General features: G+C 61.8%; 50 protein-coding genes and 1 pseudogene (1 of these 51 cut by a window edge). 17 read left to right on the top strand and 34 right to left on the bottom strand.

Annotated features, from left to right (window positions below; translation table 11 throughout):
• From VEC01_RS02935 to VEC01_RS02965, 7 genes are all read right to left on the bottom strand, one after another.
• On the bottom strand, positions 1 to 3,564 hold the 5' portion of the coding sequence (locus VEC01_RS02935; protein ID WP_324898578.1) for a glutamate synthase-related protein. Its footprint begins 1,116 nt before the window's first position; only the first 3,564 of its 4,680 coding nucleotides appear in the window; its start codon is at positions 3,562 to 3,564; its stop codon lies off the left edge, out of view.
• A 179-nt stretch (positions 3,565 to 3,743) separates the two neighbouring features.
• Complete coding sequence (locus tag VEC01_RS02940; protein ID WP_324898580.1) at positions 3,744 to 4,463, bottom strand: REP-associated tyrosine transposase; 720 nt, start codon at positions 4,461 to 4,463, stop codon at positions 3,744 to 3,746.
• An 84-nt stretch (positions 4,464 to 4,547) separates the two neighbouring features.
• Complete coding sequence (locus VEC01_RS02945) at positions 4,548 to 5,084, bottom strand: DUF2726 domain-containing protein (protein ID WP_324898582.1); 537 nt, start codon at positions 5,082 to 5,084, stop codon at positions 4,548 to 4,550.
• 212 nt (positions 5,085 to 5,296) lie between these two features.
• Positions 5,297 to 6,805 (bottom strand): HDOD domain-containing protein, encoded by a 1,509-nt coding sequence (locus VEC01_RS02950; RefSeq protein WP_324898584.1) that lies wholly within the window; start codon positions 6,803 to 6,805, stop codon positions 5,297 to 5,299.
• 13 nt (positions 6,806 to 6,818) lie between these two features.
• Positions 6,819 to 8,540, bottom strand: coding sequence for a putative bifunctional diguanylate cyclase/phosphodiesterase (locus VEC01_RS02955; protein WP_324898587.1), 1,722 nt, complete (start codon positions 8,538 to 8,540; stop codon positions 6,819 to 6,821).
• 239 nt (positions 8,541 to 8,779) lie between these two features.
• Complete coding sequence (ssb, locus tag VEC01_RS02960; RefSeq protein ID WP_324898589.1) at positions 8,780 to 9,280, bottom strand: single-stranded DNA-binding protein; 501 nt, start codon at positions 9,278 to 9,280, stop codon at positions 8,780 to 8,782.
• 50 nt (positions 9,281 to 9,330) lie between these two features.
• A complete protein-coding gene (locus VEC01_RS02965; RefSeq protein WP_324898711.1) occupies positions 9,331 to 10,518 on the bottom strand; it encodes an MFS transporter in 1,188 nt (395 codons plus the stop codon).
• A 156-nt stretch (positions 10,519 to 10,674) separates the two neighbouring features.
• Here VEC01_RS02965 and uvrA point away from each other — a divergent pair, with 156 nt between their 5' ends.
• Together uvrA and VEC01_RS02975 are read left to right on the top strand one after the other, a co-directional pair.
• Positions 10,675 to 13,527 (top strand): excinuclease ABC subunit UvrA, encoded by a 2,853-nt coding sequence (gene uvrA, locus VEC01_RS02970; protein ID WP_324898591.1) that lies wholly within the window; start codon positions 10,675 to 10,677, stop codon positions 13,525 to 13,527.
• 10 nt (positions 13,528 to 13,537) lie between these two features.
• Entirely contained in the window at positions 13,538 to 13,810 is a 273-nt protein-coding gene (locus VEC01_RS02975; protein ID WP_324898593.1) for an acylphosphatase, read from the top strand.
• A 30-nt stretch (positions 13,811 to 13,840) separates the two neighbouring features.
• On the opposite strand, the gene VEC01_RS02980 is transcribed toward VEC01_RS02975, so the two are convergent.
• Positions 13,841 to 14,749, bottom strand: coding sequence for an AEC family transporter (locus VEC01_RS02980; protein WP_324898595.1), 909 nt, complete (start codon positions 14,747 to 14,749; stop codon positions 13,841 to 13,843).
• Between the two features lie 101 nt (positions 14,750 to 14,850).
• Positions 14,851 to 16,836 carry a monovalent cation:proton antiporter-2 (CPA2) family protein gene (locus VEC01_RS02985; RefSeq protein ID WP_324898597.1) on the bottom strand — a complete coding sequence of 662 codons (1,986 nt, stop codon included), beginning with the start codon at positions 16,834 to 16,836 and terminating at the stop codon, positions 14,851 to 14,853.
• A gap of 230 nt (positions 16,837 to 17,066) precedes the next feature.
• Between VEC01_RS02985 and VEC01_RS02990 the strand changes: the two genes are divergently transcribed.
• From VEC01_RS02990 to VEC01_RS03025, 8 genes are all read left to right on the top strand, one after another.
• Complete coding sequence (locus VEC01_RS02990; RefSeq protein WP_324898599.1) at positions 17,067 to 18,095, top strand: KpsF/GutQ family sugar-phosphate isomerase; 1,029 nt, start codon at positions 17,067 to 17,069, stop codon at positions 18,093 to 18,095.
• A complete protein-coding gene (locus VEC01_RS02995) occupies positions 18,095 to 18,622 on the top strand; it encodes a KdsC family phosphatase (protein ID WP_324898601.1) in 528 nt (175 codons plus the stop codon). Before VEC01_RS02990 ends, VEC01_RS02995 begins: the two co-directional genes overlap by 1 nt.
• A gap of 29 nt (positions 18,623 to 18,651) precedes the next feature.
• Entirely contained in the window at positions 18,652 to 19,206 is a 555-nt protein-coding gene (lptC, locus tag VEC01_RS03000; RefSeq protein ID WP_324898713.1) for an LPS export ABC transporter periplasmic protein LptC, read from the top strand.
• 37 nt (positions 19,207 to 19,243) lie between these two features.
• Complete coding sequence (lptA, locus tag VEC01_RS03005) at positions 19,244 to 19,792, top strand: lipopolysaccharide transport periplasmic protein LptA (RefSeq protein ID WP_324898603.1); 549 nt, start codon at positions 19,244 to 19,246, stop codon at positions 19,790 to 19,792.
• 1 nt (position 19,793) lies between these two features.
• A complete protein-coding gene (lptB, locus tag VEC01_RS03010; protein ID WP_324898605.1) occupies positions 19,794 to 20,534 on the top strand; it encodes an LPS export ABC transporter ATP-binding protein in 741 nt (246 codons plus the stop codon).
• Positions 20,535 to 20,552: 18 nt separating this feature from the next.
• A complete protein-coding gene (locus tag VEC01_RS03015) occupies positions 20,553 to 22,043 on the top strand; it encodes an RNA polymerase factor sigma-54 (RefSeq protein ID WP_324898607.1) in 1,491 nt (496 codons plus the stop codon).
• A 140-nt stretch (positions 22,044 to 22,183) separates the two neighbouring features.
• Positions 22,184 to 22,531 (top strand): ribosome hibernation-promoting factor, HPF/YfiA family, encoded by a 348-nt coding sequence (hpf, locus tag VEC01_RS03020; protein WP_324898609.1) that lies wholly within the window; start codon positions 22,184 to 22,186, stop codon positions 22,529 to 22,531.
• Between the two features lie 153 nt (positions 22,532 to 22,684).
• Positions 22,685 to 23,776, top strand: a complete 1,092-nt coding sequence (locus VEC01_RS03025) for an enoyl-CoA hydratase/isomerase family protein (protein ID WP_324898610.1) — start codon at positions 22,685 to 22,687, stop codon at positions 23,774 to 23,776.
• 29 nt (positions 23,777 to 23,805) lie between these two features.
• Here the strand turns inward: VEC01_RS03025 and VEC01_RS03030 are convergent, their stop codons facing one another.
• From VEC01_RS03030 to VEC01_RS03065, 8 genes and pseudogenes are all read right to left on the bottom strand, one after another.
• Positions 23,806 to 24,951 (bottom strand): deoxyguanosinetriphosphate triphosphohydrolase, encoded by a 1,146-nt coding sequence (locus tag VEC01_RS03030; protein WP_324898612.1) that lies wholly within the window; start codon positions 24,949 to 24,951, stop codon positions 23,806 to 23,808.
• A gap of 2 nt (positions 24,952 to 24,953) precedes the next feature.
• Positions 24,954 to 26,611: pseudogene (gene aroKB, locus VEC01_RS03035) on the bottom strand (bifunctional shikimate kinase/3-dehydroquinate synthase AroKB).
• A complete protein-coding gene (locus VEC01_RS03040; protein ID WP_324898614.1) occupies positions 26,608 to 28,548 on the bottom strand; it encodes an Ig-like domain-containing protein in 1,941 nt (646 codons plus the stop codon). Before VEC01_RS03040 ends, aroKB begins: the two are co-directional and overlap by 4 nt.
• 38 nt (positions 28,549 to 28,586) lie before the next feature.
• Positions 28,587 to 30,713 carry a type IV pilus secretin PilQ gene (gene pilQ, locus VEC01_RS03045; protein ID WP_324898616.1) on the bottom strand — a complete coding sequence of 709 codons (2,127 nt, stop codon included), beginning with the start codon at positions 30,711 to 30,713 and terminating at the stop codon, positions 28,587 to 28,589.
• A 38-nt stretch (positions 30,714 to 30,751) separates the two neighbouring features.
• Complete coding sequence (locus VEC01_RS03050) at positions 30,752 to 31,294, bottom strand: pilus assembly protein PilP (RefSeq protein WP_324898618.1); 543 nt, start codon at positions 31,292 to 31,294, stop codon at positions 30,752 to 30,754.
• Entirely contained in the window at positions 31,291 to 31,950 is a 660-nt protein-coding gene (locus VEC01_RS03055; protein ID WP_324898620.1) for a type 4a pilus biogenesis protein PilO, read from the bottom strand. The genes VEC01_RS03050 and VEC01_RS03055 overlap by 4 nt, the downstream gene beginning before the upstream one ends.
• Before the next feature lie 13 nt (positions 31,951 to 31,963).
• On the bottom strand, positions 31,964 to 32,596 hold the full coding sequence (locus tag VEC01_RS03060) for a PilN domain-containing protein (protein ID WP_324898622.1): 633 nt from the start codon (positions 32,594 to 32,596) through the stop codon (positions 31,964 to 31,966).
• Positions 32,593 to 33,675 carry a pilus assembly protein PilM gene (locus VEC01_RS03065; RefSeq protein WP_324898624.1) on the bottom strand — a complete coding sequence of 361 codons (1,083 nt, stop codon included), beginning with the start codon at positions 33,673 to 33,675 and terminating at the stop codon, positions 32,593 to 32,595. Before VEC01_RS03065 ends, VEC01_RS03060 begins: the two co-directional genes overlap by 4 nt.
• 313 nt (positions 33,676 to 33,988) lie before the next feature.
• On the opposite strand from VEC01_RS03065, the gene VEC01_RS03070 reads away from it, so the two are divergent.
• The gene (locus tag VEC01_RS03070) at positions 33,989 to 36,337 is read left to right on the top strand and encodes a penicillin-binding protein 1A (RefSeq protein WP_324898626.1); all 2,349 of its coding nucleotides are present in this window, start codon (positions 33,989 to 33,991) and stop codon (positions 36,335 to 36,337) included.
• A gap of 52 nt (positions 36,338 to 36,389) precedes the next feature.
• Here VEC01_RS03070 and cyaY read toward each other — a convergent pair whose 3' ends face one another.
• A complete protein-coding gene (gene cyaY, locus VEC01_RS03075) occupies positions 36,390 to 36,725 on the bottom strand; it encodes an iron donor protein CyaY (protein WP_324898628.1) in 336 nt (111 codons plus the stop codon).
• 40 nt (positions 36,726 to 36,765) lie between these two features.
• Here cyaY and lptM point away from each other — a divergent pair, with 40 nt between their 5' ends.
• On the top strand, positions 36,766 to 36,939 hold the full coding sequence (gene lptM / locus VEC01_RS03080) for an LPS translocon maturation chaperone LptM (RefSeq protein ID WP_324898630.1): 174 nt from the start codon (positions 36,766 to 36,768) through the stop codon (positions 36,937 to 36,939).
• 12 nt (positions 36,940 to 36,951) lie between these two features.
• Entirely contained in the window at positions 36,952 to 38,235 is a 1,284-nt protein-coding gene (gene lysA, locus VEC01_RS03085) for a diaminopimelate decarboxylase (protein ID WP_324898632.1), read from the top strand.
• Between the two features lie 51 nt (positions 38,236 to 38,286).
• Here the strand turns inward: lysA and VEC01_RS03090 are convergent, their stop codons facing one another.
• The 8 genes from VEC01_RS03090 to VEC01_RS03125 form a co-directional block, all read right to left on the bottom strand.
• Positions 38,287 to 38,922 (bottom strand): protein-methionine-sulfoxide reductase heme-binding subunit MsrQ, encoded by a 636-nt coding sequence (locus VEC01_RS03090; RefSeq protein ID WP_324898634.1) that lies wholly within the window; start codon positions 38,920 to 38,922, stop codon positions 38,287 to 38,289.
• Between the two features lie 2 nt (positions 38,923 to 38,924).
• Positions 38,925 to 39,899 carry a protein-methionine-sulfoxide reductase catalytic subunit MsrP gene (gene msrP, locus VEC01_RS03095; RefSeq protein WP_324898636.1) on the bottom strand — a complete coding sequence of 325 codons (975 nt, stop codon included), beginning with the start codon at positions 39,897 to 39,899 and terminating at the stop codon, positions 38,925 to 38,927.
• 67 nt (positions 39,900 to 39,966) lie between these two features.
• Positions 39,967 to 40,716, bottom strand: coding sequence for an anti-sigma factor (locus tag VEC01_RS03100; protein WP_324898638.1), 750 nt, complete (start codon positions 40,714 to 40,716; stop codon positions 39,967 to 39,969).
• A gap of 1 nt (position 40,717) precedes the next feature.
• Positions 40,718 to 41,239: an RNA polymerase sigma factor gene (locus VEC01_RS03105; protein WP_324898640.1), complete on the bottom strand. Its 522-nt coding sequence runs from the start codon at positions 41,237 to 41,239 to the stop codon at positions 40,718 to 40,720.
• Between the two features lie 20 nt (positions 41,240 to 41,259).
• Positions 41,260 to 41,643, bottom strand: coding sequence for a hypothetical protein (locus VEC01_RS03110; protein WP_324898642.1), 384 nt, complete (start codon positions 41,641 to 41,643; stop codon positions 41,260 to 41,262).
• Between the two features lie 98 nt (positions 41,644 to 41,741).
• Complete coding sequence (gene ccsB, locus VEC01_RS03115; RefSeq protein WP_324898644.1) at positions 41,742 to 42,893, bottom strand: c-type cytochrome biogenesis protein CcsB; 1,152 nt, start codon at positions 42,891 to 42,893, stop codon at positions 41,742 to 41,744.
• A gap of 22 nt (positions 42,894 to 42,915) precedes the next feature.
• Positions 42,916 to 45,024 (bottom strand): cytochrome c biogenesis protein ResB, encoded by a 2,109-nt coding sequence (locus VEC01_RS03120; protein WP_324898646.1) that lies wholly within the window; start codon positions 45,022 to 45,024, stop codon positions 42,916 to 42,918.
• A gap of 72 nt (positions 45,025 to 45,096) precedes the next feature.
• Positions 45,097 to 45,756, bottom strand: coding sequence for a c-type cytochrome (locus tag VEC01_RS03125; protein ID WP_324898648.1), 660 nt, complete (start codon positions 45,754 to 45,756; stop codon positions 45,097 to 45,099).
• A gap of 159 nt (positions 45,757 to 45,915) precedes the next feature.
• On the opposite strand from VEC01_RS03125, the gene yihA reads away from it, so the two are divergent.
• The 4 genes from yihA (at position 45,916) to VEC01_RS03145 (ending at position 50,297) form a co-directional block, all read left to right on the top strand.
• Entirely contained in the window at positions 45,916 to 46,608 is a 693-nt protein-coding gene (gene yihA, locus VEC01_RS03130; RefSeq protein WP_324898715.1) for a ribosome biogenesis GTP-binding protein YihA/YsxC, read from the top strand.
• Between the two features lie 211 nt (positions 46,609 to 46,819).
• Positions 46,820 to 47,833, top strand: a complete 1,014-nt coding sequence (hemB, locus tag VEC01_RS03135; RefSeq protein WP_324898650.1) for a porphobilinogen synthase — start codon at positions 46,820 to 46,822, stop codon at positions 47,831 to 47,833.
• Between the two features lie 132 nt (positions 47,834 to 47,965).
• A complete protein-coding gene (locus VEC01_RS03140; protein ID WP_324898652.1) occupies positions 47,966 to 49,222 on the top strand; it encodes a sterol desaturase family protein in 1,257 nt (418 codons plus the stop codon).
• On the top strand, positions 49,200 to 50,297 hold the full coding sequence (locus VEC01_RS03145) for a magnesium transporter CorA family protein (RefSeq protein WP_324898654.1): 1,098 nt from the start codon (positions 49,200 to 49,202) through the stop codon (positions 50,295 to 50,297). Before VEC01_RS03140 ends, VEC01_RS03145 begins: the two co-directional genes overlap by 23 nt.
• A gap of 17 nt (positions 50,298 to 50,314) precedes the next feature.
• On the opposite strand, the gene dsbD is transcribed toward VEC01_RS03145, so the two are convergent.
• The 8 genes from dsbD to rpsK form a co-directional block, all read right to left on the bottom strand.
• Positions 50,315 to 52,123, bottom strand: coding sequence for a protein-disulfide reductase DsbD (gene dsbD, locus VEC01_RS03150; RefSeq protein WP_414691409.1), 1,809 nt, complete (start codon positions 52,121 to 52,123; stop codon positions 50,315 to 50,317).
• Positions 52,110 to 52,442 carry a divalent-cation tolerance protein CutA gene (gene cutA, locus VEC01_RS03155; RefSeq protein WP_414691411.1) on the bottom strand — a complete coding sequence of 111 codons (333 nt, stop codon included), beginning with the start codon at positions 52,440 to 52,442 and terminating at the stop codon, positions 52,110 to 52,112. The genes dsbD and cutA overlap by 14 nt, the downstream gene beginning before the upstream one ends.
• Positions 52,443 to 52,470: 28 nt before the next feature.
• Entirely contained in the window at positions 52,471 to 53,256 is a 786-nt protein-coding gene (locus tag VEC01_RS03160; RefSeq protein ID WP_324898657.1) for an ABC transporter permease, read from the bottom strand.
• A gap of 1 nt (position 53,257) precedes the next feature.
• The gene (locus VEC01_RS03165) at positions 53,258 to 54,190 is read right to left on the bottom strand and encodes an ATP-binding cassette domain-containing protein (RefSeq protein WP_324898659.1); all 933 of its coding nucleotides are present in this window, start codon (positions 54,188 to 54,190) and stop codon (positions 53,258 to 53,260) included.
• A 195-nt stretch (positions 54,191 to 54,385) separates the two neighbouring features.
• On the bottom strand, positions 54,386 to 54,781 hold the full coding sequence (gene rplQ, locus VEC01_RS03170) for a 50S ribosomal protein L17 (RefSeq protein ID WP_324898660.1): 396 nt from the start codon (positions 54,779 to 54,781) through the stop codon (positions 54,386 to 54,388).
• A 133-nt stretch (positions 54,782 to 54,914) separates the two neighbouring features.
• Positions 54,915 to 55,892 carry a DNA-directed RNA polymerase subunit alpha gene (locus VEC01_RS03175; protein WP_324898662.1) on the bottom strand — a complete coding sequence of 326 codons (978 nt, stop codon included), beginning with the start codon at positions 55,890 to 55,892 and terminating at the stop codon, positions 54,915 to 54,917.
• Between the two features lie 103 nt (positions 55,893 to 55,995).
• Complete coding sequence (gene rpsD / locus VEC01_RS03180; protein WP_324898664.1) at positions 55,996 to 56,619, bottom strand: 30S ribosomal protein S4; 624 nt, start codon at positions 56,617 to 56,619, stop codon at positions 55,996 to 55,998.
• Between the two features lie 155 nt (positions 56,620 to 56,774).
• Positions 56,775 to 57,179 carry a 30S ribosomal protein S11 gene (gene rpsK, locus VEC01_RS03185; RefSeq protein ID WP_324898666.1) on the bottom strand — a complete coding sequence of 135 codons (405 nt, stop codon included), beginning with the start codon at positions 57,177 to 57,179 and terminating at the stop codon, positions 56,775 to 56,777.
• Between the last annotated feature and the right edge of the window lie 37 nt (positions 57,180 to 57,216).

Consider the following 57,216-nt stretch of genomic DNA (forward strand, 5'->3'; position numbering starts at 1 on the left):
GTGCTCCGGCTTGCCCTGGAACTTCGCACGCAGCACGGGATCCTGGGTCGCAACGCCGACCGGACAGGTGTTCAGGTGGCACTTGCGCATCATGATGCAGCCCTCGACCACCAGCGGCGCGGTAGCGAAGCCGAATTCATCCGCACCCAGCAGCGCGCCGATGACGACGTCGCGGCCGGTCTTGATCTGGCCATCGGTCTGCACGCGGATGCGGCTGCGCAGGCGGTTCAGCACCAGCGTCTGCTGGGTTTCGGCCAGGCCGAGTTCCCACGGCGAACCGGCGTGCTTGATCGAGGACAGCGGCGATGCGCCCGTGCCGCCATCGTGGCCGGCGATCACCACGTGATCGGCCTTGGCCTTGGCAACGCCTGCGGCAACCGTGCCGACGCCGACTTCGGATACCAGCTTGACCGAGATCGAGGCCTTCGGATTGGCATTCTTCAGGTCATGGATCAGCTGCGCCAGGTCTTCGATCGAGTAGATGTCATGATGCGGCGGCGGCGAGATCAGGCCCACGCCCGGCACCGAGAAGCGCAGCTTCGCGATGTATTCGGACACCTTGTGGCCCGGCAGCTGGCCCCCTTCGCCCGGCTTGGCGCCCTGCGCCATCTTGATCTGGATCTGGTCGGCCGACGTCAGGTACTCGGCGGTGACGCCGAAGCGGCCCGAGGCAACCTGCTTGATCTTGGAGCGCAGCGAATCGCCTGCCTGCAGCGGCAGGTCGACCTCGACGCGGTCCTTGCCGATCACCGACGCGAGCGATTCGCCCTTCTTGATCGGGATGCCCTTCAGTTCCTGGCGATAGCGGTTCTCGTCCTCGCCGCCTTCGCCGGTGTTGGACTTGCCGCCGATGCGGTTCATCGCGATCGCCAGGGTGGCGTGCGCTTCGGTCGAGATCGAGCCGAGCGACATCGCGCCGGTGGCGAAGCGCTTGACGATTTCCTTCGCCGGTTCGACTTCGTCGATCGGGATCGCCTTCGACGGATCGAGCTTGAACTCGAACAGGCCGCGCAGCGTCATGTGGCGCTTGGACTGGTCGTTGATGATCTGCGCGTACTCTTTGTATGTGTTGAAGTTGTTCGAACGGGTTGAATGCTGCAGCTTGGCGATCGCATCCGGTGTCCACATGTGGTCTTCGCCGCGGACACGGAAGGCATACTCGCCGCCGGCGTCCAGCGCGTTGGCCAGGAGCGGGTCGTTGCTGAACGCGAGCTTGTGCAGGCGCAGTGCTTCTTCGGCGATCTCGAACACGCCGATGCCTTCGACGTTGGACGCGGTGCCCTTGAAGTACTTGTCGACCAGCGCCTTGTTCAGGCCGATGGCTTCGAAGATCTGCGCGCCGCAGTAGGACATGTAGGTCGAAATGCCCATCTTGGACATGACCTTCATCAGGCCCTTGCCGATCGCCTTCTGGAAGTTGTAGATCGCCTTTTCAGCGGACAAGTCGCCTGGCAGGCCCTTGGCCAGTTCGACCAGCGTATCCATGGCGAGGTACGGGTGGACAGCTTCCGCTCCGTAGCCGGCGAGCAGCGCGAAATGGTGCGTTTCGCGTGCGGATCCGGTTTCGACCACCAGGCCGGTCGAGGTGCGCAGGCCCTTGCTCACGAGGTGCAGGTGGATGGCGGAGGTCGCCAGCAGTGCCGGGATCGCGACCTGGTCGGCGTCGAACTTGCGGTCGGAGACGACAAGGATGTTGTGACCGGACTTGACCGCGTCGACCGCCTTCGCGCACAGCGAGGCGAGGCGTGCCTCGATGCCTTCCTTGCCCCAAGCGACCGGGTAGCAGATGTTCAGTTCGTAGGCCTTGAACTTTCCGCCGGTGTGCTTGCTGATGTTGCGCAGCTTAGCCATGTCGGCGTAGTCAAGCACCGGCTGCGATACTTCGAGGCGCATCGGCGGGTTGATGTTGTTGGTGTCCAGCAGGTTCGGACGCGGGCCGATGAAGGACACCAAGGACATGACCATTGCTTCGCGGATCGGATCGATCGGCGGATTGGTCACCTGGGCGAACAGCTGCTTGAAGTAGTTGTACAGCGGCTTGTTCTTGTTTGACATGACGGCCAGCGGCGAGTCATTGCCCATGGAGCCAACTGCCTCTTCGCCACTGGCTGCCATCGGCGCCATCAGGAACTTGATGTCTTCCTGGGTATAGCCGAACACTTGCTGGCGATCCAGCAGAGGCAGCGAGGACTTCGGCTCTTCCGGTTCCTTTTCCAGCTCGTCGAGCTTGATGCGGACGGAATCGATCCACTGCTTGTACGGCTTGGCATTGGCGTAGGTATCCTTCAGCTCCTTGTCGTCGATGATGCGGCCGGCGTCGAGGTCGATCAGGAACATCTTGCCCGGCTGCAGGCGCCACTTCTTGATGATCTTGGATTCGGGGATCGGCAGCACGCCGGATTCCGATGCCATCACGACGAGGTCGTCGTCGGTCACGATGTAGCGCGCCGGGCGCAGGCCGTTGCGGTCGAGCGTGCCGCCGATATGGCGACCATCGGTGAAGGCCATCGCGGCCGGACCATCCCACGGCTCCATCATCGCGGCATGGTATTCATAAAAGGCGCGGCGGTTGTCGTCCATCAGCGTATGGTTTTCCCACGCTTCCGGAATCATCATCATCATCGCCTGCGCGACCGGGTAGCCGGCCATTACCAGCAGTTCGAGCGCGTTGTCGAAGCATGCGGTATCGGACTGGCCTTCATAAATCAGCGGGAACAGCTTCTTCAGATCGTCGCCCAGCACGGCGGATTTCATCACGCCCTCGCGCGCGCGCATCCAGTTGAAGTTGCCCTTGACGGTGTTGATTTCGCCGTTGTGCGCGATCAGGCGGTACGGGTGGGCCAACGGCCATTCCGGGAAGGTGTTGGTGGAGAAGCGCTGATGCACGAGCGCGAGCGCGGAGACGCAACGCGGGTCCTGCAGATCCTTGTAATAGACGCCGACCTGGTCGGCCAGCAGCAGACCCTTGTAGACCACGGTGCGGGCCGACATCGACGGCACGAAGAATTCCTTGCCGTGGAGCAGGTTCAGCGCCTGGATTGCGTGGCCGGACGACTTGCGGATCACGTACAGCTTGCGCTCGAGCGCGTCAGTCACCATGATGTCCGGACCGCGGCCGATGAAAATCTGGCGGATTACCGGCTCCTTGGCGCGCACCGTGGGAGACATCGGCATGTCGAGGTCGACCGGCACGTCGCGCCAGCCGAGCACCACCTGGCCTTCCGCCAGCACTGCGCGCTCAATTTCTTGCTCACACGCAATACGAGACGCATTTTCCTTCGGCAGGAAGACCATGCCGACACCGTACTCTCCGGGCGGCGGCAGCATCACGCCCTGCTTCGCCATTTCTTCACGATAGTACTGGTCCGGGATCTGGATCAGGATACCGGCACCATCACCCATCAGCTTGTCGGCGCCGACAGCACCCCGGTGGTCGAGGTTCTTGAGGATCAGCAAGCCCTGTTCAACGATGGAGTGGCTTTTCTTGCCTTTGATGTGGGCGATGAAACCGACGCCGCAGGCGTCGTGTTCGTTGGTCGGATCGTAAAGACCTTGCGCGTGCATATGCATTCTCCGCTACTTGGGAATATCGAGCTTGAAGGATAGTGCAGTGCAAAAAATTGTTCAATAAAAATAAAAAGGGTCAGAGTGAAATTAAAGATTGCCGAAACCCCTGGCTATCTTAAATGGGGACAGAGTCAAAAGCGGCATGAAAAAAGGCTTTTCGACGAAAGCCTGTATTTTCAGGACGACGTGGAGGATCGTTCGCTTTCGGCAGTCCGCTTCGGTGGACGCCCCCTTCTGGCCGGTTCGACCCGGCGGTTGGACAGCTTCGCCAGACGTGCCTTGAACTGCTCGGACCCGAGGGGCCACCCCTTCAGCGTGGCCTCGGTGAGTGCCTGCACCTCGCGTTCACCCAGCTCCTGGTCGAGCACTGCCCGGTAGGAAGCTTCACGATCGAATGGCGTATTTCCGAGCGCCCAGAATACCGAATGGTCGGTAATTACCGCATCATGTTTTATCCCCAGATGATGGCCGATGCTTGACCAGGGGTACTCTTCGGGCAATGCAACGAGGCCGGCGCGCACCGGATTGGTTTCAATGTAGCGGCTGCACATCAGGAAATACCGGTCCGACTCGATCACCGTCGCCTTGTACCGTCCCTGCCACAAAGTCCCTGTCCGCTGGTATTTTCCATTGAAATACGGAACATACTGGCGCCCCATCCATTGCATCATCTGCCCCAATCCGCCCGCCTCTGCCGGCGACGCGAGCAGGTGGATATGGTCGGGCATCAGCACATAGGCATGGATTGCGACCCTGGACTGCTTCGCTGCCTGACGCAACCAGACGAGAAAGGCCGCATGATCGTCCGCATCGCGAAAGATGGTTTGCCGGTCATTGCCGGTCTGGATGATGTGATGCGGCTGATTGGGGACGACGAGTCGGGGAAGTCTGGCCATGATGAAATCGGTGTGAGCGGCCCGCCTGTGCCGACCGCAATGCCGATTTTATCCTGTGCCGGGGTTAAATTCCGTCCGCGCGCCTCAGATATGGACAATCGTGTCGCGCCACGGTGTTTTCCGGAACTCAAGCACCCGGCCTCGCTCTTCAGTCTTGGCTTCCGACTGCCGGCCTTGCCGTGAGCGGTGGAAAATACTGCTGCGGATTTTCGCTTCCGATGGCAGGCGCTTCGGGTCGAATCGAACCGTACGGATGCCGGCGCTGGCTAATGCGGCATCGAGTTCGGCATCCCCGCGACTGCCGCGCCGGTACACGAGCCGAACGACCGCGAGCAGCCGCATCTCGTCGTCAAATACGGCATGGCCGACGCGTCGCGCATTCATCAGGTCGACCGCCGCCTTACGCATCTTTCCCACCCCCGTTGGCTCGATCAGCGCCGCGACGCCGACCTGCGGGCAGATATGGCATTCGGGCAGCGCCTCGCGCAACCGGAAGAAGAGGTCGCGGTCACTGCCGGCGAGGACCGGCTTCGCGCGATAGCGAACCGGGCCAGGACGCGAGCGCAGGAACCACCCGATCAAACCGCCGAACACGATGGTCACGAATACGAGCATTTCCATATCTATCCCGTCGTTAAAAGATCAACGCTTTTACCATTTTGATAACACGCATCGCTACTTCGCCGAGACCATAACGCGGAATCGTGGACAGAATGTTAAGAAAAATCAAATTCCGGAAGGAATATCGCGCATTGCCGGATGGGTATGCGATCCATTGAAGCGCGTCCGGAGCCGGTAGCGGCTGCCTGCTGCGATGCGCGAGGAAAAGGAGGTCAGAACAATTTGCGCATCCACGCCGGCTCCGTATGCCGGCGCTGCTCGATGGCATTGACAACCAGGAGCCGAATCTCGTTAAGCGGCCCGATCTCGGGCTGTTCAATCCGCGCCAGCGGCGCCGACCTGTCCCAGTCGCCATAGATGAAGCCGACCGGATTGCGATTGATCGAGAGCGGCAGCACCATGAAGCTGCGCGAGGTCGGCAACGCCTCTTTCCACCAGCGCGGCAACTTGCTGGAGAACGCCGGGTCCCCCGCGTTCTCCACAAAGATCATCTTGTCATTGGCCAGCGACGCATGGAACACATCGGGCTGATACGCATCGCCGAACACCAGCCGCGGAAGCAGGTCCTGCACGCCCTCCCCCAGGCTCATCTGGGCCGCGTAGCGCGATTGCTCCTGGTCGCGCAGGAAAGCGATGACGCGGCTGAATCCCAGCCCCTGGAAGATGGTCTCCAGCCCCATCGACAGTATCTGGGCCAGGCTTGCACTTTGCAACGCGTCGCGCATGTCCACCGCTCCGCGCGCGAGAATACCCGCCGCATCGCCAGGTTTCCCGGCTGTTGGCGCGGGCGACCGTACCGCGTCGCTGGCGCGGCGCGCCGGCCGCACCGTCACGGCATCCTCATCTGTCGCCGTCTGCCGCGCCACCTCGACCGATCCCATGATTTGCGAAGGCTCCAGCCCGAGCATGTCCGCATAGCCGTTAGCCAGCGTGGCCAGCATGGCGCGCCCCTTCTCGTCATCCGCGCACACCGCATCGGCGCAACGCGATGACAGGGTTGATATCGCCGCCAGCCAGTCCATGTGGTCAAGCGGCTCGCCGACCGGCCGCGGCGGCACCTCACGCATGGTATCGACCAGCGTGGCCGGCAAGCCCCATTGACGGGCAACCAGGCGGCCGACATCGTCGAGGCTCAATCCGAGGATTTCGTTTGCGGCCTGGTTTTCGGACACCCCTGACGCCACGCGGTAAGCCTCCGCCTCGCTCCAGAGCTCAGGCAGGTAGAAACTCGCCATCATGCGGCCGAGCGAATGCAGCATCGAGCAGACCACCGCCTCTTCGGCGTCGCGGGTGGTCGCGGTGGAGGCCACCTGCCGCGCAATATGCCCGGCCATGACCGCCTTTTCCAGTTCGATACGGGCGCCAGCGGACTCTGACGAGGCCGAGGACAAGCCGTCCACCAGCTTCAGGCCGAGCGCGAGGTGGCCGATCGTCTCGGTGCCAAGCACCAGCACCGCCTTGGATACGGTGTTGATGCCCTGGCCGAAAACCGAATACATCGCGCTGTTAGCCAGGCGCAGCACCTTTTGCGTGAGCGCCGGGTCCTGCAGCACGGTCCTGGTCATGTTGAACTCGTGGTCATCGTCGCCGCGCATGGCGCCGATGATCGCGGAGACGACTTTTGAAAAACCGGGCAGGTCGCCGCGCTGGCGCACCCGGGACCACAGTAGTTCCATGGTCCTGTCGGCATCGGCGCGCGGCAAAGGGAAAGTCGTCGTCATGAGGCCGTCTCCGCTATTGCACCAATGCCGGCTGCGCTTCCACCGCGCGGCTGCCCGCAAGCAGCTGGATCGCATGTTCCGGCAGCAGCGGCCGTCCGGTGAAGTAGCCCTGGATCATGCCGCAGCCGTGCGCCGCGAGGAAATCGAGCTGCGCCGCATTTTCCACGCCTTCGGCGACTGTCGTCAGGTTCAGGTGGCTGGCCAGACTCAGCACCACGTTGCAGATGGCGACATCCTTGACCGATGCCGGCAAGTCCTTGATGAAGGCGCGGTCAATCTTGAGCGTGGCGATCGGGAAGCGCTTCAGATAGGCCAGCGAGGAATAGCCGGTACCGAAGTCATCAATCGCGATGCGCACATTGCGCGCGGCGATTTCCGTCAGCAGCGCTTCGGCATGCTCGGGGTCGGACATCAGGATGCCTTCCGTGATTTCCAGCAGCAGCTGATGGCCATTCAGGCCGGACAGCGCCATTGCCTCATCCATGATGTCGAGAAACTGGTCGTTCCGGAACTGGCGGGGACTGACGTTGACCGAAACATAGAGCGGGCGCCCGGCCGCCTCCTCGAAACGCTTGATCTGCATGCAGGCGGACTTCAGCGCCCAGGCGCCGAGCAGGTTGATCAGCCCGTTGTTTTCAGCCATCGGAATGAACTGCGCGGGCGATACCATTCCCAGCCCCGGGCGTTGCCAGCGCATCAGCGCTTCAAAACCGACGATCTGGCGGCTGCGCGCGTCGACGATGGGCTGGTAGTGCAAAAGAAACTCGCCATCGCGCACCGCCTGGAACATGGCCGCTTCCATCGATACGTCGTGTTCCGCATGGGTGAACTTGTGTTGGTTGTAGATGACGCAGCGTGCCTTGCCGGTTTCCTTCGCGCGGTACATCGCGGTATCGGCATGGGCGAGCAGTTTGACTTCGCTGTCGCCATGCTCGGGAAAGACCGCCGCGCCGATCGAGGTGCCGACATACAGCGTGTGTCCCTGGATTTCAAATGGAAGCTGCATCGCGGAGATCATGCGGCGCGCGATGATCTGGATCTCCGCTTCTGCCACCGCACCGGGCAGGACGGCGACGAATTCGTCCCCGCCGACGCGCGCAATGGTGTCGACGTCGCGCAGCGTCGCGGCGAGCCGGGCAGCGGCGATATGCAGCAAGGCGTCGCCGATCGGGTGTCCGAGGGCGTCGTTGACCTTCTTGAAACCGTCCAAGTCGAGCGCCAGCACTGCGAATCCGCGACCGATGCGCCGCGCATGCGCAATCGCCATGCGGATGCGGTCGGACAGCAGCGAGCGGTTCGGCAATCCGGTCAGCGCATCGTGGGTTGCCATGTGCCGCAGACGTTCCTCGGTGGCCTGCTGGGCCGAAATGTCGCGCCCGACGGCAAGCAGCTCGGTGTCGCCGTCTTCGGCCGGATAGGCAGAAATCTGCAACTCAACCCACAGCAAAGCGCCGCGTTGCTTGAACCGCACATTGGTCTTGCCCGGCTGCTCGGATTGCCTGGCATGGGATATCGCGAGCGCGATCGCCTGCTGATCGGCCGGGTCGACGAATGCTGCCAGCGGCGAACCGTCCAGCGCGGCGTCCGGCCCGATCAGGTCGGCCGCGCGCCGGCTTGCATACAGGATGGTTCCCTCACCGTTCAGGCGAAACACCACATCGCCGGCCGCCTCCATAAGGCTTTCCACCTGAGCCTTGGCTAAGGTGTCGTGCCGGTCGCGACGTAGGGAAAACATGAATGCAAGCTTGTATCGTATAGAGCAGTCCCGGCCACGCCGAAGTCTTTCTGGTGAAAAAACGCCGGGTGGTCGCAGAAGTTGCAGATTTGATTCATCTTAACAAATTGTGCCAGGGAAATTAATCTCGGCAACAAGAAAGTTGATGAAAAAAATGCAGAAAAAGTAACAAATATATGATTTTGCAATAAAAAAACCCCGCGTGCGCGGGGTTTTTGTGGAGGAAAAACTCCAATCGGTCAGAACGGGATGTCGTCGTCCATGTCGCTGAAGTTCGGCGCCGGACGAGACGCTCCGCGGGACGCGCCGCCTCCGCCGCCTGCGTTTTGCCGCGGCGCGGGAGCACTGCCGTAGTCGTCGTCCATCGGCGCGCCACCGCCACCGCCGCCACCACCACCCATGCCCTGGCGGCTGCCCAGCATTTGCATGGTATCGGCAATGATTTCAGTCGTGTAACGCTCGACGCCGTCCTTGTCGGTCCATTTGCGTGTTTGCAGGCGACCTTCGACGTAGACCTGGGAACCTTTCTTCAGATACTGGCCGGCGATTTCCGCCAGCTTGCGGTAGAAGGTGATGCGATGCCACTCGGTCAGCTCCTTCTTTTCGCCGGTATTTTTGTCTTTCCAGCTTTCGGTGGTCGCAACCGCGATATTGGTGACTGCGTCACCGTTCGGCATGTAGCGCGTTTCCGGGTCGCGCCCCAGGTTGCCGACGATGATGACCTTGTTGACCGATGCCATAAATTTCTCCTAAAGCTGAAAGTAAGTCGTGTTGCGAATCCTTGTTCCGATCAGGCGGGGACGCCGCGCCGGGGAACCTTCTTCATATTCGCGGCAATTATAATCCAGGCAACAGTCAGCGCCGCACCCAGCGCGAACACCGAAGGTGGGCCCAGGTGCTGCTGCAACCATCCGCCAATGACGCCGCCGCAAAACAGCCCGAGTGCCTGCAGGGTGTTGTACACGCCAAGCGCAGAACCTTTGGCGGCAGGCGGCGCAATACGCGACACCAGCGAAGGCTGACATGCCTCGAGTATGTTGAACGAAATGAAAAACGCAAACAGCAGCGCGACCAGGACGGACCAGTGCAGGCTCTCCGGGCGCGACAGGAATCCCCACAGCCCCAGCTGAACGAGAAGCATCAAGCCGATCGCGCCGACGAACACCTGCTTCATCATCCCGCGTTTCTCGCCCACCAGCAAGGGCGGCATCATCACGGCAAACGACACCAGCACTACCGGCAGGTAGACCTGCCAGTGCGATGCCAGCGGCAGGCCGGCGTATTGGACCAGCGCCGACGGCACTGCCACGAACATCGCCATCTGCGTCAGGTGCAGCGCGAACACGCCAAAATTGAGCCGCATCAGTTCGCGGTTGCCGAGCACCTGGGAAAAAGGCACGTTCCTGATCGGCGCCTTCGGGGGCGCCGGCGGCACAATATAGATCACCACCAGAATGGCCAGGGTGGAAAGGATGCCGGTCAGGGCGAACAGCCCGCCCATGCCGATCAGGCGGTACATCAGCGGCGCGGCCACGAGGGAGACCGCAAAGGTCAGACCGATGGAGCCGCCGACCATGGCCATCGCCTTGGTACGGTGCTCCTCGCGCGTGGTGTCGGCGATAAAGGCCGTCACCGCCGCCGAAATCGCCCCCGCTCCCTGCACCGCGCGTCCGATTGTCACCCAGACCAGATCGGTTGCCAGCGCGGCGATGAACGATCCGAGCGCAAACAGAACCAGACCGATGATGATCACCGGCTTGCGCCCGTATTTGTCTGATGCGGCGCCAAAAGGAATCTGTCCGAACGATTGCGTCAGTCCGTAGATGCCCATTGCCAGGCCGACCAGGAATGCGTTTTCGCCGCCAGGCAATGATTTTGCATGAACGGCAAACACGGGCAGGATCAGGAACATGCCAAGCATGCGCAACGCAAAAATCGACGCGAGCGATGCGCTCGCGCGGATTTCCGTCGGGGACATGCGCGTGCTGATTTCGTCGGATGGAATAGATGACATCAGGCTGGAAACGGAGTGAAACCGGCGGATACGACACGCCTCAAAACCCGCTATAGTATCAGGTTGACCCGTATAAAGCCCACCGGCCTCACGCCGCCGGGCGCAAGTTGAAAGTAGTTCATGGAAGAAATAAGAATTCGTGGTGCGCGCACGCACAACCTGAAGAATATCAATCTGGAATTACCCCGAAATCAGTTGATCGTCATCACCGGGTTGTCCGGATCCGGAAAATCCTCGCTTGCCTTCGATACGCTGTATGCAGAAGGCCAGCGCCGCTACGTCGAGTCGCTGTCAGCGTACGCACGTCAGTTCCTGCAGCTGATGGAAAAGCCGGACGTGGACCTGATCGAAGGCCTGTCGCCGGCGATCTCCATCGAGCAGAAGGCGACCTCGCACAATCCGCGCTCGACTGTAGGCACGGTGACCGAGATCCACGACTACCTGCGCCTGCTGTATGCGCGCGTGGGCACGCCCTACTGCCCCGACCATCCGGAAAATCCGCTGGCGGCGCAATCGGTGTCGCAGATGGTGGACGCGGTACTGGCAATGCCGGAGGATACCAAGCTGATGATCCTGGCGCCGGTGGTGGCCAACCGAAAGGGCGAACATGTCGATCTGTTCGAGGAAATGCAGGCGCAGGGCTTTGTGCGCTTCCGCATCCAGAGCGGCACGCACGCGGCACGCATCTACGAAGTGGACGACCTGCCGAAGCTGAAGAAAACGGAGAAGCACACCATCGACGTCGTCGTCGACCGCCTGAAGATCCGGGCGGATGTGAAGCAGCGCCTGGCGGAAAGCTTCGAGACCGCGCTGCGCCTTGCCGAGGGCCGCGCCATCGCACTCGAGATGGACAACGGCAAGGAGCACCTGTTCTCCAACAAGTTCGCCTGCCCGACCTGCGGCTACGCGCTGCAGGAACTCGAACCGCGCCTGTTCTCGTTCAACAATCCGATGGGCGCCTGCCCGGAATGCGACGGCCTCGGGCACATCGAATTCTTCGACCCCAGGCGCATCGTCGCCTTCCCCAATTTGTCGCTCGCTTCCGGCGCGATCAAGGGCTGGGACCGGCGCAACCAGTTCTATTTCCAGATGCTGTCGAACATCGCGACGCATTACGGTTTCGACATCGACCAGCCCTTCGAGCAACTGCCGGACGCGGCGCAGCACGCAGTGCTGTACGGATCCGGACGCCAGACCATCCCGTTCACCTATATCAACGAGCGCGGCCGGGCAGTGGTGCGCGAACACACCTTCGAAGGCGTGGTGAACAACCTGCAGCGCCGCTACCGGGAAACCGATTCCATGGCGGTCAAGGAAGAACTCGCGAAATTCATCAACCAGAAGGAATGCCCGACCTGCAAGGGCGCACGGCTGCGGGTCGAAGCACGCTATGTGAAGGTCGGCACCGGCAAGCAGGAGCGCTCGATCCACGAAGTGGCGGTCACGCCGCTGCGCGAGACGCTGGAGTTTTTCGAAAAGCTGAAGCTGACCGGCGCGAAGAGGGAAATCGCCGACCGCATCATCAAGGAAATCGTGTCGCGCCTGAAATTCCTGAACAACGTCGGCCTCGACTATCTGTCGCTGGAGCGCAGCGCGGACACGCTGTCCGGTGGCGAGGCGCAGCGCATCCGCCTCGCATCGCAGATCGGCTCCGGCCTGACCGGGGTGATGTATGTGCTCGACGAACCTTCGATCGGCCTGCACCAGCGCGACAACGACCGCCTGATCAATACGCTCAAGCACCTGCGCGACATCGGTAACAGCGTGCTGGTGGTGGAACACGACGAAGACGCGATCCGCTGCGCCGATTTCATCGTCGACATGGGCATTGGCGCCGGCGTGCATGGCGGCGAGGTGATCGCCAAGGGGCCGCTGGGCGACATCCTGAAAAACAAGAAATCACTGACCGCAAAATACCTGAACGGCACGCTCGCGATCCATGTGCCGAAGAAACGCACACCTGCCGATCCGGAGCGGCAGCTGGTGATCACCGGCGCGTCCGGCAACAACCTGAAGAACGTCCGGCTCGACCTGCCGGTCGGCCTGTTGACCTGCGTCACCGGCGTGTCCGGGTCGGGCAAGTCGACCCTCGTCAACGACACGCTGTACCATGCCGCCGCGCGCCACCTGTACGGCTCGCAGACGGAACCGGCGACGTATGAGTCGATCAGCGGCCTGGAGCATTTCGACAAGGTGATTTCGGTCGACCAGGCGCCGATCGGCCGCACGCCCCGCTCCAACCCGGCGACCTATACCGGCGTGTTTACGCCGATCCGCGACCTGTTTTCCGAAGTGCCGACGGCGAAGGAACGCGGCTACAGTGCCGGCCGCTTCTCGTTCAACGTGAAAGGCGGGCGCTGCGAAGCCTGTCAGGGCGACGGCGTGCTCAAGGTCGAGATGCACTTCCTGCCCGACGTGTACGTGCCCTGCGACGTCTGCCACGGCAAGCGCTACAACCGCGAAACGCTCGAAGTCCAGTACAAGGGCAAGAACATCCATGAAGTGCTGGAGATGACCGTCGAGGAAGCGCACGAATTCTTCAAGCCGGTGCCGGTCGTCGCGCGCAAGCTGCAGACCCTGCTCGATGTCGGTCTCGGCTATATCCGGCTCGGCCAGAGCGCGACCACCCTGTCCGGCGGCGAAGCGCAGCGGGTGAAGCTGTCGCTCGAACTGTCCAAGCGGGACACCGGGCGCACGCTCTACATCCTGGACGAACCGACCACCGGCCTGCACTTCCACGACATCGACCTGTTGCTGAAGGTGATCCACCGGCTGCGCGACCAGGGCAACACCGTGGTGATCATCGAGCACAACCTGGATGTGATCAAGACGGCCGACTGGATCGTCGACCTCGGGCCGGAAGGCGGCGCCGGCGGCGGCATGATCGTTGCGACCGGCGCGCCGGAAGATGTGGCGAAGAATCCGGCGAGCGTGACCGGAAAGTACCTGGCGCCGATGCTCAAGAAAAAGTAAGGGAGGCGCGATGGCGACGCATTTGCGGATCGAAGGCCTGGTGCAGGGTGTCGGCTATCGCGCGGCGTTCGAGGCGCAGGCGCGCGCATTGCAGCTGTCGGGCTGGGTGCGCAACCGGCGCGACGGGTCGGTGGAAGCAATGGTCAGCGGCGAAGCGGCCGCAATCGAGAAGATTGTCGCCTGGTCGCGCCGCGGCCCCTCCTCGGCCCGCGTCACGCGGGTAGCCGTGCAGGAAAGCGCCGAGCCGGCTGGCAGCGGTTTCGAGGTAAGGGCGACGGCCTAGGCTGCGTTACAAGCGTAGCAAGCGGACCTCCTAGCGCGGCAAGCCCATCCACAAGCCGAGCGGCACGAAGGCCAGCGCCGCGAGATTCCCCAGCAGCACAATGGACGCGACCTTGTCCGGCTCCTGCTTGTATTGCTCCGCAACCATGAAGCAGAACACGGCCGGCGGCAGCGATGCGAACAGGTACATCTGGCCGCGCTGCATCTCGGTGAGCGTCAGCATGCCGTCGAGCATCCAGGCAACCGCGAGCCCGCCCAGCGGGCAGACAAGGGCGCCGACGAGGCCGATATGCCAGCTCTTGAAATTGACGTCGAGCATGCGCACGCCGAGTGCGAACAGCATGATCGGGATGCAGGCATCGCCCAGCATCTTCAGCGCCTGCATCAGCGGTGCCGGCAGCACGATGTGGAAGATCGCGAACACCATGCCGACTATCATGGCCAGCATCATTGGGCTCATCAGGAATTTCCACATCGGCGTGTGAACATTGCGCCCGCTCTCGATGATCTTGATGCCGACCGAGAAGTAGATCAGGTTGCACGCCATGAACAGCGCGACAGCGGCGGGCAGGCCGGCGGTGCCGAAAGCGAGCACGGCGAGCGGCAGCCCCATGTTGCCGCAATTGTTGTACATCATCGGCGGGATGAAGGTGCGCATGTCGTAACCGAACAGCCGCGCGACGGGCCACGCGACCAGGCCCGATCCGAGCGAAATCAGCACGCCGGCCAGGATTAGCATGCCGTTGTGGACAAGATCGAAATCCTTTGCAGCGAGCGCGGTGAAGACCAGCAGCGGACACAGCACGTCCATGCTTACGCGGTTGACTGAGAGCATGTCCGACTTCACCCGTTCGCCCCGCAGCCGCGCATATCCGTACCCTACTGCAATGATCAGGAAGACCGGCAGGATAATGCCGAGGATGCGCTCAAACACTTGCATGTCGAATTCTTTCGGAGAGGCGGGACTATCCGGCATTGTAGCGAGATATGCGGCGCCGCGTTTTCCATGCGGCAAAAGAATGGCGGCGCTGCCCGGCGCGGTTACTGCAGCAGTTGTGCTTCGGCCCGCGCAACGCCTTCCGTGGTGCCGCGCAACACAAGGATGTCGCCCGCCTGCAGGACCAGTTCGTGCGACAGTTCCATGCGGGTCTTTCCTCTCCGCACGATCGTGACTTCCGCGCCCGCATCGGCCAGTTTCAGCGCTCCGAGAGAGTGGCCGATCGCCTTTGCATCCTCCGGCAGCGTTACCGAATGCAGGCGCACGTGCAGGTGTTCGGCATCCTCCGGCGCGTCGCTGGCGCCATGGAAATAGCCGCGCAGCGATGCATAGCGTTCGTCGCGCGCCGCCTGTACCCGGTGCACCACGCGGCGCAGCGGCACGCCGAGCATGACCAGCGCATGCGAAGCGAGCATCAGGCTGCCTTCGATCGCTTCCGGCACCACTTCCGCGGCGCCGGCCTCGCGCAGCTTGTCGAGGTCGCTGTCGTCGTGGCTGCGCACGATGACCGGCAGCGACGGCGCCAGCTCGTGCGCGAAATGCAGCACCTTGAGCGCCGACGGCGTGCTGGCATAGGTGACCACCAAAGCCGCGGCGCGGTGGATACCGGCGGCAACCAGGCTTTCGCGGCGCGCCGCATCGCCGTACGACACACTGGCGCCGGCAGCCTGCGCCTCGCGCACCCGGTCCGGGTCGAGATCAAGCGCATGATAGGGAATTCCCTCTTCCTCCAGCAGCTTGGCCAGGCTCTGGCCGGTGCGGCCGAAACCGGCAATCAGCACATGCTTCTGCGTGGTCATGGTGCGCGTTGCGATCTGCGTCAGCGCCAGCGACTGCATCATCCATTCATTGGACGAAAGCTTCATTACGATCGCATCGGACTTGGCGATGATGAACGGCGCCGCCAGCATGGACAGCACCATGGATGCCAGGATCAGCTGGATCAGCAACGGGTCCATCAGCTGCAAACCGCCCGCCTGGTTCAGCAGCACGAAGCCGAATTCGCCCGCCTGCGCCAGCCCGAGGCCGGTGCGCAGCGCGACGCCGGTCGAGGCGCCGGTGAGCCTGGCCAGCGCGGCGATCAAGGCGAATTTCAGCAGCACCGGCGCGGTCAGCAGCAACAGCACCAGCCACCAGTTGGCGAGCACCAGCCGGATATTGAGCAGCATGCCGACGGTCACGAAAAACAGGCCGAGCAGCACGTCGCGGAAGGGCTTGATGTCTTCTTCCACCTGGTGCTTGTATTCCGTCTCCGAGATCAGCATGCCTGCGACAAAGGCGCCAAGTGCCAGCGACAGGCCCGCCCGGTCGGTGATCCAGGCGGCGCCGAGCGTGATCAGCAGCAGGTTGAGCATGAACAGCTCCTGCGAGCGGCGCTTGACCACGACATGGAACCAGGTGCGCATCAAACGCTGCCCGATCACCAGCAACAGCACCAGCACGATTCCGGCCTTCATCATCGCCAGCGCAAGCGTAGCCATCAGGTCGCCGCTGTTCTTGGCGAGGGCCGGGACAAGGATCAGCAGCGGCACCACCGCCAGATCCTGGAACAGCAGGATGCCGAAGATCTGCCGGCCATGCGGGCTGTCGAGCTCCAGCCTTTCGGTCAGCATCTTGGAGACAATGGCAGTGGACGACATTGCCAGCGCACCGCCGAGCGCGAACGCGGCGCGCCAGCTGATGTCGACCAGTTGCGGCAGGAAATGCGCCATCAGCCAGCCGAACGCCATGGTGGCGCCGATCGTCAGCAGTACCTGGGCCATACCGAGGCCGAACACCGTGCGCCGCATCGACACCAGCTTGGGAAGCGAAAATTCGAGGCCGATCGAGAACATCAGGAACACCACGCCGAATTCGGCGAGGATGTGCGTGGTTTCGCTCTGTTCGGCCATGCCGAGCCCATACGGTCCGATCACGATGCCCACGACCAGGTAGCCCAGCATCGGCGGCAGGTGCATCATGCGGAAGGCGACCACGCCGAGGACGGCGCTGCCGAGCAGGATGAGGGTCAGTTCGAGAGCTGAAAACATGGACTTTCTGAAACAGGGTCAAATTCGGTACGCGGAAGCACGCCCACATTCCCTGGAGAAAACCGCGGCAGGGCAGTATCCGCCCCCGCGCGGCATTCTTGTGCGCCAGCATTAACTCTTTGGAAATGAAGGACTTACGATACGAGCGCTACCGTTGAGAGGCATCAAGAGCCAACTTTTTGTTGTAACTGGCAGATTTTTTGCTTTCGTAATTCGTTTATACTTCCGGCATGAGTGTAACCGATGCAAAAACCCTGCCGAAAGCCTTTGATGCAAAAAATGCACGGCGCGCGCTGGAGCTGGCCCGCGAAACCTTGCAGATCGAGGCCAATGCGCTGCTCGCGCTGAAAGACCGGCTGTCCGATGCGCCGGAAGACAGCTTCGCCCGGGCGGTAGCCCTGCTGCTGCAGTGCAGTGGGCGGGTGGTTGTCTCCGGCATCGGCAAGTCCGGGCACATTGCGCGCAAGATTGCCGCCACCCTGGCATCCACCGGCACGCCCGCGCTGTTCGTGCACGCCGCCGAAGCGCTTCACGGCGATCTCGGCATGATCACCGAGAACGATGCCGTGATCGCCATCTCGTACTCCGGCGAGGCGGCCGAATTCGTCGCCATCATCCCCATCATCAAGCGCATGGGCGCCAAGCTGATTGCTATCACAGGCAATCCCGCTTCGCGCCTGGCGCAGCATGCCGACATCCATCTCGACGCGCACGTCGACAAGGAAGCCTGTCCGCTGAATCTCGCTCCGACCGCGAGCACCACCGCCACCCTCGCGCTTGGCGACGCGCTGGCCGTGGCGCTGCTCGATGCCCGCGGATTTCGCGAGGAGGATTTCGCGCGCTCGCATCCGGGTGGCGCGCTCGGCCGCAGACTGCTCACGCATGTGCGTGATGTGATGCGCAGCGGCGACGCGGTGCCCTCGGTCAAGCCCGGCCTCCCCCTGCACCGGGCACTGCTCGAGATTACGAAAAAAGGCATGGCGATGACAGCGGTGGTTGATGACGACAACCGGGTCATCGGCATCTTTACGGACGGCGACCTGCGCCGGCTGATCGAGAACATGCAGGATTTCAGCAAGCTGAGCATGGCAGACGTGATGCATGCGAATCCGCGCACGGTGCAGCCGGACCAATTGGCGGTCGAAGCGGTCGACCTGATGGAACAATTCCGCATCAACCAGCTCCTGGTCGCCGACGACGACGGCAAGCTGGTCGGCGCCCTCCATATTCACGACCTGACCCATGCCAAGGTGATCTGATGCGAGACGATGCTGTCGCCCGGGCCGCCGCCGTGCGGCTGATGATCTTCGATGTCGACGGCATCCTGACCGACGGCAGCCTGCACTACGGCCCGGCCGGCGAAGTGATCAAGACCTTCAATGTGCTCGACGGCCACGGGATCAAGCTGCTGCAGCAGTCCGGCGTGGCGACGGCGATCATCAGCGCGCGCAAGTCGGAAATCGTTGCCAGGCGCGCCGCCGACCTCGGCATCCGCCATGTGCATCAGGGCGTGCATGACAAGCGCGTGGCGTTCGAACAATTGCTGGCCGAAACCGGCACCGCCGCCGATGACTGCGGCTTCGTCGGCGACGACGTGATCGACCTGCCCATCCTGATGCGGGTGAAGTTCGCGGCCAGCGTTCCTAACGCGCATCCGGAGGTCAAGTCGCGGGTGCACTACGTCACCGCGGCCGGTGGCGGCCGCGGCGCCGCGCGTGAGCTGTGCGACTTCATCCTGCGCGCGCAGGGCAGCTACGACGCGGCAATCGCGCCCTACCTGGAGTGAAGATGCGAGCCGGGCGCTTACGCTTTTTCATGACGCTCGCGCCGATGGTCGTGCTGGCGCTCGCGAGCTTCTGGGTCTATGAAGTAATGCGGCGCGCCAGCAACGACGTGATCCCCACACCGGAACGCAGCGAGCCGGATTTTTTTGTCGAGAATTTCAGCTACGTGAAAATGTCGAAGACCGGCGCGGCCCAGTATCACGTCGCGGGTGAAAAGATGAGCCACAACCCGCTGGACGATTCGTACGATATCGAACGCCCGGTTTTGCGCAACGTGACCAACATGCAGGCGCCGACGACGATCCGCGCGCAACGCGCGAAAGTAAACAGCGACAACAGCGAGGTCCACCTGTACGACAACGTGCATATGGACAAGCCGGGGTCGGCCGATTCGGAACCGGTCCAGATGCGTTCGGAATACATGCTGGTGCTGCCCGACGACGATGTGATGAAAACCGACAAGCCGGTCGAAATCACCGTCGGAAACTCAGTGCTGACGGGCACCGGCATGTTTGCAAACAATGCGACGCGCGAGTTCAGATTGACAAGCAATGTCCATGGCACGTATCAAGCCCCGAAACGTTAATCCGGTATACCTTGGTGCATCACTTTCGAGATCTTTCATGAAACATTTCTTCTTGTTGCTGTTGTTGCTCAATGCGCTCGTTGCAGGCCAGGCGTACGCAGAGAAAGCCGACTCCGACAAGCCGACCAATGTCGAAGCCGACCAGATGGCTTACGACGACGTCAAGCAGATCAATACGTTTACCGGCAACGTGATCCTGACGCGCGGCACCCTGATCATGCGCGCGCACAAGCTGGTCGTGTCGCAGGACCCGCAGGGCTACCAGTTTGCGACGCTGCTCGCACCCGCCGGCGGGCTGGCCACGTTCCGGCAGAAGCGGGACGGCGCGCCCAACCAGTGGATAGAAGGACAGGCGGAACGCATCGAATACGACGGCAAGACCGAAATCGTGAAATTGTTCTCGAAGGCAAAGATGCGCCGGCTTGAAGGCAGCAAGCCGACCGACGAGGTTGAAGGCGAGTTCATTTCCTATGACAGCCGTGCCGAGTTCTTCACGGTCAACAACACGCCGACCGGGGAGAACAAGCCGGGCGGCGGACGCATCAAGGCGGTCATCCAGCCGCGCTCCGAAGCGAAGGGCAAATAAGATGGCGAGCACATTGGTCGTGAACGGTTTGCAGAAGAGCTACGGCACGCGCCAGGTGGTGCGCGACGTCTCGCTGCAGGTCGGCAGCGGCGAAGTCGTCGGCCTGCTCGGGCCGAACGGCGCCGGCAAGACGACCTCGTTCTACATGATCGTCGGCCTGGTGCCGTCGGACGCAGGCGAAATCGACCTGAACGGGGCGGCGATCTCGCGCCTGCCGATCCATCGCCGTGCTTCGCTCGGCCTGTCTTACCTGCCGCAGGAAGCGTCGGTATTCCGCAAGCTCAGCGTGGAGGACAACATTCGGGCGGTGCTCGAGCTGCAGCGCGTCAACGACAAGCCGCTGGGCAAGGTGGAAATTGATAAGCGCCTGAATACTTTGCTGGCGGAATTGCAGATCGAGCGACTGCGTGAGAACCAGGCGATGTCGCTGTCAGGCGGCGAACGCCGGCGCGTGGAGATTGCGCGCGCGCTTGCCACCAACCCGCGTTTCGTGCTGCTCGACGAACCGTTTGCCGGCGTCGACCCGATCGCGGTCATCGAGATCCAGCGCATCGTGCGCTTCCTCAAGGAACGCGGCATTGGCGTGCTGATTACGGACCACAACGTGCGCGAAACCCTTGGCATCTGCGATCGCGCCTATATCATTAACCAGGGGTCGGTGCTGGCCAGCGGGCGGCCGGACGACATTATCGCGAATGAGTCGGTGCGGCGCGTGTACTTGGGTGAACACTTCCGGATGTAGGGAAGAGAACCAGATAGCATGAAACAGACACTCCAACTTCGTATATCGCAACATCTGGCGCTGACGCCCCAGTTGCAGCAATCGATTCGCCTGCTGCAGCTGTCGACGCTCGAGCTGCACCAGGAGCTGGAACAGATCCTTTCGGATAATCCGCTGCTGGAAAGGGTCGACGATCCGCTCGACCACTCGGTGCGGCTGCTGGCTGACGGCGCAATCACTCCGGTAAACGGCGCAAACGGCAGCTCTTCCGAAGCCCCCGGCGCCGACGCCTCCGCCGCTTCCCCGCCTGACGGGGGCGAGGGCGGGTTCGAGGGTGGCGACGCCGGCGAGGGAGCGGCAACGGGTGACAGCGACTGGAGTTTCGACGACGTCGCGCGCACTTCGAAGGCGCCGGAAGACGACGACGCCAGGCCGCAGCTCGAAGCGCATGAAACCACGCTGCGCGAGCACCTGCTGGAACAGATGCGCGTGACAGTGCGCGAACAGCGCGATCGCGCGCTGGTCGAGCTGATCATCGACGCACTCAACGACAACGGCTACCTCGAGGAACCGCTGGAAGACATCCATGCGCGGCTTCCGGAAGAGCTCGGTATCGAACTGGAAGAGCTGGCGATCGCGTTGAAGCTGGTGCAAAGCTTCGAACCGGCAGGCGTGGGTGCGCGCAACGCGTCCGAATGCCTGTCGATCCAGATCCGGCGGTTTCCGAAGATCCCGCTGGTGACGCGCCGGCGCGCGCTGGAGATCGTCGAAAACCATCTCGCCCTGTTCGCGCAGCGCGACTTCAACAAGCTGAAGAAGGCGCTCGATTGCGACGAGGAAGACCTGCGCGAAGCGCAGCAGGTGATCCGCAGCTGCAACCCGCACCCGGGCGCGCTGTTCGCATCCGACACCTCGGACTATGTGGTGCCGGACGTGATCGTCAAGAAGAGCAAGAACGGCTGGCAGGTCGTGCTGAACCATGACGTGATGCCGCGGCTTCGGGTGAACGCGCTGTACGCGAATATCCTCAAGCAAAGCAAGGGTGAGGGGTCGCTTACTTCGCAGCTGCAGGAAGCCAAATGGCTGATCAAGAACATGCGGCAGCGCTTCGATACGATCCTGCGGGTTGCCCAGGCGATTGTTGACCGTCAAAGGAATTTCTTCTCCCATGGCGCGGTGGCGATGCGCCCTCTTGTCTTGCGCGAAATTGCTGATACACTGGGCCTACACGAGAGTACTATTTCCCGTGTAACAACTCAGAAATACATGCTCACGCCCCACGGCATGTTCGAGTTGAAGTACTTCTTCGGCAGCCACGTCGCCACGGAAGCAGGGGGCGAAGCTTCATCGACGGCGATCCGCGCGCTGATCAAACAATTGATAGGAGCAGAAGACCCCAAGAATCCATTCTCTGACAGCAAAATCGCGGATATGCTGGGGGAACAAGGCATGGTCGTGGCGCGGCGTACGGTCGCGAAATACCGCGAGGCCCTGAAAATCCCTCCCGTCAATCTGCGTAAATCCCTGTAGTTTCCCTGTAGTTAACGTTGTAGTGTTGTTGCTGTGTTCCGGCGTAGCCACGCTACACGGATGTGGCTGGACCTGGCGCCAGCAGATCGGCCACAACCGCCGCCAAGAACCTCCAGCGACGCCATCCAAAGGAGCGCTGTATGAATCTCACCATCAGTGGACATCACCTCGAACTGACACCGGCCATCCGCGAATACGTGGAAACCAAGCTGGAACGCGTCATCCGCCATTTCGACCATGTCATTGATATTGCAGTCATCCTGGGCGTTGAAAAGCCCTCCGAAAAGGACAAGCGACAGCGGGCCGAAGTCAACCTGCGACTGCGAGGGAGCGTGATCCACGTGGAGAGTTTTGCAGAAGATCTGTACGCAGCGATCGATACGCTGGTCGACAAGCTGGACCGCCAGGTCCTGAAGTACAAGACGAAGATGCAGGACCACCAGCATGACGCCATCAAGCGCATGCCGGACATGACCGCGGCGGCATAGCCGCCACCCTCGCCGCATGGCGAACGCAGGAAGGGCGCAAGGATGCGCCCTTTTTTGTTGGTCGGCGGCGACCCGGAATGTCGGCCGCGCGACTGCCCGCTTCCCGCAATGCCGATACAATATGGCGGTTTCCGGCTCCCTCCTTTTTGCGCCATGACTGAATTCGTTCAAACCTGCGTCAAGAACAAGATCGGCTTCATCACCCTCGATCGCCCGAAGGCCCTGAATTCGCTGTCACTCGACATGGTCCGCGCGCTGACCGCCGCCCTGCTCGACTGGCGCCGTGATGCCGAGGTGCGCGCCGTAGTGATACGCAGCAGCAGCGAACGCGCGTTCTGCGCGGGCGGCGACATCCGCTTTTTCTACGATGCGGGCCGTGCCACACCACAGGGCGGCAGTGCATTGCTCGAGGATTTCTTCACCGAAGAGTACGCGCTGAATCACCTCATCCACTTCTACCCCAAACCCTACATTGCCGTCATGGACGGCATCGTGATGGGCGGCGGCATGGGCGTGGCGCAGGGCGGCGCGGCAAACCGCATGCGCATCGTCACCGAGCGCACGAAGATGGCAATGCCGGAGGTGAACATCGGTCTGTTCCCGGATGTCGGCGGCGGCTATTTCCTGTCGCGCGCCCCGGGCCAGCTCGGCGCCTATCTCGGCGTCACCGGCGACATCATCGGCGCCGCCGATGCGATCTACGCCGGCCTTGCCGACGTGTTCGTGCCGGCCTCGGAATTGCCGGCGCTGTTCGCGTTGCTCGAATCGTCTGCCGCGCCCAACCTGTCCGAAGCGATCCGGGCATTCTCCGAGCCTTTCCGCGCGCAGGCGGATCCGGCACGCAGCCTGCTCGCATCCGAGCATGCAGCCATCGACCGGCACTTCGGCCACCACGACGTGCGCGCGATTGCCGCTTCGCTGCAGCAGGACGCAAGCGAGTTCGCGCAAAAGACGCTGGCGACGATGAACAAGCGTTCGCCGCTGATGATGTGCGTGACGCTGTCGCAGCTGCGCCGCAGTGCGTCGATCAGCGTCGCTGACTGCCTGCGCATGGAGCGTACGATGGTGCGCCGCAGCTTCGAAAATGGCGAGGTGCTGGAGGGAATCCGTTCCGTCGTGATCGACAAGGACAATGCGCCGAACTGGTCGCCGGCAACCCTGGACGAGGTGACCGTGGAAATGGTGAACCGTTTCTTCGAGCCGGCATGGCCGGCGCATGCGCATCCGCTGCGCGATCTGGCCTGACGCGTCGGGAGTGCGGGTCGCGACGCGCCTCAGATTTCCTCTACCGTAAACAGCCGGCGATGCTCGCGCATCGCATAACGGTCGGTCATGCCGGCGATATAGTCGGCCACCTTGCGTGCCTGCCTGTGCACGCTTCCTTCCGTTGACGCCGCCACCTGGTAGTCCGGAGGCAGCAGCCGCGGTTCGAGCATGAATGCCTCGAACAGCTCCCTGATGATGCGCCGCGCCTTGCTGGTCATGCGATTGACCTGGTAGTGCTGGTAGAGGTTTTGCCGCAGGAATCGCTTGAGCTGTGCCGCTTCCCGGTTCATCTCGTCAGAAAAGGTGATCAGAGGCGGCGCTTCGCGCACGTCGTCAAACGACTCCAGTTTTGCCGCATCGATGCGGGCCCGGGAGGCGGTGATCAGGTCGACGATCAGGGCATTGATCATGCGCCGTATCGTTTCATGGATCGCGCGCCGCCCGCTAATGCCCGGGTAGTTGCGCGCCACCTCCGTTCGGTGGCGCGCATAGAAATCGACCTCATCAAGCTGCGCCATCGTCAAGAGACCGGAACGCAGGCCGTCGTCGATGTCGTGGTTGTTGTAGGCGATCTCGTCGGCGAGGTTGGCCAGCTGGGCTTCTAGAGTGGGCTGCTTCCTGTCGAGAAAACGCTGGCCGACATCGCCGAGCTTGCGCGCGTTCGCCACCGAACAGTGCTTGAGGATGCCCTCGCGCGTCTCGAACATCAGGTTCAAGCCGTCGAAGGCGCCGTAATGCTCCTCCAGTTCGTCGACCACGCGCAGGCTTTGCAGGTTGTGCTCGAACCCACCGTAGTCCTTCATGCAATCGTTCAGCGCTTCCTGCCCGGCATGCCCGAAGGGGGTGTGCCCGAGGTCGTGCGCCAGCGATATCGCCTCGACCAGGTCTTCATTGAGCCGCAGGTTGCGCGCGATCGAGCGCGCTATCTGCGCAACCTCGATGCTGTGGGTGAGCCGCGTGCGGAACAGGTCGCCCTCGTGATTGACGAACACCTGCGTCTTGTACTCGAGGCGGCGAAAGGCGGTGGAATGGATGATGCGGTCGCGGTCGCGCTGGAATTCCGTGCGCGATGCCGGCGCGGGTTCGGCGAAACGCCTCCCCCGCGATGCCGTGGAGCGCGCGGCATAAGGGGCGAGGTTGGTTTCGAATTCCATGGCTACCGGATGCAGGCTTCCAGCGTAGCCAGCAACGCATCCTGCGGCACCGGCATGATGACCGAGGCACCAAGAGGCTTGAGCAGGATGAACTTGATCTGGCCGCCCTCGTTTTTCTTGTCGACCTCCATCAGGTCGAGCCAGCAGTCGCGCCCCAGGTCGGGTGCCACGACAGGCAGGCGCGCCGCTTTCACCAGTGACTTCATCCGCTCGCTGGTGGCGGCGCCGATGAAACCAAGGCGATACGACAGGTCTGCCGCCATCACCATGCCGCAGCCCACGGCTTCACCGTGCAGCCATTCGCCATAACCCAGCCCGGCCTCGATCGCGTGGCCGAAGGTGTGGCCGAAATTGAGGATGGCGCGCAACCCGCCTTCGCGCTCGTCCTGGCGCACGACATCCGCCTTGATTTCGCATGAGCGCTGGATGGCGTACGCGAGCGCGGCAGGATCGCGCGCCAGCAACTGGTTGATGTTCGCTTCGATCCAGTCGAAGAACGCCGGGTCGATGATGGCCCCGTGCTTGATGACCTCCGCCAGGCCGGCGGACAGCTCGCGGTCGGGAAGGGTATCGAGGGTCGTCGTGTCCGCGATCACCGCCTGCGGCTGATAAAACGCGCCGATCATGTTCTTGCCGAGCGGATGATTGATCCCGGTCTTGCCGCCGACCGAGGAATCGACCTGCGACAGCAGCGTGGTCGGCACCTGGATGAAGGGCACGCCGCGCATGTAGCTGGCGGCGGCGAAACCGGTCAAATCGCCGATCACGCCGCCGCCCAGCGCGATCATGGTTGTCTTGCGGTCGCATTTTTCGGCCAGCAGCGTGTCGAAGACCTGCATCAGGCTCGCCCAGTTCTTTTCTTCCTCGCCGTCCGGCAGCACGACAGTGGTCACCTGCTTGCCGGCAGCCTGCAGCAACGCCTTCAGCTTGTCGAGATAGAGCGGGCCGACAGTCGTATTCGTGACGATCGCCGCGCGCCTGCCGGTGACATGCCGTGCAACCAACTCCGGCTCGGCCAGCAGGGATTGCCCGATGAAAATAGGATAGCTGCGATCACCCAGGTCGACGTGCAAGGTGAGCGCGGAAGTCGGCTTGTTCATGAAGTTCAGGAAGTCTGGTTCGGCTTGTCGTTTCCCTGCACCCCTTTCTGGTGCATTTCAATCTGGGAAATGATCATGGTTACCAGAGATTGTACGTTAGGACGGCCGGTTTCGATGACAAAATCGGCAACTTCCAGGTACAGGGGCTCGCGCTCACGCGCCAGCTGCTCGAGCCGCAGGCGCGGATCCGCGGTCTGCAGCAGCGGCCGGTTCTTGTCGTGGCTGGTGCGCTGGAGAATGCTGTTGACGCTCGCGCGCAGGTAGATCACGGTGCCCCGGGTTTTCAGGCATTCGCGGTTTTCCGGACGCAGGATGGCGCCGCCGCCGGTGGCCAGCACGATATCGGATTGCGATGTCAAATCGCGGATCACGTCCGATTCGCGCTGGCGAAACCCGGCTTCGCCTTCGATTTCAAAAATCAAAGGAATCGAGGCGCCGGTACGCGCCTCGATCTCATGGTCCGAATCAATGAACCGTTTGTTGAGCTTCCTGGCCAGGGCGCGGCCGACCGTGGTCTTGCCGGCGCCCATGAGGCCAACCAGAAAAATGTTTGAAGTCAATTTGCGACACTGCAACCATTTACACCGTAGGGACTGGTTGATCCGGGCGGAATTACCTTGTCGCTCGTCAGATCTTCTGCCAGCACAGGCAGCCAGTATACCGGGGTCTGGTAGACCGACTCCGTTCCCGACACGCTTCCGGCCGTGATCGTCATCTTCACTTCCGTCCAGTTTCCACGATCGCGAGGGTAAAGGATGGAAATTTTCGCCGTCCCCGTGGCGTCCGTCGTGACGCTCGGACTGACATTGAGCGGAATACCGGGATCCAGCCGTGCATTCGAGTTTGCATCCTCACCCGGGTCCAGGACGCCGTCCTGGTTCACGTCCTCGTTGGCGCACATGGCGACGATATCCTGCTTCCACATCTTGTCCGTCACACTGTACGCATATTCCCCCTTGGCGTAGCGCGTCGGTATCACGTTGGCGACGACTGCGACGTTAGGCACCGGATTGCCGGAAGCGTCAGTGACAAAGACCGTATAGTCCTGCTGATAGGTCGTATCGGTTGGCGTACTCAATTTGTTGCCCGTGCCGGCACTGATGAACAAAGACTTCTTTGCCACCGTAAGCTTGGTGGTCGCCGTAATTGACGTGCCCTGGATACGCGCCTGTACCACGACGCCATCCTTCGGCGTGTCCGCGGTGCCTGCGGTGAATACAACCGAGGCGGAGCCATTGCTCTCCGTGGTGACTACCGACGGGTTGGACAGCGAGCCGCCGCTCTTGTCGCTGATCAGCGAAAACTCGACAACCGCGCCTTTCACCAGGTTGTTGAAGCTCGACCCGTCGCGCACGACCGCGGTCAGCGTGCTCTTCTCGCTCTGCCCGGAACCGGAATTTACGCCGATCGTGGAGGGCTCAGCTTGTACGCTGATGGTCGCCGAGGCGGTCAGCGGCGCGATGAATTCGATGCTGGTCTGCGCGGACGGACCATTCGAAATGGATGCGGTAATCGTTGCAAAACCGGCGTTATCCGACTTCAGGTAGACGTCTTGCGACTTGCCGTTGGAAATCGCTGCACTGCCGGACGACAGCACCGTCGTGCAGCCGGCGTCGGAGTAGATCCGTCCGCGCGATGTGGCTATATTCACTGTGCCGTTTTGCGGAACGCCGCCAACCTCATAGGTCGAGGAAATCTTCTGGCAGCCGGTCGAGGTGGCCGCCGTCTTTACCGTGCTGCCAGCACCTTCGACATCCACGGTGAGCTTCGCCGCATTGACGTTCATCGTCCAGGAGCTGCTCACGCCCTGGGCCGCCACCAGGATCGTGTCGCTGCCGGATTGTGTCGCCGTCACGGCAAGCACTACCTGGCCAGCCGAATTCGTCAGCGGCGCGCTCGACGATCCGCCGTTGGATGTCTTTACCGCGATCGCGTTGCCTCTCTGCGAAGAGAAGCTGACCGGCACGTTCGCGACAGCCACGTTCGACGAATCCTTCACCGTGATCGTCAGGTCGCCGCTGCCGCCCGCCGTCACCGTGTTCGGCCCGGTCACCGCGATCGTGGTGCCGACCACGTCCACGGTTCCGGTGGCGGTCTTGCCGCCCGCCTGCACCGTCACCGTGATCCTGCGGTTGGTTCGGTCACCGCCGGTACTCAGCGTTGCCTTCGCCTGGCCGTTCTTGTCGGACTTGGTATCCGTCACCGCAAGCGCGCCGGAGGTAGCGGAAAAGGTGACTGGAATATCCGCAACCGCCGCATTGTTGCCATCCCTGACCAGTGCAGTTACCGTCACTTCGCTTCCGGAAGTGCCGGCGGACTTGAGTTCGGAGCTGCTGAAAATCAGGGACACGTTGCCCACCCCGGTGCCGGAGGTACCCGACACCTTTCCCGGCGAGCCGCCGCCGCCGCCGCAGGCCGCCAGCGCGAAGATTAATATCGTGCCCAGCACGTAGCGGACGATATCCTGGAAGGTGTTCCTCGTTACCCCTGATGTCATAAGTCTACCCTTACGTTATTTGAGTTTTCAGTTTCTTGTTATCGCGTCGTCACACGGTCGGCGACGATTTTCGGCGTGATGAAGATTAACAGCTCCGTCTTGTCATTGGTACGTCCGGTCGACTTGAACAGATGTCCAACGACAGGAATATCACCGAAAACCGGCACCTTGGTCACAGCGTCGCGCTCCACCTGCTGAAAGATACCGCCGAGCACAACCGTGCCGCCGTTCTCGACCAGCACCTGGGTCTTCACATGCTTGGTATCGATCGCAAAGCCTGCCCGCGTTTCAATACCGACGCTGTCCTTGTTCACGTCGACATCCAGGATGATGTTCCCGTCCGGCGTAATCTGCGGCGTCACCTCGAGCTTCAAGTTGGCCTTGCGGAAGGAGATCGACGTCGCGCCGCTCGAGGTCGCGGTCAGGTACGGCAGCTCCGTGCCCTGCTCGATGAGCGCCTTGAGCTGGTCGGCGGTCACCACCCGCGGACTGGAGATGATCTTGCCCTTGCCGTCCGCTTCGAGCGCGGACAATTCGAGGTTCAGGAAACGGTTGGCGGCAGCAGAAAACAGGCTGATAGCGAGGCTGCCGGGCGTTGCGCCGTTGATGCCCTGCGCCGGCAGGTTCACGAACTGGCTGTTGTTGTAACCCGCGCCCTGCTCCTCGACCTGTCCGGTCTGCTCGCCCACGCCGGTCAGATTGCCGGTCAGGGCGACCCGGGTATTGCTGCCGCGCGCCACCTGGAACCCGGTATCGCCGCCGCGGATCGTGCGCAGGTCGGCAAATCCGAGCTTCGCCCCGAGGTTCTTGCTGAACTTGTCATCCGCCTCGACGATGCGCGCCTCGATCAGCACCTGCTTGGATGCGATGTCGGTCTTCTGCACCAGCCTGCGGATCTCCTCGATCTTGGAGGCGATATCGGTGACGAACAGCTGGTTCGTCCGCGGATCGATGACCGCGCTGCCGCGCTTGGACAAGATGCTCTTCTTGCCCTCGGAGCTGTCGAGGCCGAAAACCTGCCGGAACGACTCGGCCTTCTGGTAGTTCAACTGGAAGGTTTCCGTCTTCAGCGGTTCCAGCTCCGCGATCTGCGCCTTCTGCTCCAGCTCGAGCTTTTCCTTGGTGAGCAGCTCATCCTTCGGCGCAATCCACAGCACCGAGCCGTTCTTGCGCATGTCCAGGCCTTTCGCCTGCATCACGATGTCGAGCGCCTGGTCCCACGGCACATCCTTCAGGCGCAGCGTGACGTTGCCTGACACGGTGTCGCTGGTGATGATGTTCAGGCCGGTAAAGTCGGCGATCACCTGCAGCACCGCGCGCACTTCGACATTCTGGAAATTGAGGGACAGGCGCTCGCCGCGGTAACCCTGGGTGCCCTGCACCAGCTTGTTCGGATCTTCCTTGATCGGCTTGACTTCAACCACCAGCTGCGTGTCGCTCTGATAGGCGCTATGCTCCCACAAGCCCTTCGGCTCGATCACCATGCGCACGTTTTCGCCTTGCGGGGAAGTGGTGATGGTGTGGACCGGCGTGCCGAAATCAGCGACATCCAGGCGCCTGCGCAGCACCTCCGGCAATCCGGTCTTGAGGAAGTCGACTACGATGGACTGGCCCTGCTGGCGCACGTCCACAGCCACCTGGTTGCTCGGCAAATCGACGACGACGCGGCCTTCGCCAAGCGTGCCGCGCCGGAAGTCGATGTCCCTCAGCATCTGCTTGCCGGCGGGCGCAGCCTTTTGCGCAACCGGCACACCGGAGGAGTTGACGGCGGTTGCCAGCCCGCCGGAACCGTCGATGGTGACCACGACGGTATCGCCTTCGATCACCGTCGCATAGTTCAGCGGACGCAGCAGGTTGAATACCAGGCGCGAACGGTCGCCGGCCTGCACCACGTTCACGCTGCGCACATCGCCCAGGCCGATGTCCTGCGATACCTTGCCGGTGCCGTTCGCGGTGTTCGCGAAGTCGAGCGCGATGCGCGATGGATTGGTGATGGAAAAGCCGATTGGCGGCTTGGTCAGCGGGTTCTTCAGCTTGACCTTGACGATTACGTTGGCGCCCTGCTGATTGGCGTTGATCGACTCGATCGCGTTTTCCTGCGCGTACGCGACGCAGCAGACGAAAGCGACACAGGCGACAGCAATCCGTTGCAGTGCTTTGCGCATTCCCTCGCCAAAGCTTCTAAGGGTAGTGTTTGCTGCCATCATTGTTTATTCTCCTGCAACTCTAGCTTGGCTTTACGTTCGGTCCATTCGCCAGCGGCGTCACGCACGATCTCCGTGAGCTCCACTTCGGTGTCGGTAATCCTGGTGATCATGCCGAAGTTCTGGCCCACATAGTTCCCCACCTTGGCCTGGAATACCGCCTTATCCACCTGCAACAGCGCATAGCTCAACCCGGGTTTTTCCAGTGTGCCGACCATCTTGATGCTGTCGAGCGGATAGCTCTCCAGCGGCTCCTTGCGGCGCTCCAGGTCGGGCTTGATTCCGTTGCCCGAATTGGCCTGCATCTTCGCAAGCGCTGCCGACAGCTTGGCCGGGTTGTACGGATCGAGCTCTTCCTTGCCGCTGTACGTGAACGGCACGAACTTCTTCGGCTCCGCAAGCTTCTGAATCGACACCGGCGTCTGCCGCTGCACGTCGTCCATCCACTGCTTGATCTCTTGCACGCCGCCGTCGCCGCAGCCGGCGAGCATCAGCAGGCCGGCCAGCGATGCTGCTCTCGTCAAGGTGCGAATATCGATCATTTTTTCGCTCCCTTCGCCTTGTCCGCAGCCGCCTTGCGCTGCGCAGCCACCTCGTCCTTGTCGAGGTAGCGGAAGGTCTTGGCAATCGCCTCCAGGGTCAGGACGCCGTCCTTGCCGGCAACCAGGTTCATGTTGTTGAGGGTGACGATACGCGGCAGGTTGGCCACATCACTCGTAAACGCGCCGATGTCGTGATAATTGCCAGTCACCTTGATGTCGATCGGCAGTTCGGCATAATAGTCCTTGACCACGACTTGCCCCGGCTTGAACAATTCGAACTGCAACCCGCGGCCCAGGCCGGCCTGATTGATGTCGGATAGCAGCGCATCCATTTCGGCCTTGCTCGGCAACTGCTTCTCCAGGCTGGACACATACTCGTTGACCTGTTCCTTCTGCTTGCGCAGGCCGTTCAGGTTGATGGCTTGCTGCACTTTCATCCGGTACGAGTCCTTGAGCTGCAGTTCCTCCTGCTCACCGCGCTCCAGCTCTTCCTGCTGGCCGCTCAGGTAGAGGAACCAGCCGAGCGCAACGACACCCAGCAAGGTGCCAAGCGCGCACATCATTCGTGGAATCACAGGCCACTGTCCCGGATCCCGGCCATTCAGGTTGCGGAACTGGCCGGCGACGAGATCCCCGATTTTCTTTAGGTCTGCCATAGTGCGTTTCCTGTCAGGGCTTCTTCACTGCGGCCGGTGCCGCGACCGCGCCGGTGGCGCCGGCGACCGCCGCCCCCGCTTCCTTTTCGCGCGGACGCTTGATACCGACGTTGACCGTGAAGTCAAACACCTTCTTCGCATCCTTGCCCTGCCCGATAGCCGCCAAACGGATTTCAATCAGGTCCGGACGCTCCAGCCACGGCGAGTTGTTGCCAAGGTTGCGCAGCAGCTCGGACACACGCGCGTTCGATTGCGCGTATCCGCTGATCGCCACGCGCTGGCTGTCCTGCTTGAATGCCCGCAGGTAGATCCCCTCCGGCACCTGCTTGACGAGTTCATCCATCAGGTACACCGGCTGGTTGCGGTCGCTCTGCAAATCTTCCACCGCTTGCTGGCGCGCCTTGAGCGCATCGATTTCCTGCTTGAGCGTGGCGATTTCCTTGATCTGGCCGTCCAGCCTCGCATTCTCCGTCCTGATGAAGTTGTTGCGTGCCTCCTGGTTGGAGATCTTGGCGCCGACAAAGGCCGCGTAAGCAACGACCATAGCAAGACCTGTGACGGCGGCAAGCGCCAGAAGGCGCACGAAGGCCGCCTTGCGCTGCTTGCGTTTTTCCTCGCGATGAGGAAGCAGGTTAATCCGGATCATTCCTCAAACCTCCGCATCGCCAGCCCGCAGGCCACGAGATAGGACGGCGCCTCCGCGCGCAACTGCTTTTCGCGTATGCCCGACGCGAGCTGCATTCCCTTGAAAGGGCTGACGACGGATGTCGAGATCTTCGCGCGCTCGGCCACGATTTCCACCAGCCCCGGCGTGACGGCGCAGCCGCCCGCAAGGAAGATCTGGTCGATGTGGGTGTACGGAGTCGACGTGAAGAAAAACTGGATGGCGCGCGTGACTTCGAGCGCCACGTTCTCTAGAAAGGGCTCCACCATGTCCCGCTCGTAGCCTTCCGGCAGGTCGCCGGACCGTTTCTTGGCTTCCGCATCCTCGAACGAGAGGCCATAGGCGCGCACGATGTCCTGGGTAAGCTGGTTGCCGCCGAACGGCTGCTCGCGCTCGTAAATGGTTTGCCCGTCCTGCAGCACCGAAACGTGGGTGACCTGGGCGCCGATCTGGAACAGGGCGACGATCTGCCCCTGCCCGCCCTTGGGCAGTTGGGCAGTGATGCGGTCGATCGCGGCGCGTGCGGCGTAGGATTCGATATCCATGACCAGGGGTTTCAGCCCGGCCGCTTCCGCGACCGCCACCCTGTCCTCGACCTTTTCCTTGCGTGTCGCCGCGATCAGCACCTCGACATCGTCGGGCGAGTTCTGTGCCGGGCCGATCACGCAAAAATCGAGACTGACCTCGTCCAGCGCGAACGGAATGTACTGGTTCGCCTCGCTCTCGACCTGGACCTCGAGCTGGTCTTCGGACAGACCGGCGGGCAGGATGATTTTCTTGGTGATGACCGATGCCGGCGGCATGCCGAGCGCGACATGCTTGGCGCGCGTGCCGCTTTTTTTCCATACGCGGCGCACCGCTTCCGACACCTGCTCGATATTTTCGATGTTGCCGTCCACGACCGAGCCGCGCGGCAGCGGCTCGCTGGCAAAGCGTTCCAGCCGGTATTCGTTCTTGCCTGCTTCAGACAATTCGACGAGCTTGACACCCGAGGTGCTGATATCCAGGCCGATCAACGGTGGATTCTTCTTGCCGAGTAACGATCCGAGATCAATGGCCAAGGGTTGTTCTCCCCGAAAATGTGGCGTATTGCGTGAACGCACCACTTATTTAGGTGTCGAAGCAAGCGGATAATGAAGCTTTCGACAAAAAATTCGTTTAAAAACCAGTATTTAGGTGATGTATATCCGACGTTACATTAAATCCTAGCAATAAGCTTCGACCAGTGTAAAGCGATTTCCTAGCGGTAATTTGTAACTGCGTTGCCAAAAGCCCACGCTGCCGGAAGGTAATTATTGATATTTTACTAATATCAGATAATGTTGCCCACCGTTATAATTCACCGGTTCACTTTTCTCCTTCCGAATCCTCTGCATGACCCCCTCCAAACCCGCCGGCGCCACCTTGAAGGAAACGCCGAAACACCGCCTTCCCCTGCCCGTGCGCCTTCTCCTCGGGGCTGTGGGCGGACTCGCCGGTCTCGCGCTCGCCGGCGTGCTGATCGTCTGCTTTGCGCTGGCAATGGCCTATCCGAACCTGCCGCCACTCGACTCGCTGACAGACTATCGGCCCAAGATCCCGTTGCGCATCTATTCCGCGGATAACGTGCTGATCGGCGAATTCGGCGAGGAGCGCCGCAACCTGGTGCGCATCAAGGACGTGCCGGACATCATGAAGAAGGCGGTGCTGGCGATCGAGGACGACCGCTTCTATGACCATAGCGGGGTGGACTATGTCGGCATCCTGCGTGCCGGCCTGCACAACCTGACGAGCAGCTCGAAACAGGGTGCATCCACCATCACTCAGCAGGTCGCTCGCAACTTCTTCCTGTCCAGCGAGCAGACGCTCAAACGCAAGATCTACGAAATCCTGCTGGCATGGAAGATCGAGCAGAACCTGTCCAAGGACCAGATCCTCGAGGTCTACATGAACCAGATCTACCTCGGGCAGCGCGCGTACGGCTTTTCGTCGGCCGCGCAGATCTACTTCGGCAAGAAACTCTCGGACATCACCATCGCCGAAGCAGCGATGCTGGCCGGCCTGCCGAAAGCGCCGTCGGCCTACAATCCGGTCGCCAACCCAAAGCGCGCCCGCGCGCGCCAGCAGTACATCCTGCAGCGCATGTTCCAGCTCGGATACATCACGCAAGCCGACTATGAGACCGCCAGGGACCAGGTACTGAAGATCAAGACCAACAGCAGCGAGTTCGGCGTGCATGCGGAGTACGTGGCTGAAATGACGCGCCAGCTGGTGTACGAACAGTTCAAGGACGAGGCGTACACGCGCGGCCTGAACGTCTACACGACGATCACCAAGGCGGACCAGGACGCCGCCTATCTCGCGCTGCGGCGCGGCGTGATGGACTACGAAAAGCGCCACGGCTACCGCGGCCCGGAAGGCTACATGGAGATTCCGGCCGCGAAGGAAGAGGCCGAAAACGCGATCGAAGTCGAACTTGCCGAACATCCGGACAGTGACGACATCGTCGCTGCCGTCGTGCTCGAGGCGTCACCGAAGGCCGTCAAGGCCATGCTGTCCTCGGGCGAGGAAATCACGATCAGCGGCCCCGGCCTGGCCTTCGCCACCAACCTGCTCAGCGACAAGGCTCCGCCGAACCGCAAGGTGCGCCGCGGGGCGATCATCCGCGTCACGCAGGAAAACCAGGTGTGGAGCATCACCCAGATGCCGGAAGTGGAGTCGGCCTTCGTCGCCGCCAACACCGAGGACGGCGCGATCCGCGCACTGGTCGGCGGCTTCGATTTCAACCGCAACAAGTTCAACCATGTGACGCAGGCATGGCGCCAGCCGGGTTCATCGTTCAAGCCCTTCATCTATTCGGCATCGCTGGAAAAAGGCATGTCACCGGCGACCATCATCGCCGATTCGCCGCTCAGCTTCGATGCCGGCCAGACCGGCGGCCAGGCCTGGGAGCCTAAGAACTACGACGGCAAGTACGAAGGGCCGATGCCGATGCGCAAGGGCCTGGCGAAGTCGAAGAACATGGTGTCGATCCGCATCCTGCATCGCATCGGCGCGAAGTACGGCCAGGAATACGCGACCCGGTTCGGCTTCGAGGCAGAGAAGAATCCGCCCTACCTGACGCTGGCTCTCGGCGCCGGCGCGGTGACCCCGCTGCAGATGGCGGGCGCCTACTCGGTTTTTGCCAACGGCGGCTACAAGGTAAGCCCCTACATCATTACCAAGGTCACCGACAACACCGGCCGCGTCCTGTCCAAGGCGGAACCGGACAAGGCGGGTGATGAAAGCGTGCGGGTGATCGACGAGCGCAACGCCTTCCTGATGGACAGCATGCTCAAGGACGTGGTCAAGCACGGCACCGCGACGCGCGCGCTGTCGCTCAAGCGCCCGGACATCGCCGGCAAGACCGGCACCACCAATGACTCGATCGATGCCTGGTTCGCCGGCTACCATCCGAAGATCGTCGGCATCGCATGGATCGGCTTCGACCAGCCCAAGAACCTCGGCAACAAGGAAACCGGCGGCGGCCTCGCACTGCCGATCTGGATCAGTTACATGCAGAAAGCCCTGAAGGACGTGCCGGTGGAAGAGCGGCCGGTGCCGGAAGGGATCATCCATGCCAACGGCGACTATTACTATGCGGAGAATCCGCCAGGCACCGGCATCCGCAGCCTCGGGCTGAGCGAGCGTCCGGGAACCGAGGAGGAAAAAACCAAGGACGACGTGAAGAACGAGCTGTTCTGATGCGAGAGTCGCAAAAAAAACCGGAATCCGGGTTAGCCCGGTTCCGGTTTTTTTATTCGGCAGCCAGTTCGATGGCCACCCCGCCCTGGTCCGCGATCATTTTCGACAGGGCGTCGAACAGTTCGGAGCCGTCACGCGTGTTGCGCCAGCGCCCGTCCTCGCGCTTGTAATGAAAACCGCCGGAGCGCGCCGCCACCCACATTTCCTGCATCGGCGCCTGGCTGTTGACGATGATCTTCGAGCCATTGTCGACGAACTCGATTTCCAGCACGTTGCCGCTACGGCTGCATTCCACGTCCAGGTCGCTGTCGTCCGCCGCCCGCTCCAGCGCCGACTCGATCGTCGCCAGCGTTTCCTCCGCCAGGGCCAGGAATTCCGATTCAGTCATGCTACACTCCACTTCAGTTCCCAAAACCGTGATTCTAATCGTGAAGTCAGTTCTTGACCTGTCGCGCATTGCCGTCCTGTCCACGCTGGCGATGCTGGCCGGTTGCGGGCAGAAAGGCCCGCTCTACATGCCGGCGGCCAAACCGGCCGTGGCAACACCGGTACCGCAAACGCCGCCGGTAACACCCGATACCACCGCGCCCAATAACAACTAGCTGTTCCACACCATGTCGCACTTTTCCTACAAGAACGGCGTGCTGCACGCCGAGAATGTCGCGCTTGCGGACATCGCCAAACAGTTCGGCAGTCCGACCTACGTCTATTCCAAGGCCGCGCTGGTCGAGAACTTTTCCGCGTACGCAAATGCCTGCCGTGAAAACCGGCGCGATGACGGCGGTGCGCTGGTCTGCTATTCGGTCAAGTCCAATTCCAACCTCGCGGTGCTGAACCTGCTCGCGCGTCTTGGTTCCGGCTTCGACATCGTGTCCGGCGGCGAACTGCTGCGCGTGATCGCCGCCGGCGGCGACCCGCGCAAGGTCATCTTTTCCGGCGTGGGCAAGACGCATGAGGAAATGCGCCTGGCGCTGGAGCACGATATTCTCTGCTTCAACGTGGAATCAACCGCCGAGCTGCAGCGCCTCAACGACGTCGCCGGCGCGATGGGCAAACAGGCACCGGTGTCGCTGCGGGTGAATCCGAACGTCGATGCGAAGACCCATCCCTACATTTCCACCGGCCTGAAGGAAAACAAGTTCGGCATCGCCTACGAGGAGGCACTGACTGTCTACCGCACAGCGGCGACACTGCCGCACCTCCGCGTGGCCGGCATTGACTGCCATATCGGCTCGCAGCTGCTCGACGACGCCCCCCTGCTGGAAGCGCTGGACCGCCTGATCGAACTCGCCGACGGGCTGGAGAAGGAAGGCATCCGGCTGCATCATCTCGATATCGGCGGCGGCATCGGCATTACCTATGACAAGGACAAGCCGGTGGCCATCGGCGACTATCTTGGCCGCCTGTTTGCCAGGATCGACCAGTGGCGCCTGCAGCAGTACAAGGGCGCGCCGATCCAGGTCATGTTCGAACCCGGCCGCTCCATCGTCGGCAATGCCGGCGTGCTGCTGACCGAGGTGGAATACCTGAAGCATGGCGCAGTAAAGAATTTCGCGATCGTCAACGCCGCGATGAACGACCTGATGCGGCCGGCGATGTACGAAGCCTGGCACGGCGTGCAGCCGGTGCTGCAGCGCGTATCGGCGGCCAAGACCTACGACATCGTCGGCCCGGTCTGCGAATCCGGGGACTGGCTGGCGCGCGAGCGCTCGCTGGCGCTCGAACAGGGCGACCTGCTGGCGATCATGTCGGCCGGCGCCTACGGGATGACCATGTCGTCCAATTACAATACCCGCGGTCGGGCAGCCGAAGTGATGGTGGACGGCGACCAGGTGCACCTGATCCGTCGGCGTGAAGCGCCGAGCGAGCTGTTTGCGCTCGAAAACCTGCTGCCCTGAGCAGGGTCCGCACGTACGCCATATGTAACGGTGCCGCGCAGAGGCGCCCGCTTATGTCGGCGTCGGTTCCGTCCGGCGCCGCTGCAGCCTCGGCTGCAGCACGTTCCAGTACAGGCGCAGCGCCAGCAGCATCGCGACGATGCATCCAAACAGGATGGGCTCCGCAAAATCATTCTTGCCTGCCTTCATCCACCAGAAATGCAGGATGCCGAGCGCCGCGATCAGATACACGATCCGGTGCAGCGCCTGCCAGCGTTTCCCGCCCAGCCGCCGTATCACGGCATTCGTACTCGTGAGCGCCAGCGGCACCAGCAGCAGGAAGGCGGTGAACCCGACGGTGATGAACGGCCGCTTCACCACGTCCTTCAGCATTTCCTCGATATCGAAAAAATGGTCGAACCAGAGGAAGGTGGTGAAATGCAGCGACGCATAGAAGAACGCGAACAGGCCGAGCATGCGCCGCAGCCGGACCAGCCAGTTCCAGCCGGTCACCCGTCGCAACGGCGTGACGGTAAGCGTCAGGCACAGGAAATACAGCGTCCAGTCGCCGGTATTGCGGGTGATGAATTCGATCGGATTGGCGCCAAGACGGTCGCTGAAGGCAAACAGCACCAGCCGCGCGAACGGCAATAGCGACAGCACGAACAGCGCGGCCTTGACCAGCGCGATTTGTCGTTGCGCAAGCATGATCAGAAAAACTTCTTCAAGTCCATGCCGCCGTACAGAGACGCGACGTCGCTGTAGCCGTTGAACATCATCGTCTTGCGCTTGCGGGTAAAGAAACTGTCCTCGCCGATCCGGCGCTCGGTTGCCTGCGACCAGCGCGGATGGTCGACCTCCGGGTTGACGTTCGAATAGAAACCGTATTCCTGCGGCGCGGAAATGTTCCAGGCCGTCCTCGGCTGCTCCTTCACGAAGCGAATCTTGACGATTGACTTGGCCGACTTGAACCCATATTTCCATGGCACCACGATACGAACCGGCGCGCCGTTCTGGTTGGGCAGCACCTCGCCGTACATCCCCAATGTCAGCAGCGTCAGAGGATGGTTTGCCTCGTCGATGCGCAATCCTTCGACGTAGGGCCATTCCAGCACCGGGCTGCGCAGCCCGGGCATTTGCTTCTTGTCCGCAAGCGAAACGAATTCCACAAATTTCGCATTGCCGGTCGGTTCCACCTTCCTGATCAGCTCTGCCAGCGAATAGCCGATCCACGGAATCACCATCGACCAGCCTTCGACACAGCGCAGGCGGTAGATGCGCTCTTCCAGCGGCGCCAGCTTCAGCAGCGCGTCCAGATCCAGCGTCATCGGTTTCTTCACTTCGCCCTCGATCGCGACTGTCCACGGGCGCGGCTGCAGCGTGCCCGCATAGCGTGCGGGGTCGGTCTTTTCGGTGCCAAACTCGTAGAAATTGTTATACGTGGTCGCATCCTTGACCGACGTCGGCTTGTCCATCACGATGAAGGCCGGGTTCGGCTTTGCCGGCAGCTTCTGGCCATTCTGTGCAAACGCTTCGCGCACCAGCATTTCCGGCGCCGCTGCCGCGGCGATGGAGCCGAGCGCGACCTGCCTGATGAAGCTGCGGCGCGATTCGAAGACTGCTCGCGGCGTGATTTCGGATGGAAACGGCAGGTCAATGCCGTTGGGATTGCGCTTTATTAACATGAGGTCTCCGCTTGTCGCTGACAACTGCAGCTTGGTCCAGGTCGGACCGGAAAACCTTACAACAATTTCAGCGCACTCGCAGTTGCGCATCCACCGCTTCGGCGATCACCAGCATGCGGTTCTTGCCGATATTGCCGGACAACGCGTAGCCATAATCCCGGTCTATCCAGTAAAAGACGCTGTTGCCGTTCTGTTCCAGAACGCGAAAGCCGGCGGTGCCCGCCGCGACAACACGCCGCACAAGCAGGGTCAGGCGCTCGCCCTCCGCAGACTCGTACATGAACTGCGCGAGCGGCCCGTCGTCGCCGGGCAGCAGGCGGCCACCGAGCAGCGAAAAGCCGTGCGCATGCAAGGCCGGCGCACGCACCGGCGCGTCCAGCCGCTTGGAAAGCCAGGCGACGAGGTGCGCCTCCTGCTCCGCCGGCACCTCGACCGGATGCCGTTTTTCGCCGACATACAAGAGGTGGGCGCTCAGCGCCCGTTCGGCGAACGCGGCCGGCCTGGCCGCCGGCTGCATCCATCCGCGCGCGCTCCAGCCGGCGCCAAGGCCGATCGCCAGCGCCGCGATGCTCGCCGCCCAGGCGAGCGGGAAGGATTTGCGGCGGGATGACGCGCTCATCGCCAGCGGTACCGGCTCATTCAGAACCTTGTCATAGGCCTCGTGCAATTCCCGGTTCTGCGCCTGCAAGGCCTGCACCTGCGCTGCCGCGTCCGGCCGCACGGCAAGATAGGCCTCCACTTGCGCGCGCCGCACGGCGTCGAGCTGGTTGTCCACGTAGGCGTGCAGGTCGTACTCGCCGATCGGTTCCATCTTCATGTCACTTGATCCGGGAAAGTCGGGCCGCGCTCGTCCCGCCGTCCCCCGCTCCCGCCACCGGCTCGCCGGACAGCAACTGGCGCAGCTGGGCGCGCGCCCGCGACAGGCGCGACATGACCGTGCCGGGCGGCACGCCGAGCACCGCCGCCGCCTCGTTGTAACTCAGCTGTTCCAGTCCGATCAGCACCACCACCGCCCGCTGCTCGGCCGGCAGCCGGGCCAGCGCGCGCTGCATGTCGATCCGGACCGCAGGATCGTCCTGCCCCGCCGGTTCCGGCGCGTCCATGTCAATCGGCACCAGGGCGCCGCGGCGGGCGGCATCGTCCAGGAACAGCCGGTACAAGATAGTGAACAGCCAGGCTGCCAGGCTGCGGTCGAAGCGGTACAGCCAGCGCCGCCGCAACGCGCGCTCCAGCGTATCCTGCACCAGGTCGTCCGCCCAGGCCGCGTCATGCGTCAGTGCGCGCGCATACCGCCGCAAGCGCGGGATATGCTGCGCGATCCGGTCGACGAAATCGGCCACGGCGGGAGTGGGTCAGGTCCTCAGGGCTTGGCTGCGTGCCATACATTGTTCACCCCGTCGCCGGACTTGTCACCGGGTTTCTGGTCCTTCACCCACAGGTATAGAGGTTTTCCCTTGTACGCCCACTGCTTGCCGCCGTCGTCGCGGGTGACGATGCTGTAGTCGCCGGACGCCTTGTCGCCGTCCTTTGCCATGAGCGGCGGCCAGTTGGCCGCGCACTGGCCGTTGCAGGCGCTCTTGCCGCCGCCTGCAGGGTCCTTGTCGAAGGTGTAGAGAGTCATGCCGGCACTATTGGTCAGCACGCCGCCCTTGGCGGTGGCGGGCATTTGTGCGCCCGCGATGTGGGCGCAGCCGAACAGTCCGAGCGCCAGTAGCGGTGCGGCAAGCAAAGAATGCTGTTTCATGGAATCCTCGCTGGATTGGTTGATCGTCGCGTGCCGCGACTGCGGCACACAACGGTAAACAACCGTGCGCGAGGATTTATTCCCTATTCCCCGGAATTTTATAACTGCCCGTAGGAATGCAAGCCGGACAGAAACATGTTGACGCCAAGGAAGGCAAAGGTGGTGACCAGCAGTCCGACCAGCGCCCACCATGCGGCGACCACGCCACGCAAGCCTTTCATCAGGCGCATGTGCAGCCAGGCTGCATAATTGAGCCAGACAATCAGTGCCCAGGTTTCCTTCGGGTCCCAGGACCAGTAGCCGCCCCAGGCTTCCGCCGCCCATAATGCGCCGAGGATGGTTGCAATCGTGAAGAATGCGAAGCCGACGGCAATCGCCTTGTACATCACGTCATCCAGCAGCTCCAGCGGCGGCAGCCGGTCCGCCAGGATGCCCTTCACCTTCAGCAGGTAGGCTACTGCCACCATCGCCGCCAGCGCGAAGGTACCGTAACCGACGAAGTTTGCGGGGACATGGATCTTCATCCACCAGCTCTGCAACGCCGGCACCAGCGGCTGGATCTCGGCCGCCTCGCGGCTGATGGTGTACCAGAGCAGGAAGCCGACCGCGGCCGAAATCACCAGCAGCACGAATGGGCCAAGCTGACGCGTCTCGTACTGTTCCTCGTAGTACAGGTAGAACAGCGCGGTAATCAGGCTGAACAGGATGAAAACTTCATAGAGGTTCGAGATCGGGATATGCCCGACGTCCGGACCAACCAGATAGGATTCGTACCAGCGCACCAGCATGCCGGTAAAGCCGAGCACAACCGCCCCCCAGCACAGCTTGCTGCCAACTGCGCCGCCGAACTCCGAGCGCAGCGCCAGCCCGCCCCAATAGAACAGCGTGGCCAGGAAAAACAGGGTACTCATCCACAGGATCGCAGACTGGCTGGACAGCGCGTACTTGAGGAAGAACCGTGACTCCGCCGCCTGGAGCGAGCCGCCATAGAGCGAAATTGCCGACAGCGCCAGTACAGCCAGCACTGCCATCAGCCAGCGCACCTGCTTCCACTGCCAGCCAAGCCAGGCGAAGGTGGGCGCCGACAGCAGCAGGATGCCTTTTTCATACACATCCATGTATTCGCCGAAACGGTTGAGCGCGAACAGTGCGCCAGCGGCGAGCATGGCCGCAAAGACCCAGTCGAGGACCGTCAACCGCTTGAAGTAACCCGGCGGCGGCGTAAAGGTTTGTGTTTGCGTCAATTCCATTTTTTTCTCCGGAGCGCTGCGTTCATGCCGATTGCAAAAGCTGGGCTTTCAGCGCCGTGAATTCCTTTTCGAAGTCCAGCGTCCTGCGCTGGCTGCTGAGCGCCATGAGGGCGTGGCTGCGGCCGTCGCTGTCGCGCTTGACCCAGACCCACAAGCGGCGTTCACGGATGTAGAACATGGCGAATATGCCCAATACCAGCAGCAGGCAGCCGAGGTACACCACATTCTTGCCCGGCGAGCGCGTCACCTGCAACACCGAAGCTTTGACTTCCTCGAATTCCTTCAGTTGCAGGTAGACCGGTGCGCCGTAGAAAGAGGCGTCGGACAGCGCATTGATCGCAAGCTGCAGGAAGCGCTCGCGCTTTTCGTCCAGCGCCAGCGGCTGCAAGCCATCCTTTTCACGTGCCACCTGCAGCAGTTCCCAAAGACTCCCGTTCAGGATCTTCATGAACACTTCCGCCGCTTTCTGCTGCTCGGCGGCCGGGACCTGTTCCAGGAACTTCGACACCGCGACATAGCCGGCCTCGTTACCGTTGCCCGCAAAAACTTCCAGGCCTCGCAATGCGGATTTCTGCAACTGCTCGCGCAGCGTATCGCGGCTGCCGCGCCCTGGCATCGCCCGCTGCGCATAGCGCTCGGTGGCGCGAGCGCGCAGTTCCGGCGCAAACAGCGCCGCCCGCAGGCGCATCCACTCCTCCACCGTGTCCTTGTCATCGGCCGGAATACGCAGGTAGCGGAATGCATCGTTGGGGGTGTCGCGCATGCCGCTCAGGAAGACATAATCCCCGTCCAGCAGGATCGGCTGCATGTAATTGTGGTATTCGCGTGCCTGCCCTGTCTTGTCGCGCAGCTTGTACTGCACGCTCGGCCCGACGTTCTTCAGGTCCTTGTTGTTCGCATTCTTTGCGCCTGACCCGAGCTGCCTGTCGAGGCCGGCAGCGAATTTCTCATTGAAGCTCTTGTTCGCGTCGACGGCGCGCACATCCTGCCCGCTTTCCGCCGTGTTCTCGACGTTGAACGGGCGGAAGCCGGTCCATTCGACGGTGTAGTCCGCCTCCTTGCCTCCGCCCAGCGGCGTCGAACCGTTGACCTCGCCCGACAACTCGAACGTGCCCTGTCCGGGCCCGGCCATGGGATAGGCGGTCAGCTTGAGCTTGCTGCCGCCGTCGTCAAAGCTCGACTGGTAGACCGCCACGCCCTTGTAGATCAACGGCTCGTTGACCTTGATGGTGGCCTCGAAACGCTTGCCGGACTCGGTGTCGTGCACCACGACTTCGCTCGCGAACAGCTTGGGCATGCCGGTCGAGTAATGCTCGATGATGAACCTCTTAAGCTGGATTGAGAACGGCAGCTCCTGTATCAGCACGCCCGACTGCCGCGGAATCACGCCGGTGCTGCTGGTTGCGCCTTCGGGAATGAAGGCATTGGCGCGATAGCTCGGATTGCCGTTCCCGAGACGGTGCTGCGCAGGTATTTCCGCGATCAGGCCGCTTCCCGCGTACGGGGTCTTTCCATTGAACCATTGCTGGAAGCGGATCGGCAGATCGGAATCGAGCAAGCCGCCGACACAGATGATGACAATCGCGCTGTGCGCAAAGATGTAGCCCCACTTGTTCGCCGCGCCGCGCTTGGCCGCGATCAGTACACCGTCGTCTTTCGGCACGAGGCGCGCCTGGTAGCCGGCGCCGGCCACGCGCTGCGCCAGGTCGGTCGCAAGCACATCAACCGGCCGCGCGCTGCTCCACTCCGCCTTGTGATGGAAATTCCGCAGGGATTGTTCGCGTACGTTCTCGCGCCAGCTGCGCATGTCGCGCAGCATCTTGGGCGTATTGCGCACGATGCACAGCGTGGTGGACACCACCAGGAAGGCCATGATCAGCAGGAACCACCAGGCGGAGTACACCGCATACAGCCCGAGTTTGTCGAAGACCTCGAACCAGAACGGCCCGAACTGGTTGACGTAGTTCGGCATCGGCTCGTTCTGCTTCAGCACGGTGCCAATCACGGACGCGATCGCAATCAGCGTCAGCAGGCTGATGGCGAAACGCATCGACGAGATCAGTTCGACGGCTTCCGCCAGCCAGCGGCGTTTTGTCTTCAGTTGCAATCCGGAGGTGCTGATGCTGCTCATGGCTCTTTATTTCCCAATGAAAAAGGGGTGGCATTTGCCACCCCCTCCATCTTGCTCGTTCTACGGTTCGGCTTACTTCAGGCCGGCGATATAGTCTGCCACAGCCTGGATTTCGTCGTCAGACATGCGCTTGGCAATCGTCACCATCTGCGCGCTGTTATTGCGTGCGCTGGAGCGGAAACCGGTCAGCTGCGCGACCGTGTAGTCCTGGTGCTGACCTGCCAGACGCGCGAACTGTGCCGGGATGCCACCGCCGGTGGCGCCATGGCAACCAGCGCAAGCGGGCACATTCTTCTCCGCGATGCCGGCGCGGTAGATCTTCTTGCCGATTTCCACGGTATCCTTGTTCTTGGCTGCGCCCGGCTTGGCTTCCTGCTTGTCGAGGTAGGCGGAGACATTCTTGATGTCTTCTTCGGACATTCCCTTGGCGATGCTGGTCATGACCGGGTTGTTGCGGGCGCCCGACTTGAATTCGACGAGCTGCTTGACAACATAGGCCTCATGCTGGCCGCTAAGCTTCGGGTTTTGCGGAATGACGGAGTTGCCCCCGGCACCGTGGCAGCCGACGCATGCGATGACACCACGTGCCGGGTCGCCGGCGGTATACAGTTGCTCGCCCTTGGCCGGGTCGGCCTTCGCGGGCTTCTTCTCCTCAGCTGCGTAAGCAATCGAAGAAACTGCCAGCATCGCGACAAACAAGGACTTTACCAACGGAGAAAACGCACGGTTCATTCAAACACCCTGAAGACTTGATATTAAAATTCTGGCCAATGGCGAGATCAAAATTCGGTGCCGGCGCGCTTCTGCAGCGCAACAACACATAACCCCTTATTGTACAATAGCTTTCCGGCATTTCCCCCTTCTTCCGCCGCATTTTTCAGCCCGTCTCTTATGTCCCTACTTTGGCAAGCCCGCTTCTTCACCACGGTGAACCACCTTCGCGATTTGCCAGACACGCAAGTCCCCGAAATCGCCTTTGCCGGCCGCTCCAATGCCGGCAAGTCCACCGCACTTAATGTGCTGTGCAACCAGAAACGCCTGGCGTTTGCATCGAAAACGCCAGGCCGCACCCAGCACATCAACTATTTTTCGATAGGCGGGGCGCACGTTGGCCAGCACCGCAAGGACCCGACGAAGGTCGACGAGATCCGCGCCATGCTGGTCGACCTCCCCGGCTACGGCTACGCGGAAGTCCCCGGTGAAGCGAAAGTCCACTGGAACGAATTGCTCGGCACCTACATCCAACGACGCGAGCAGCTTGCCGGCCTGGTGCTGATCATGGACGCGCGTCGCCCGTTCACCGAACTCGACGTGCAGATGCTGGAGTGGTTTGCGCCGACAGGAAAGCCGGTGCATTGCCTTCTTACCAAGGCGGACAAGCTGAACCGCAACGAATCCACCAATGCCTTGCGCCAGGCGCGCACCGTACTGCAGAGCTACGTGGATGAGCAGGGCACGCCCTTCCCCTTTTCCGTACAGTTGTTCTCGGCGCTCAAACGCACCGGACTGGATGAGGCAGATGCGCGGATTCTTGAACTGCTGCGCTTGACCGATGCCGCTTCGGTTGACGACGATGGCGATTGACGAAAAGAAAATTACGGGCAAAAAAAACCCTGGAGAAAGGGGAAGATCTCCAGGGTAGTAACGCCATATCGCTAATGCCACGATAGGCCCCGCTCAGGGAGGAGAAGCGGGAGGTGAATGATCACCTATCGCTATGACGGGGAATCCCCGGAAAAGTTTCACGCACCAATACAAGTTTTTTTATTGCGTCTCATTCATCGATCGGACCGCCATGCCATATTCCCTTCCAGACAGCCAATACCCAGCAATCCGCATGCGCCGCATGCGAAAGGACGCGTTCTCGCGCGCCATGATGCGCGAAAACGTGGTCACACCCGCAGACCTCATCTATCCGGTATTCATTCTTGATGGAAAGAACCAGCGTGAGAAAGTGGCGTCGATGCCCGGTGTGGAGCGAATGTCGGTCGACCAGCTGCTGCCGGTCGCGGAAGACTGCGTCGCGCTGGGGATACCGGTGCTGGCGCTGTTCCCGGTGATCGATGCCTCCCTGAAAACCCCGGACGGCATCGAGGCGATCAATCCGCAGGGCCTGGTACCGCGGGCGGTGCGCGAACTGAAGGAGCGCTTCCCCGAACTCGGCATCCTCACCGACGTCGCGCTTGATCCGTACACCAGCCACGGCCAGGATGGCGTAATCAATGACCAGGGCTATGTGCTCAATGACGAGACCAGCGCCATCCTCACCCGCCAGGCGCTCGCCCAGGCCGAGGCCGGCGTCGACATCGTCGCGCCGTCCGACATGATGGACGGCCGTATCGGCGCCATCCGGCGCGCGCTGGAAGAAAACAAGTTCATCTATACCCGCATCATGGCGTACTCGGCGAAATACGCATCGGCCTTCTACGGCCCCTTCCGGGACGCGGTCGGCTCGGCGGCAAACCTCGGCAAGGGCAACAAGAGCACCTACCAGATGGACCCGGCCAACAGCGACGAAGCGCTGCGCGAAGTCGGCCTCGACCTGGCTGAAGGCGCCGACATGGTCATGGTCAAGCCCGGCATGCCCTACCTTGACATCGTGCGCCGGGTAAAGGATGAGTTCAAGGTGCCGACCTTCGCCTACCAGGTCAGCGGCGAATACGCGATGATCAAGGCCGCCGCGCAGAACGGCTGGCTCGATCACGACAAGACGATGATGGAAGCGATGCTGTCTTTCAAACGCGCCGGCGCCGACGGCGTGCTTACCTACTTCGCGCGCGATATCGCTCGCCTCCTGAAGCAGGGTTGAGGAGAATTGCGTGCCGGCATCCTTCCGGCACGCTTCTGCTTGGAAACCTGATCAAGCCCTCTAACTTTCCTGCCTTCCCGCGCCGCTCTCCGCGCTAACATTGTTGAAGCAAGAACAACAACGGAGACAGCGATGCAAGAGAAAGTCATCACGCTGGCCACGCCAGTGTTCTTCCTATTGATCTTCCTTGAACTGGCGGTAGGCGCCTGGCGCAGGCAGCACAACTACCATATCAACGACGCAATCACCAGCCTGAGCCTCGGTGTGCTCAGCCAGGTAACAGGCGTTTTCACACGGCTGCTTCGCATCGGCATTTATGCCTGGCTGGTCGAGCACGTCGCGCTGTTCAGGCTACCCGCCGACAGCCTGTGGGTCTGGATTACCGGCCTGCTCCTGTACGACTTCTGCTACTACTGGCTGCATCGCGCAGGCCATGAGGTCAATGTGCTATGGGCCGCCCACGTGGTGCATCACCAGAGCGAAGCCTACAACCTGTCCACCGCGCTGCGCCAGACCAGCAGCGGCGTACTGTTGGGATGGCTGTTCTACACGCCGATGGCGCTGCTCGGTTATCCGGTGGAAATCTTCGCCGCCGTCGGCCTGATCGACCTGTTGTACCAGTTCTGGGTGCACACGGAACAGGTCGGCAAGCTGGGCTGGTTCGACCGCGTCTTCGTGTCGCCGTCCAACCATCGCGTGCATCATGCGGTCAATGACATCTACCTCGACAAGAATTACGGCGGCATCCTCGTCCTGTGGGACCGGATGTTCGGCACCTTCATTGAAGAACGCGACGATACCCCGGTGGTTTATGGCACCCGCAGCCCGCTGCGGAGCTGGAATCCGCTGTGGGCGAACCTCGAGGTATACAAGGCGATATGGATGGATGCATGGCATGCGCGTCGCTGGCGGGACAAACTGAAAGTGTGGATATCCCGTCCCGGCTGGCGGCCCGCAGACGTCGCCGCGCGCTATCCGTCCACTCCCTTCGACATTCACCGCCCGCTTTACGATCCGGCGCTGACCCGCAGCGAACAGTCCTATTGCCTCGTGCAGTTCGCACTCGTCCTGCTGGCGACGACACATTTCCTGTCCGGCTACGGCCGCTTCGGCGCCGGTGATCTGGCGGCATACGCGGCATGGATCACGGCCAGCTTGTGGATCATCGGCGGATTGCTTGAGAGACGTTTGAGCTATGTTGTGGCAGAATCGCTTCGCCTGCTTGCATCGGCGGCCGGTGTGCTGTGGACGAGCGGCTGGTTCGGCCCGCTCGCATTGACGCAGACGATGCAGGCAGGGTTCGCGCTGGCAGCCTGCGCATCGCTGGCAGCGCTCTGGGTCATCTTCAAACCGTCGCCGACCGGACATGGATATTTTTCACGTCAGTAGCAACTGTGTCTCGCCCTGGAATCCGGTCGAGGCCGGCATGCCGTCAAGCGGCTTTCTGTGGCTGGATGCCACACATGATGAAGTGGCCGCCGACCACACTGCCTGGCGCGATGCGGTGGCGAAAGCGACCGGAGTCCAGATCTACGACCCGCACCTGACAGACGCGACCAACCTCAGCCATCCCTCGTATTTCGACTCCACCCAGGACTACGCGCTGGTGGTGTTCCGCAAGCTCGCACTTGACGCCAACGGAACGCCGGACGCGCCGTATCAACCGCGCAAGATCCCTCCGGCGCTGACCAAGCTGGCAACCAAGCCGGTTTCCTTCCTGCTGATGGACCGGGCGCTGGTGACGGTCCATGCGGCGAATAGCCGTACCATCGACGCCACCCGCGCCCGCCTGCTCGAATTCAAGAACAGGCGCGACGGCGGCGCACATGCATTCCGGCCGCCGGCGTCACCGGAAGAGCTGATGCTGCGGCTTCTCAACGCAATGGTCGACCAATACCTCGCACTGCGTCAGCCGCTGACCGCACAGATCGATCGCTGGCAGCGCGCGCTGCTCAGTCCGCGCCATCCTTTCAACGACTGGACAGCGCTGCTGGACGCGCGCATTGAATTGCGCAAGCTTGACCATCTGTGCGAGGGGCAGCGCGATGCGATGCAGGAGTTGCGTGACTACCTGGTTGACACCATCGACGAGTCGCGCAATGGCCGCACCAAGGACCTGATGCTGGTGCGCGTGAATGATGTGATGGAGCACATTACGCGCGTGCTGAATCACGCGCAGCGGCTGGAATCGACCATCGAATCGGCGGTGCAGATCCATTTTTCGGCCATGGCGCACCGGACGAGCGAAATCATGCGCACGCTGACCGTGATCACCGCACTGTTCATGCCGCTGACCCTGGTGACCGGCGTATTCGGCATGAACTTCGCCGAGATGCCGCTGCTGCAGGACAAGTCGGGGTTTTGGATCACGATGGGCATCATGGCCTTCATCGTGATCGCACTATTGGTCTTCTTCCGGCGCAAGCGCTATCTGGAGGATCATCCGCGCGACAACGAGCGGTAAGGATATATTGCAGCGACTCAGAAACCCGCCACCAGCGACAGCGAGTTCAGGAACTTGTCGGCGTTCTGGTAGCCAATCACGCGGCCGCCGGGAATCTCCCGCCCTTGCTTGTCGAAAAAGATGATGCCCGGCGGGCCGAACAGCTTGAAGCGCTTGAGCAGCGCCTTGTCGTCGTCGGAATTGGCTGTCACGTCAGCCTGCAGCAAGACCATGTTGGCGAAATGCGCCTTCACGCGCGGATCGGAAAATGTCAGTTTTTCCATCTCGATACAGGACACGCACCAATCCGCATAAAAATCCAGCATCACCGTCTTGCCGGCCGATTGCGCGATCACCGCATCGAGCTCCGCCACCGACTTGACACGCTTGAACTCGGTCTTGTGAGCGCCTCCTGTCAGATGCGCCAGCGGCGCAAGCGCGTCGTTGCCGCCTGTGGCCGCACCGGCCAGCTGTACCAGGCCGAAGGCGGCGAAGACCAGACCGAAAATCTTGCCAGCCCAGCCCCGGCTGCCCTTCCACAGCAGGAAGCCGCCATAACCGATCCCGAGTATCGCCCAGCCTGCCATCGGCACCCAGCCCGGAATTACCGGCGTCACGATCCACAGCGCCAGCCCGAGCATCAGGATGCCGAAGAAGTACTTGACGGATTCCATCCACGCACCGGCGCGCGGCAGCAGCGTACCGGCAGAAACGCCGACCAGCAGAAGCGGAACGCTCATGCCGACCGCCATTGCAAACAAGGCACTGCCGCCAATGATCACATCACGGGTCTGGCTGATGTAAAGCAGCGCGCCGGCAAGCGGCGCGGCAACGCAGGGCCCGACGATCAGCGCCGAAATCGCACCCATGACGAAGACGCCGACGAACTTGCCTGCGGTCTGGCGCTCGGATGCCCCCGCGAGCCGGCTCTGGATCGCGGCGGGCATCTGCAACTGGTACACGCCGAACATCGACAGCGAGAGAACGGCCATCAGTGCCGCAAACGCGCCGAGCACCCACGGATTCTGAAGCGTCGCCGCCAGCCCTTCCCCGATCAGGCCTGCTGCGACCCCGAGGGCGGTATAAACCAGCGCCATGCCAAGGGAGTATGCCGCTGACAACGACAGGCCGCGCTTGCGGCTGACCTGCGCGCCTTCCCCGACGATGATCGAGGAAAGGATCGGCACCATGGGCAGCACGCAGGGCGTAAAGGAAAGACCGAGTCCGAGCAGCAGGAACAATGGCAGGATGGCGATCAGCCTTCCGCTCTTGAGGGAGGACTCGATCCGCCCCATTTCCGAGTCCGGCGGGCTGGCGCTGCTTAGCAACGTGCCGCCTTCACCTGCCGCACCCTTGGCAGACGTGATCGCCCCCGCCAGCCCGCCGCCGGTCGGGGACAGCGAGACCACCGACTCCATTGGCGGATAGCACAAGCCCTGGTCCGCGCATCCCTGCCCGGTTACCCTGAGCGTGAACATACCGCCTGCCTCGACCGGAATCGTGATTGCCACCATTCCCCGATGCGATTCCACATCCTTCTGGAACGTCTCGTCAAACTTAACCTTGCCGGGCGGTATGACAGGTTGACCGAGGGTTGCGCCTTCTGCCTTGAACGCGAAACTTTCCCGATACATGTAGTAACCGTCAGCTATCTTGTAGGTCACCTCGATCGTTGCAGGATCGATCATCCGGGCAGCGAACCGGAATGCCTTCTCGGGTTCGAGAAAATCGTTCCCGGCATGAGAAAGCGGCGCGAGCAGGCTCAATGTCGCAAGCGCAAGAGCAGCCACAAACCGGCCGGTAGCGGACAGTACGGCATGAAAACGGAACAGCTTATACATCGACATCCTTTTTTGATTCCGCGGCGACCCAGTTCAGGTAAGCTGGCAGTCCCGCCGATACCGGCATTGCGACGATTTCGGGGACGTCGTATGGGTGGGCCACCTTGATCGCCGCTTCCAGGTCGGCATACCTGTCCCTCGTGGTCTTGATCAGCAGGGGCAGTTCAGAAGCCTCCTCCACCGCTCCCTGCCATCGGTACACGGAGCGCACGGGCGGCAGTATGTTAACGCAGGCGGCGAGGCGTTGTTCCACCACGAGCCGCGAAATGGCGCGGGCAACCGCCTCGTCAGGCACGTTCGTCAATACCAGCAAGACTTCCTGCATCATCAAGGCCTTGTCCTTGAAACAGACTCTACTTGAGAAGACGGCGGCGTGTCAGCACCGTCGCACCATAAAAGCCGGCGACGCAGTAGGCCACCAGAACAGCGATGTCGGCCAGCGGTGTCTGCGGCCACTCACCAAGGATCAGCGGCCGGATCAGATTGACCGCCGCCCCCAGAGGCAGCACCTTGGCAAACAACTGCAGCCATGCCGGCAGTTGAGTCGTCGGGTAATAGACGCCGGAAAGAAATACCATCGGCGTCAGCACCAGCGTGAAGTAATACGTAAAGAAATCATACCCTCGCGCGAGCGCATTGATGATCAATCCTATCGATGCAAAAGTCATGCCGATCAGAAACAGCAATGGCAGCACCGCAAGCACGGTCCAATGGTGCCCGATTCCGAGCAGCAGGATGACGCCGAGGATTGCAATTCCTGAAAACAGGGACTTGGTTGCCGCCCACAGCATTTCGGCCAGCACCACGTCATCGAGCGCGAGCGGCGCGTTTAGCAGCGCATCCCACGTCTTCTGCACGTGCATGCGAGAAAACGCTGAGTACAGCGCCTCGAACGAGGCGGCCATCATGACAGACATGCAAATCGAGCCGGATGCGAGAAAGTGGATATACGGGATGCCGTTGATAGTCTGCAGCAGGCTGCCGAGTCCGTAGCCGAAGGCTACCAGCGTGATCAGCGGATCGGCGATATTGCCAAGAATGCTCGCGGCCGCAAGTTTTCTCCAGACCAGGAAATTGCGCCGCCAGATCGGCAGGAAACGGAAGGAAAACCCTGGCAAGGCGTACGCTGTCGCACTCATCTCAATCCCTCATTTCCCGTCCGGTCAGCTTCAGGAATAAATCCTCCAGGTTCGCCGGCCGGTGCAGGTAGCGCACTCCAGCAGTGGCGTGGAGGCTGGCCAGCAGCGGCTGCGCATCGTTCGTGTAACAGAAGACCGTTTCGCCGCTCACTTCCATCCGCGCGGCCATCGCCCGGCCTTCGGCCTCGCCCCAGACCTGTGCATTGTCGCCGTACACTTCGACCACTTCCGCCTCGATATGTTGCCCGATGAGCGCCCGGGGCGAACCCTCGGCAATCATCTGGCCATGGTCGATCACGCCAAGCCGGTCGCACAGACGTTCCGCCTCGTCCATGAAGTGCGTGGTCAGCACAATGGTCTTGCCCTCCCCGAGCAGCGACTTCAGGCGGTCCCAGATCATATGCCGCGCCTGCGGATCGAGCCCGGTTGTCGGCTCGTCCATGAAGATCAGGTCCGGGTCGTTGATGAGCGCCCGCGCCAACGTCAGCCGCCGCTTCATGCCGCCCGACAGTTCGATGATACGCGCGTCCTTTTTTGCTGCCAGGTTGGCAAATTCAAGCAGCTTCGGGATACGCGCCTTGATCTCGTCGTCGCCGATGCCAAAGTAGCGGCCGAACACCAGCAGGTTTTCCTCTACCGTGAAATCCGGATCGAGATTGTCTGCCTGTGGAACCACCCCGACCCGCAAACGCGCCGGGCGCGCTTCCTCGGGAATGCGCCGGCCGACCAGCGTGACTTGGCCGCTGTCTGGCGCCGTCAGTCCCAGGCACAGCCGCAAGGTGGTTGTCTTGCCGGCGCCGTTTGGCCCCAGCAAACCGTAGCATTCCCCGCGGCGCAGGCTGAACGACAATCCATCGACAACCATGTTCTTCGACGCGCCGCTGCCATACGACTTGCGAAGATTCACCACTGACAGAATGCCGGATTCACTCATGCGGAAACGTTAGCTGAACTAAAGCGTACATCTTGCCATAAACCGGATTTCACCACCCGAGCCGCCAATGACGAATCTCAAGGGTTCGAAACGATCCCATGTCGCGCAGTTGGACCTCGCGGCCGCCGGACCGCACCGTACGCACAAAACAAAAAAGCCAGGCGATGCCTGGCTTTTCCCTCTGGATCTGACCGATTACTCAGCGGTCGGCACTTCTGCCGCATCGCTGATTTCCGGACGGTCGACCAGCTCGACGAAGGCCATCGGCGCGTTGTCGCCCTGACGGAAACCCATCTTCAGGATGCGGATGTAGCCGCCGTTGCGGGCAGCGTAACGCGGGCCGAGCTCCGAGAACAGCTTGCCGACAATTTCACGGTCGCGCAGGCGGTTGAACGCCAGGCGCTTGTTCGAGAGGTTGTCGGTCTTGCCCAGGGTGAGGATCGGCTCGACGACGCGACGCAGTTCCTTCGCCTTCGGCAGCGTGGTCTTGATCGCTTCATGACGCAGAAGGGAGACGGTCATGTTGCGCAGCATCGCGAGGCGGTGCGAGGAGGTACGATTCAGTTTGCGGAGACCGTGACGGTGACGCATGTTATTTCCTTTCTAGGTTGAGTTTCAATCCAGCTCTTCTATCGATCAGCAAAGCTGTCGCGGGCCGGTAATTCTTGTTACGACGGTACAGCTACATCAAGCGGGAGCGGCTATGACACCGCTCCCGTCAGGATTACTTCTCCAGGCCTGCCGGCGGCCAGTTTTCGAGCTTCATGCCCAGAGTCAGACCGCGAGATGCCAGCACTTCCTTGATTTCGTTCAGGGACTTGCGGCCAAGGTTCGGAGTCTTGAGCAGTTCGTTCTCGCTGCGCTGGATCAGGTCGCCGATGTAGTAGATATTCTCGGCCTTCAGGCAGTTTGCGGAACGAACGGTGAGTTCGAGGTCGTCGACCGGGCGCAGCAGGATCGGGTCGACTGCCGGCGCACGCGACGGTGCTTCAGCGGCGGCTTCGGTGCCCTCCAGCGCGGCGAACACGTTGAGCTGGTCGACCAGAACGCGTGCGGACTGGCGGATCGCTTCTTCCGGCGAGATTACGCCATTGGTTTCGATGTTCATCACCAGCTTGTCCAGGTCGGTACGCTGCTCCACGCGTGCGGATTCGACAGCGTAGGATACACGGCGCACCGGAGAGAACGACGCGTCGAGAATGATACGACCGATGGTCTTGTTGGCGTCTTCAGACAGGCGGCGGACATTGCCCGGCACATAGCCACGGCCCTTTTCCACCTTGATCTGCATATCCAGCTTGCCGCCCGCGGTCAGTTGCGCGATCACGTGATCCGGATTGATCAGCTCGACGTCGTGCGGCAGATCGATATCCGATGCCAGCACGGCGCCTTCGCCTTCCTTCTTCAGCGTCAGCGTAACTTCGTCGCGGTTGTGCAGCTTGAACACGACGCCCTTCAGGTTCAGCAGCATGTCCACCACGTCTTCCTGCACACCGTCGAGCGACGAATACTCGTGCACGACGCCCGCGATCGTGACTTCCGTCGGCGCATAGCCGACCATCGAAGACAGCAGCACGCGGCGCAATGCGTTGCCAAGCGTGTGGCCATAGCCGCGCTCAAACGGTTCCATCACGACCTTCGCGTGACCGGCACCCAGTGCCTCGACTTCGATAATACGGGGTTTCAACAGGCTGTTTTGCATGAAATGTCCTCTTCAATACCCTCGGCTCGTTACACCGATAAGGCTGATGGCATTACAAAGAAACCCGCCCCGTCGGTGACGGGGCGGGCGGGGGATTGCTCAATTAGCGCGAATACAATTCGACGATCAGCGATTCGTTGACGTCATTGGCGACTTCGCTGCGGTCCGGAGCGGACTTGAAGGTGCCTTCCATCTTCTTCGCATCGACCGCAACCCAGGAGGGCATGCCGCCCTGCTCGGCCAGCGAGAGCGCTTCGACGATACGGGCCTGCTTCTTGGCTTTTTCGCGAATGGCGACCACATCGCCGGCATTCACCAGGTAGGAAGCGATGTTGACGACGTTACCGTTCACCGTGATTGCCTTATGGCTGACCAGCTGGCGCGCTTCGGCGCGGGTCGAGCCAAAGCCCATGCGGTAGACGACGTTATCGAGGCGGGATTCGAGCAGCTTCAGCAGGTTCTCGCCGGTGTTGCCCTTGCGGCGATCCGCTTCCGCGAAGTAGCGGCGGAACTGGCGCTCAAGAATGCCGTACATGCGCTTGACCTTCTGCTTTTCGCGCAGCTGGTTGCCGTAGTCGGAGGTACGTGCGCCCGAAGTGCGGCCATGCTGGCCCGGCTTGGAGTCCAGCTTGCACTTGGAGTCCAGCGAGCGGCGGGTGCTCTTCAGGAACAGGTCGGTGCCTTCACGGCGGGAGAGTTTTGCTTTCGGTCCGATATAACGTGCCACGTTGATTTCCTTTAATTCAATGACGCCCCGACCAGATCGCACAGGATCTGCCAGGCGCTAGTCTGATCTGCCTGCTATCAGACGGTGGTCTTAAGTGCAAAGCCCGCCATGGTATCTGGCGGGCAGCTTTACTGCAAGTACTACAGCAAAAACGCTTAGATGCGACGGCGCTTGGGCGGACGGCAACCGTTGTGCGGAACCGGCGTTACGTCCTGGATCTGGGTGATCTTGATGCCGAGGCTGTTGAGCGCGCGAACCGCGGACTCGCGCCCCGGGCCCGGGCCCTTGATGCGAACTTCCAGATTCTTCACACCGCACTCGATGGCAACCTTGCCTGCCGCTTCGGCCGCAACCTGCGCTGCGAACGGGGTCGATTTGCGCGAACCCTTGAAGCCTGCACCACCGGAAGTTGCCCAGGACAGGGCATTACCCTGACGGTCGGTAATGGTGATGATAGTGTTGTTGAAGGACGCGTGGATATGCGCGATACCTTCGGCAACATTCTTTTTAACTTTCTTGCGCACGCGTGCTGCTGCGGCGTTGTTCGGGGCTTTTGCCATGTTGATTTCCTTGAATCCGACTACGAGTCAAACTGCG

Origin of the sequence: Noviherbaspirillum sp. (assembly GCF_035627455.1) — a bacterium.
Lineage (GTDB): Bacteria > Pseudomonadota > Gammaproteobacteria > Burkholderiales > Burkholderiaceae_D > Noviherbaspirillum.

What these genes read in the sequence shown, in the direction of transcription:
- rplQ (WP_324898660.1), bottom strand. Translation starts at nt 54,781, where the DNA reads ATGCGTCACCGTCACGGTCTCCGCAAACTGAATCGTACCTCCTCGCAC.
- VEC01_RS02980 (WP_324898595.1), bottom strand. Translation starts at nt 14,749, where the DNA reads ATGCAAGTGTTTGAGCGCATCCTCGGCATTATCCTGCCGGTCTTCCTG.
- VEC01_RS03110 (WP_324898642.1), bottom strand. Translation starts at nt 41,643, where the DNA reads ATGAAACAGCATTCTTTGCTTGCCGCACCGCTACTGGCGCTCGGACTG.
- cutA (WP_414691411.1), bottom strand. Translation starts at nt 52,442, where the DNA reads ATGCAGGAAGTCTTGCTGGTATTGACGAACGTGCCTGACGAGGCGGTT.
- ssb (WP_324898589.1), bottom strand. Translation starts at nt 9,280, where the DNA reads ATGGCATCGGTCAACAAGGTCATCATCGTCGGCAACCTGGGGCGCGAC.
- lptC (WP_324898713.1), top strand. Translation starts at nt 18,652, where the DNA reads ATGACGCTCGCGCCGATGGTCGTGCTGGCGCTCGCGAGCTTCTGGGTC.
- VEC01_RS02945 (WP_324898582.1), bottom strand. Translation starts at nt 5,084, where the DNA reads ATGGAAATGCTCGTATTCGTGACCATCGTGTTCGGCGGTTTGATCGGG.
- hemB (WP_324898650.1), top strand. Translation starts at nt 46,820, where the DNA reads ATGCCATATTCCCTTCCAGACAGCCAATACCCAGCAATCCGCATGCGC.
- pilQ (WP_324898616.1), bottom strand. Translation starts at nt 30,713, where the DNA reads ATGCGCAAAGCACTGCAACGGATTGCTGTCGCCTGTGTCGCTTTCGTC.
- VEC01_RS02950 (WP_324898584.1), bottom strand. Translation starts at nt 6,805, where the DNA reads ATGACGACGACTTTCCCTTTGCCGCGCGCCGATGCCGACAGGACCATG.
- lptA (WP_324898603.1), top strand. Translation starts at nt 19,244, where the DNA reads ATGAAACATTTCTTCTTGTTGCTGTTGTTGCTCAATGCGCTCGTTGCA.
- VEC01_RS03160 (WP_324898657.1), bottom strand. Translation starts at nt 53,256, where the DNA reads ATGAGTGCGACAGCGTACGCCTTGCCAGGGTTTTCCTTCCGTTTCCTG.
- VEC01_RS02975 (WP_324898593.1), top strand. Translation starts at nt 13,538, where the DNA reads ATGGCGACGCATTTGCGGATCGAAGGCCTGGTGCAGGGTGTCGGCTAT.
- VEC01_RS03165 (WP_324898659.1), bottom strand. Translation starts at nt 54,190, where the DNA reads ATGAGTGAATCCGGCATTCTGTCAGTGGTGAATCTTCGCAAGTCGTAT.
- VEC01_RS02990 (WP_324898599.1), top strand. Translation starts at nt 17,067, where the DNA reads ATGAGTGTAACCGATGCAAAAACCCTGCCGAAAGCCTTTGATGCAAAA.
- VEC01_RS03175 (WP_324898662.1), bottom strand. Translation starts at nt 55,892, where the DNA reads ATGCAAAACAGCCTGTTGAAACCCCGTATTATCGAAGTCGAGGCACTG.
- VEC01_RS03060 (WP_324898622.1), bottom strand. Translation starts at nt 32,596, where the DNA reads ATGATCCGGATTAACCTGCTTCCTCATCGCGAGGAAAAACGCAAGCAG.
- VEC01_RS03125 (WP_324898648.1), bottom strand. Translation starts at nt 45,756, where the DNA reads ATGAACCGTGCGTTTTCTCCGTTGGTAAAGTCCTTGTTTGTCGCGATG.
- hpf (WP_324898609.1), top strand. Translation starts at nt 22,184, where the DNA reads ATGAATCTCACCATCAGTGGACATCACCTCGAACTGACACCGGCCATC.
- VEC01_RS03145 (WP_324898654.1), top strand. Translation starts at nt 49,200, where the DNA reads ATGGATATTTTTCACGTCAGTAGCAACTGTGTCTCGCCCTGGAATCCG.
- uvrA (WP_324898591.1), top strand. Translation starts at nt 10,675, where the DNA reads ATGGAAGAAATAAGAATTCGTGGTGCGCGCACGCACAACCTGAAGAAT.
- VEC01_RS03055 (WP_324898620.1), bottom strand. Translation starts at nt 31,950, where the DNA reads ATGGCAGACCTAAAGAAAATCGGGGATCTCGTCGCCGGCCAGTTCCGC.
- rpsK (WP_324898666.1), bottom strand. Translation starts at nt 57,179, where the DNA reads ATGGCAAAAGCCCCGAACAACGCCGCAGCAGCACGCGTGCGCAAGAAA.
- VEC01_RS03015 (WP_324898607.1), top strand. Translation starts at nt 20,553, where the DNA reads ATGAAACAGACACTCCAACTTCGTATATCGCAACATCTGGCGCTGACG.
- VEC01_RS03090 (WP_324898634.1), bottom strand. Translation starts at nt 38,922, where the DNA reads ATGCTTGCGCAACGACAAATCGCGCTGGTCAAGGCCGCGCTGTTCGTG.
- lptB (WP_324898605.1), top strand. Translation starts at nt 19,794, where the DNA reads ATGGCGAGCACATTGGTCGTGAACGGTTTGCAGAAGAGCTACGGCACG.
- VEC01_RS03100 (WP_324898638.1), bottom strand. Translation starts at nt 40,716, where the DNA reads ATGAAGATGGAACCGATCGGCGAGTACGACCTGCACGCCTACGTGGAC.
- VEC01_RS03040 (WP_324898614.1), bottom strand. Translation starts at nt 28,548, where the DNA reads ATGACATCAGGGGTAACGAGGAACACCTTCCAGGATATCGTCCGCTAC.
- msrP (WP_324898636.1), bottom strand. Translation starts at nt 39,899, where the DNA reads ATGTTAATAAAGCGCAATCCCAACGGCATTGACCTGCCGTTTCCATCC.
- dsbD (WP_414691409.1), bottom strand. Translation starts at nt 52,123, where the DNA reads ATGTCGATGTATAAGCTGTTCCGTTTTCATGCCGTACTGTCCGCTACC.
- VEC01_RS02965 (WP_324898711.1), bottom strand. Translation starts at nt 10,518, where the DNA reads ATGTCCCCGACGGAAATCCGCGCGAGCGCATCGCTCGCGTCGATTTTT.
- lysA (WP_324898632.1), top strand. Translation starts at nt 36,952, where the DNA reads ATGTCGCACTTTTCCTACAAGAACGGCGTGCTGCACGCCGAGAATGTC.
- ccsB (WP_324898644.1), bottom strand. Translation starts at nt 42,893, where the DNA reads ATGGAATTGACGCAAACACAAACCTTTACGCCGCCGCCGGGTTACTTC.
- VEC01_RS02940 (WP_324898580.1), bottom strand. Translation starts at nt 4,463, where the DNA reads ATGGCCAGACTTCCCCGACTCGTCGTCCCCAATCAGCCGCATCACATC.
- VEC01_RS03070 (WP_324898626.1), top strand. Translation starts at nt 33,989, where the DNA reads ATGACCCCCTCCAAACCCGCCGGCGCCACCTTGAAGGAAACGCCGAAA.
- yihA (WP_324898715.1), top strand. Translation starts at nt 45,916, where the DNA reads ATGTCCCTACTTTGGCAAGCCCGCTTCTTCACCACGGTGAACCACCTT.
- VEC01_RS03025 (WP_324898610.1), top strand. Translation starts at nt 22,685, where the DNA reads ATGACTGAATTCGTTCAAACCTGCGTCAAGAACAAGATCGGCTTCATC.
- VEC01_RS03030 (WP_324898612.1), bottom strand. Translation starts at nt 24,951, where the DNA reads ATGGAATTCGAAACCAACCTCGCCCCTTATGCCGCGCGCTCCACGGCA.
- VEC01_RS02995 (WP_324898601.1), top strand. Translation starts at nt 18,095, where the DNA reads ATGCGAGACGATGCTGTCGCCCGGGCCGCCGCCGTGCGGCTGATGATC.
- VEC01_RS03140 (WP_324898652.1), top strand. Translation starts at nt 47,966, where the DNA reads ATGCAAGAGAAAGTCATCACGCTGGCCACGCCAGTGTTCTTCCTATTG.
- VEC01_RS02985 (WP_324898597.1), bottom strand. Translation starts at nt 16,836, where the DNA reads ATGTTTTCAGCTCTCGAACTGACCCTCATCCTGCTCGGCAGCGCCGTC.
- VEC01_RS03050 (WP_324898618.1), bottom strand. Translation starts at nt 31,294, where the DNA reads ATGATCGATATTCGCACCTTGACGAGAGCAGCATCGCTGGCCGGCCTG.
- VEC01_RS03120 (WP_324898646.1), bottom strand. Translation starts at nt 45,024, where the DNA reads ATGAGCAGCATCAGCACCTCCGGATTGCAACTGAAGACAAAACGCCGC.
- VEC01_RS02955 (WP_324898587.1), bottom strand. Translation starts at nt 8,540, where the DNA reads ATGTTTTCCCTACGTCGCGACCGGCACGACACCTTAGCCAAGGCTCAG.
- cyaY (WP_324898628.1), bottom strand. Translation starts at nt 36,725, where the DNA reads ATGACTGAATCGGAATTCCTGGCCCTGGCGGAGGAAACGCTGGCGACG.